At 61.7% G+C, this 57671-nt stretch carries 43 protein-coding genes and 1 other RNA gene (1 of these 44 running past the window's edge); 23 read left to right on the forward strand and 21 right to left on the reverse strand.

What is annotated here, in order from left to right:
* Both P9L99_21375 and P9L99_21380 read left to right on the forward strand, forming a co-directional pair.
* Positions 1 to 513: hypothetical protein (locus P9L99_21375; GenBank protein MDP8225927.1), on the forward strand; the 513-nt coding region annotated here is incomplete at its 5' end.
* Positions 506 to 925: a hypothetical protein gene (locus tag P9L99_21380; GenBank protein ID MDP8225928.1), complete on the forward strand. Its 420-nt coding sequence runs from the start codon at positions 506 to 508 to the stop codon at positions 923 to 925. The genes P9L99_21375 and P9L99_21380, both read left to right, overlap by 8 nt.
* A 416-nt stretch (positions 926 to 1341) precedes the next feature.
* On the opposite strand, the gene ssrA is transcribed toward P9L99_21380, so the two are convergent.
* Positions 1342 to 1696, reverse strand: a transfer-messenger RNA (tmRNA) gene (gene ssrA / locus P9L99_21385).
* Positions 1697 to 1823: 127 nt separating this feature from the next.
* Here ssrA and P9L99_21390 point away from each other — a divergent pair.
* Positions 1824 to 3785 (forward strand): hypothetical protein, encoded by a 1962-nt coding sequence (locus P9L99_21390; protein MDP8225929.1) that lies wholly within the window; start codon positions 1824 to 1826, stop codon positions 3783 to 3785.
* On the opposite strand, the gene P9L99_21395 is transcribed toward P9L99_21390, so the two are convergent.
* Positions 3775 to 3954 (reverse strand): hypothetical protein, encoded by a 180-nt coding sequence (locus P9L99_21395; GenBank protein MDP8225930.1) that lies wholly within the window; start codon positions 3952 to 3954, stop codon positions 3775 to 3777. The genes P9L99_21390 and P9L99_21395 overlap by 11 nt on opposite strands.
* Positions 3955 to 4202: 248 nt before the next feature.
* Here P9L99_21395 and P9L99_21400 point away from each other — a divergent pair, with 248 nt between their 5' ends.
* Positions 4203 to 5366, forward strand: coding sequence for a hypothetical protein (locus tag P9L99_21400; GenBank protein MDP8225931.1), 1164 nt, complete (start codon positions 4203 to 4205; stop codon positions 5364 to 5366).
* 53 nt (positions 5367 to 5419) lie between these two features.
* Here the strand turns inward: P9L99_21400 and P9L99_21405 are convergent, their stop codons facing one another.
* Positions 5420 to 6622: a hypothetical protein gene (locus tag P9L99_21405; protein ID MDP8225932.1), complete on the reverse strand. Its 1203-nt coding sequence runs from the start codon at positions 6620 to 6622 to the stop codon at positions 5420 to 5422.
* A 275-nt stretch (positions 6623 to 6897) separates the two neighbouring features.
* Between P9L99_21405 and P9L99_21410 the strand changes: the two genes are divergently transcribed.
* The 6 genes from P9L99_21410 to P9L99_21435 all read left to right on the forward strand — a co-directional run bounded on the left by P9L99_21410 (position 6898) and on the right by P9L99_21435 (position 13982).
* Entirely contained in the window at positions 6898 to 7899 is a 1002-nt protein-coding gene (locus tag P9L99_21410; protein ID MDP8225933.1) for a substrate-binding domain-containing protein, read from the forward strand.
* A gap of 15 nt (positions 7900 to 7914) precedes the next feature.
* Complete coding sequence (pstC, locus tag P9L99_21415; protein ID MDP8225934.1) at positions 7915 to 8799, forward strand: phosphate ABC transporter permease subunit PstC; 885 nt, start codon at positions 7915 to 7917, stop codon at positions 8797 to 8799.
* Position 8800: 1 nt separating this feature from the next.
* Complete coding sequence (pstA, locus tag P9L99_21420) at positions 8801 to 9655, forward strand: phosphate ABC transporter permease PstA (protein ID MDP8225935.1); 855 nt, start codon at positions 8801 to 8803, stop codon at positions 9653 to 9655.
* Between the two features lie 9 nt (positions 9656 to 9664).
* A complete protein-coding gene (locus P9L99_21425; GenBank protein ID MDP8225936.1) occupies positions 9665 to 10561 on the forward strand; it encodes a phosphate ABC transporter ATP-binding protein in 897 nt (298 codons plus the stop codon).
* 194 nt (positions 10562 to 10755) lie between these two features.
* Complete coding sequence (locus tag P9L99_21430; protein ID MDP8225937.1) at positions 10756 to 12750, forward strand: carboxypeptidase-like regulatory domain-containing protein; 1995 nt, start codon at positions 10756 to 10758, stop codon at positions 12748 to 12750.
* A gap of 35 nt (positions 12751 to 12785) precedes the next feature.
* The gene (locus P9L99_21435; GenBank protein ID MDP8225938.1) at positions 12786 to 13982 is read left to right on the forward strand and encodes a polysaccharide pyruvyl transferase family protein; all 1197 of its coding nucleotides are present in this window, start codon (positions 12786 to 12788) and stop codon (positions 13980 to 13982) included.
* Positions 13983 to 14003: 21 nt separating this feature from the next.
* On the opposite strand, the gene P9L99_21440 is transcribed toward P9L99_21435, so the two are convergent.
* A complete protein-coding gene (locus tag P9L99_21440; GenBank protein MDP8225939.1) occupies positions 14004 to 14765 on the reverse strand; it encodes a ParA family protein in 762 nt (253 codons plus the stop codon).
* 28 nt (positions 14766 to 14793) lie between these two features.
* Complete coding sequence (locus P9L99_21445; GenBank protein MDP8225940.1) at positions 14794 to 15126, reverse strand: hypothetical protein; 333 nt, start codon at positions 15124 to 15126, stop codon at positions 14794 to 14796.
* A gap of 52 nt (positions 15127 to 15178) precedes the next feature.
* Between P9L99_21445 and P9L99_21450 the strand changes: the two genes are divergently transcribed.
* A complete protein-coding gene (locus tag P9L99_21450; protein MDP8225941.1) occupies positions 15179 to 16198 on the forward strand; it encodes an SUMF1/EgtB/PvdO family nonheme iron enzyme in 1020 nt (339 codons plus the stop codon).
* Here P9L99_21450 and P9L99_21455 read toward each other — a convergent pair.
* Genes P9L99_21455 through P9L99_21475 form a run of 5 tightly spaced genes read right to left on the reverse strand, consistent with a single transcriptional unit; the run spans position 16185 to position 29981 of the window.
* Positions 16185 to 17012: a penicillin-binding transpeptidase domain-containing protein gene (locus tag P9L99_21455; GenBank protein MDP8225942.1), complete on the reverse strand. Its 828-nt coding sequence runs from the start codon at positions 17010 to 17012 to the stop codon at positions 16185 to 16187. The two genes, P9L99_21450 and P9L99_21455, sit on opposite strands and share 14 nt — an antisense overlap.
* Positions 17009 to 18484: a hypothetical protein gene (locus tag P9L99_21460; protein MDP8225943.1), complete on the reverse strand. Its 1476-nt coding sequence runs from the start codon at positions 18482 to 18484 to the stop codon at positions 17009 to 17011. The genes P9L99_21455 and P9L99_21460 overlap by 4 nt, the downstream gene beginning before the upstream one ends.
* An 11-nt stretch (positions 18485 to 18495) precedes the next feature.
* Entirely contained in the window at positions 18496 to 25743 is a 7248-nt protein-coding gene (locus P9L99_21465; GenBank protein ID MDP8225944.1) for a hypothetical protein, read from the reverse strand.
* The gene (locus tag P9L99_21470) at positions 25736 to 28081 is read right to left on the reverse strand and encodes a VIT domain-containing protein (protein ID MDP8225945.1); all 2346 of its coding nucleotides are present in this window, start codon (positions 28079 to 28081) and stop codon (positions 25736 to 25738) included. Before P9L99_21470 ends, P9L99_21465 begins: the two co-directional genes overlap by 8 nt.
* Before the next feature lie 13 nt (positions 28082 to 28094).
* Positions 28095 to 29981 (reverse strand): hypothetical protein, encoded by a 1887-nt coding sequence (locus P9L99_21475; GenBank protein MDP8225946.1) that lies wholly within the window; start codon positions 29979 to 29981, stop codon positions 28095 to 28097.
* 142 nt (positions 29982 to 30123) lie between these two features.
* On the opposite strand from P9L99_21475, the gene P9L99_21480 reads away from it, so the two are divergent.
* The 6 genes from P9L99_21480 to P9L99_21505 all read left to right on the forward strand — a co-directional run bounded on the left by P9L99_21480 (position 30124) and on the right by P9L99_21505 (position 35815).
* Positions 30124 to 30468 (forward strand): hypothetical protein, encoded by a 345-nt coding sequence (locus P9L99_21480; GenBank protein MDP8225947.1) that lies wholly within the window; start codon positions 30124 to 30126, stop codon positions 30466 to 30468.
* 115 nt (positions 30469 to 30583) lie between these two features.
* Entirely contained in the window at positions 30584 to 31819 is a 1236-nt protein-coding gene (locus P9L99_21485) for a hypothetical protein (GenBank protein ID MDP8225948.1), read from the forward strand.
* A 186-nt stretch (positions 31820 to 32005) separates the two neighbouring features.
* On the forward strand, positions 32006 to 33415 hold the full coding sequence (locus P9L99_21490; protein ID MDP8225949.1) for a hypothetical protein: 1410 nt from the start codon (positions 32006 to 32008) through the stop codon (positions 33413 to 33415).
* A gap of 11 nt (positions 33416 to 33426) precedes the next feature.
* Positions 33427 to 34272, forward strand: coding sequence for an ABC transporter ATP-binding protein (locus P9L99_21495; GenBank protein ID MDP8225950.1), 846 nt, complete (start codon positions 33427 to 33429; stop codon positions 34270 to 34272).
* Positions 34239 to 35033 carry an ABC transporter permease gene (locus tag P9L99_21500; protein ID MDP8225951.1) on the forward strand — a complete coding sequence of 265 codons (795 nt, stop codon included), beginning with the start codon at positions 34239 to 34241 and terminating at the stop codon, positions 35031 to 35033. The genes P9L99_21495 and P9L99_21500 overlap by 34 nt, the downstream gene beginning before the upstream one ends.
* A 26-nt stretch (positions 35034 to 35059) precedes the next feature.
* Positions 35060 to 35815, forward strand: coding sequence for a hypothetical protein (locus tag P9L99_21505; protein MDP8225952.1), 756 nt, complete (start codon positions 35060 to 35062; stop codon positions 35813 to 35815).
* Between the two features lie 23 nt (positions 35816 to 35838).
* Here P9L99_21505 and P9L99_21510 read toward each other — a convergent pair whose 3' ends face one another.
* The 7 genes from P9L99_21510 to P9L99_21540 all read right to left on the reverse strand — a co-directional run bounded on the left by P9L99_21510 (position 35839) and on the right by P9L99_21540 (position 43844).
* Entirely contained in the window at positions 35839 to 36375 is a 537-nt protein-coding gene (locus tag P9L99_21510) for a hypothetical protein (GenBank protein ID MDP8225953.1), read from the reverse strand.
* 74 nt (positions 36376 to 36449) lie between these two features.
* Positions 36450 to 37817 carry an FAD-binding protein gene (locus P9L99_21515; protein MDP8225954.1) on the reverse strand — a complete coding sequence of 456 codons (1368 nt, stop codon included), beginning with the start codon at positions 37815 to 37817 and terminating at the stop codon, positions 36450 to 36452.
* 84 nt (positions 37818 to 37901) lie between these two features.
* Positions 37902 to 39572, reverse strand: coding sequence for a methylmalonyl-CoA mutase family protein (locus P9L99_21520; GenBank protein ID MDP8225955.1), 1671 nt, complete (start codon positions 39570 to 39572; stop codon positions 37902 to 37904).
* 82 nt (positions 39573 to 39654) lie between these two features.
* The gene (locus tag P9L99_21525) at positions 39655 to 40584 is read right to left on the reverse strand and encodes an SGNH/GDSL hydrolase family protein (GenBank protein MDP8225956.1); all 930 of its coding nucleotides are present in this window, start codon (positions 40582 to 40584) and stop codon (positions 39655 to 39657) included.
* A gap of 93 nt (positions 40585 to 40677) precedes the next feature.
* Entirely contained in the window at positions 40678 to 41610 is a 933-nt protein-coding gene (locus P9L99_21530) for an SGNH/GDSL hydrolase family protein (protein MDP8225957.1), read from the reverse strand.
* 15 nt (positions 41611 to 41625) lie between these two features.
* Positions 41626 to 43326, reverse strand: a complete 1701-nt coding sequence (locus tag P9L99_21535) for a hypothetical protein (GenBank protein ID MDP8225958.1) — start codon at positions 43324 to 43326, stop codon at positions 41626 to 41628.
* Positions 43323 to 43844 carry a DciA family protein gene (locus P9L99_21540; GenBank protein MDP8225959.1) on the reverse strand — a complete coding sequence of 174 codons (522 nt, stop codon included), beginning with the start codon at positions 43842 to 43844 and terminating at the stop codon, positions 43323 to 43325. Before P9L99_21540 ends, P9L99_21535 begins: the two co-directional genes overlap by 4 nt.
* A 136-nt stretch (positions 43845 to 43980) precedes the next feature.
* On the opposite strand from P9L99_21540, the gene P9L99_21545 reads away from it, so the two are divergent.
* Together P9L99_21545 and P9L99_21550 are read left to right on the forward strand one after the other, a co-directional pair.
* Complete coding sequence (locus P9L99_21545; GenBank protein ID MDP8225960.1) at positions 43981 to 46095, forward strand: chloride channel protein; 2115 nt, start codon at positions 43981 to 43983, stop codon at positions 46093 to 46095.
* Positions 46096 to 46162: 67 nt separating this feature from the next.
* The gene (locus P9L99_21550; GenBank protein ID MDP8225961.1) at positions 46163 to 46924 is read left to right on the forward strand and encodes an isoprenylcysteine carboxylmethyltransferase family protein; all 762 of its coding nucleotides are present in this window, start codon (positions 46163 to 46165) and stop codon (positions 46922 to 46924) included.
* On the opposite strand, the gene P9L99_21555 is transcribed toward P9L99_21550, so the two are convergent.
* Entirely contained in the window at positions 46914 to 47678 is a 765-nt protein-coding gene (locus P9L99_21555; protein MDP8225962.1) for a methyltransferase domain-containing protein, read from the reverse strand. The two genes, P9L99_21550 and P9L99_21555, sit on opposite strands and share 11 nt — an antisense overlap.
* A 402-nt stretch (positions 47679 to 48080) precedes the next feature.
* Between P9L99_21555 and P9L99_21560 the strand changes: the two genes are divergently transcribed.
* From P9L99_21560 to P9L99_21575, 4 genes are all read left to right on the forward strand, one after another.
* Positions 48081 to 50249, forward strand: a complete 2169-nt coding sequence (locus tag P9L99_21560; GenBank protein MDP8225963.1) for an integrin alpha — start codon at positions 48081 to 48083, stop codon at positions 50247 to 50249.
* 90 nt (positions 50250 to 50339) lie between these two features.
* The gene (locus P9L99_21565) at positions 50340 to 51272 is read left to right on the forward strand and encodes a hypothetical protein (protein MDP8225964.1); all 933 of its coding nucleotides are present in this window, start codon (positions 50340 to 50342) and stop codon (positions 51270 to 51272) included.
* A 77-nt stretch (positions 51273 to 51349) separates the two neighbouring features.
* Complete coding sequence (locus tag P9L99_21570; GenBank protein MDP8225965.1) at positions 51350 to 53722, forward strand: hypothetical protein; 2373 nt, start codon at positions 51350 to 51352, stop codon at positions 53720 to 53722.
* A gap of 282 nt (positions 53723 to 54004) precedes the next feature.
* Positions 54005 to 55744: a class I adenylate-forming enzyme family protein gene (locus P9L99_21575; GenBank protein MDP8225966.1), complete on the forward strand. Its 1740-nt coding sequence runs from the start codon at positions 54005 to 54007 to the stop codon at positions 55742 to 55744.
* Positions 55745 to 55802: 58 nt separating this feature from the next.
* Here P9L99_21575 and P9L99_21580 read toward each other — a convergent pair whose 3' ends face one another.
* The 3 genes from P9L99_21580 to P9L99_21590 all read right to left on the reverse strand — a co-directional run.
* On the reverse strand, positions 55803 to 55928 hold the full coding sequence (locus P9L99_21580) for a hypothetical protein (GenBank protein MDP8225967.1): 126 nt from the start codon (positions 55926 to 55928) through the stop codon (positions 55803 to 55805).
* 49 nt (positions 55929 to 55977) lie between these two features.
* The gene (locus tag P9L99_21585; protein ID MDP8225968.1) at positions 55978 to 57075 is read right to left on the reverse strand and encodes a trypsin-like serine protease; all 1098 of its coding nucleotides are present in this window, start codon (positions 57073 to 57075) and stop codon (positions 55978 to 55980) included.
* Positions 57076 to 57396: 321 nt separating this feature from the next.
* Positions 57397 to 57671: the final stretch of a formylglycine-generating enzyme family protein gene (locus P9L99_21590; GenBank protein ID MDP8225969.1), read on the reverse strand. The gene runs 2332 nt beyond the window's last position; the window shows 275 of its 2607 coding nt (coding positions 2333–2607); its start codon lies beyond the right edge, outside the window; it ends in the stop codon at positions 57397 to 57399.

Genomic DNA, 57671 nt, shown 5'->3' on the forward strand with positions numbered 1-57671 from the left:
GCTTCGAAGAACGGGTACGACACCTGCCCGGTGAAAACCGTCGCGGCGGGCGAGATCGAGGGCGCGGTCATGGCGCAGCTGCGCGCGGTCTTCCGGTCGCCCGAACTGATCGCCGAGACCTTCCGCACCGCCCAGCAGAAGGAGGCCGATGAGATCGGCCGCCTGAAACAGGAACGGTTTGACCTGGCCGGAAGTTTGCCCTCCACCGACGATCCGTTGCGTCGCAGGGAGATCGAAAAACGGCTGCCGGAAATCGACGGCATGGTTGCAGCCCTGGAAGCGAACCCACTGACCGAACAGAACGTCGCCGATGCGCTGGGTAACATTGACACGGTGTGGGACGAACTCTTCCCAGCCGAGCAGGCGCGGATCGTCAGCCTGCTGATCGAGCGCGTGGTCGTGAACGAAAACGACATGGAAGTCATCATGCGCACCGACGGATTCCGGTCCCTGGTGAGCGAACTCGACGATGCCCCCGCGCCGAGCGAAGAAAGGAGCAGCGCGCATGGATGAGAAGATCACGGTTCAACGCGATGGAGACAACCTTCGCATCCGCATCCCCATGCAGTTCAAGAAACGCGGCGGGCGCAAGGAAATCATCATGCCCGAGGGCCTGCCTCAGCACATGCCGGATCGGACGGCGTACCAGAAACCGCTGGTCGCCGCCGTGGTCCGCGCTCACCAGTGGAAACGGATTCTCGACGAGGGGCGCATTCCGTCAATCACCGCGCTCGCCAAGCGGCTCAAGGTGGATCGCGCCTACGTGAGCCGCCAACTGCATCTGACGCTCCTCGCACCCGACATCATCGAAGCCATCCTTTACGGCCGCGAGCCGAGCGGCCTGTCGCTCGCCCGCCTGAACAAGGCGTTCCCCCTGGAATGGGAAGAGCAGCGCACGGCTCTGGGCTTCGAATCATCGCGCTAATCCACACGACAGTGTCATGGCCCCTTTCGCCATCCCGCTCGCCTGTCGCGTTTGTCGTGTTTATGTCCGGTTTAGATGGCGCTTTTTGGTTCTGCTTCGTGACGAGCGTTCGTTTTGCCACTCCGCGCGGGAGTCGAACCGCGCCTTTTCACCCCTCTCGTAAGTGCTTGAAAAATAAGCACTCCCATCTTGTTGACGAGTTGGTCGAAGTCACGAAGATTCAGAGAGGGAGAGAGAAAATGGGCCTTTTGGGGGGCAAATGTGGGGTTTTCGGGGGTCAACTCGTCACGATGATTTCTTCTTACCGTGGCATCCTACCAAGCCAAAAGGCTTGATAAACAAAAGGAAAAACGAAAAGCCGAGTCCAGCGGTGGAGTCGGCCTTTTTTGCTCAGAGAGCGGTTCAAAAAAAGGTATTGGTGGAGGCGGGGGGAGTCGAACCCCCGTCCGAAAGGCTTTGGATGTGCCGTCTACGTGCGTAGCCGATGATTTGTTTTTAGGTCGTTGGTCCCCCTACGGCCGGGTACCGGCAGACCGATCCCAATTTAATTTCGCTTGGCAGCGCCTGGGTAAGCTCCGCTTCGGCTAGTCGGCTAAGGTGACACTTCGACCCTGACCCACCAACAAGGTCAGGCGAAGCGGACCACGTACTCTACGCGGCCATGGCATAGTTGTCATTGGCAACTATAAAGGGTCCGGATTATTACGAGGTTCCGGGCCTCGGCACGCGGGTCACACCCGCAAGTCCCCCCGTCGAAACCGTATCGCCCCCAATGTCAAAGATCGCGTCAGCCATCGACAAGATAAGCATCGCGGGTACTTAGCGCAATCGGGCCGCGGCGTCAAACCCGGTCTCAAAGTGCGCCGGATTCACCCGCCGCGTTTCACGGCCCAGGAAGATGCGAACCTTCTCCACCAGTGTAGACCCTGGGCAGGCGGTCGTGGTTCCCGTCGAGTTGTCGGTGATCAACGCCGCATCCGCCGCTCGCGACGCGGGAAGAGCGGGCAAGGTTTTCTTGAGTTCCCTCGGGGCGTTTGCTAGCATGCCGTCGGACCACGACACCGAGGGGCGAAAAATTCCGTTAACCGATCCGACCAAAACGGCTGCCACACAACAAACCGGGGCATATAGCAAAAAATTGCCGCGTGTGCTGCTGGTCGTCTGGCTGGCGCTCTCGGTTCTGCTGGTTTTGCTCGATGCGCGCTCGGGACGGCCGATCAAGTACGAACGGTCGCTCGCCGATTACGCGCCGGTGTTCGTCGAGCCCGCGTTGGATTTCCCCGGGTATCCGTTGTTGCCGCTGGACGTGGTGCGCAACGGCCTGAGCGGTTTCATGCACTTCAGCAAGCGCAACTTCCTGGCCGCCGGCGCTTTTTACCTGATGTTGTTGGGAATCGCGTTGTACCTGGCGGGCGCTTTCGCGGGTGAGGAGATGTCCGGCCTTCTAGCGGCCTTATTCGTGGGGGCGACACCCTTTGTGCTGGCCGTCGCGCGGGTTTACGACGTGCACATCACGCGCCTGGCCGCCATTGCCTTGGTGTTCGCGGCGCTGGGGTACTTCGAGAAAAAGCGGGACGCCCCGGCGCTCGCGGTGCTGGTCGGCACGTGGGTGGTCGGCGTCTTCTTGTGCCCCGCCACTTCGGATTATCTGTTGTACAACGTGGCGATTGCCGGTCCGGCCGCCGTGTTGCTGGGGTGGGGCGCGATCCGTTCGCCGCAGCGCCGCCTGTATTGGCTGGCGATCGGCTGCTGGGCGGCGGCCGCGGTCATCGTCACGCCCGGCTTGTTGCACTACCAGGGCATTTTGAACCCGACGCCGACCGCCGCGCCCCAACTGGGAGTCTCCTTCTCGCCGGGGGCCGTTTGGTCGCAGCCGCGCATCGCCCTGGCCTATCCGCTGGCGTTTTTCCGGGCCGTCGTTTCCGTACCGCTCAATTGGGTTTTGGGCGTCGGTATTGTGTTGATGTTTTGGCGACGCGACCGGCAAAAGTGGATATGGGGCGCCGGATTGCTGTTGCCGCTGCTGGTCATGATTCTGCAACCGAAGCGAAACATGTACTACGTGGCGAACCTGTTGCCGGCGGCCTGCCTGGCCGCGGCGTTGGGCTGGCGAGGTATCGCGGCGCGGGCGCGTGGTGCGGGAGTGGTTGTGTTTTTCGTTGTGGCGGCGTTGCTGGCGACGGCTTTTTCCTTCGGTTGGCTGAAGCCGGGGCGCGTCGATGCGCCGTGGAGCGACGTTTTTGTACCGGGACGCCGGGACTACGCGATGCCCTACAACACGCTGTCTCTGGAGCCTTTCGGGTCGCCCGGCGGCCCCCAGGACCTGTTCGCCAAGCATCTGGACAGTGTACTGGACCAAGCGCCGCGACCGTTGGCGATCGGGTTCATCGGCAAGCCGTGCCTGCAAACGATCCTGACGCTGGAATTGCTCTACCGGGGCATCTACGCCCGTGACGTGATCTGCTCGCCGGCCCCCACCGAGGATGCCGCGGCTTACGACGCCGTGGTGCTGTTGCCAAACCTGATGACGATTCCGGACGTGGCGGGCGGCACCGATCTGGCCGAGATCCACCGGCGGCTAGTCTCCATGCTGGAGACCGACGCTCCGGAGGCCGCGCGGCTGGGCGCGGAAGTGCCGCTCTTGCGGGGAGAAACTCCGACGAAGGCGAATCAGGAGCTTGCCGAGCGGTTGCGGCGGGCGACGCCGGTCCTGCGGCAATTGGCCTCAACCTATAGTGAGGCGGTGCCGGTGGGCGATTTCCTGTTTTTCATCGCGCCCGAGAATGAGGAATTGAAAACGCTTCTGCAAAGCGTTGCCGCTCAACCGGCGCGCTCTGACCTGCCGCCCATCAACCCCTAACTTTAGCCGCCGCGAAAGTTCCGTACCTGAGCGTCAGCAAAACGGATTTCCAGCGCGACGGTCGCGGCCGCAAAAGTTCGATGACGCACGCGGGCAGGTTCACCCACATGAAGCTGCTGAAAAACAGGGAGACCAGCAGCCAGGCGGCAAATCCCCAGCGACGTGTCATGGTTTTCCTCGTCCGAGTCGAACGATTATCCAAAAAGCAGGGTCGTCAAGTCAAACAATCGTTGTCTCTTTGATTCACGCATGTGGTCTCAGAACATTCGCCTATTCGGCAACAAGCCGTCGACGCCCGCTCCGAAAACGCGATTGTTATCACATTGCACTTAGGTTATTATTGTGGCAGCAACATTGGTCCATTCATAATATTGTGTTTTACTTGGTTTTCAACCATTCCTATTATTCGGGGGCGATATGTTGCGGCTACACACTTGGATTGTTATCGGTTTCGGTTTGGTTGTCGGCGCTCTATTGACTATTCTTTCACAAACGGTTGGCACAGATACCGTTTTCCGCTTTGTTTTACTTAACCTCGGTTGTGCACTGGTCGCTACAGTATTCATCAGCATTCTGCTCGACCTTTTTTGGTCGAAGGAAAGGGCCGCCGTCGAAAAAAAGGAACTCGAGCCCCTTTTTAAGAAATTTCAGGATTTCACCGAAAAGTTGAACAAACTTGAAGGGCGACTTGAAGCGTTCAAGCAATTGGGCCTTGATTACTGCAACGCCACTCGGTACGACGCGTTGGAACGGTTCTTAAACATCGCAAAAGACGTAGTTGCCGTTTCCTCGAATGAACAACAAAAGCCGGCAATTACAATCGATATTGTGTCTAGTTCGGCTCGAGGTTTAGTGGGCTATTTAGACCGCGAGGCGCCATCGATTCAAATGGAGTGGCGGTCACTCATCACTGAGTATCCCCGGTACTTTCGAGTCTTGCTTACCCATCCGGCGTACGCTCATTTACGGCAGCCGGCAGAGGAACGTTCTTCCGGCGATATTGAGTTGGAAATTCTTAAGACCGCCATTTACCTCCATTGTGTGGCTGGGATCGACTCCAGAAACCTACGTTTCTATCGCGGAAGTCCGACGTTGTTTCTTATCAAAATCAATCGTCACGTGTTACTGAATCCTTATCCTTATGGAAAAATGGCGATGGATACTTTGTGTCTCGAATTCGAGAGCGACGATGAAGAAGGCTATGTCGCGAATTTTGCGAAAATGCATTTCGATCACACATGGGCGTTTCTTCACCAAGACAGCAAGCGCGTTGACGGCAACAAACTCGTCGAAGGCATAGACTCTATGGAGGACATTCTGCAATCGTTCAGCGAATGCTCGTTTTTGCACGAACCGCGGAAATTGCGCTTAACGACTCACCAAGTACTCGAACTCGATACCTTCGTAAATATTATTTTGAGGAAAGGCACCGTTCGATTAAGAAAAGAGATTCAAACCGAGCGACCTTTCAAAGAGTATCTAGAAGAGAAAAGACTATTCTGCGCCGATGAAATCGGCTTTGAACGCGAGCACTCCGAAGCACCCGAAACGCCGGATGGATCGCCGGGGTCGCAACTTTGATTTGAAGTTCGCCGCACGCGTGGCCATCAACCATCTACTATCATAGCCGCCGGTCAAAACAGCCAATCCGCGAGGCTCAGCGCGCCGCGCATGAGGATGGTCGAGGGCTCCCACGGCGGCGTCTGAGCCGGTGTAGTGAACGTCGCGTGCCAATCCTCCGGATTCGGGTGGGCCAACGTACAGTTGTAGGAATAAACCTGAATGCGTTCGACGCCCGCCGCTTTGGCCGCCGCGATTTCCTGCGCCAACTCCGCCGGTTCGAGCATTTGGTGGCTGAGACCCAGCGCGATCGACGCCGTGTTCGGGTAGTACTCCACCGTCGTTGCGGCGTAGTCGTAGACGATGTGCGCGCCGAAAGGCAGCCCCAAATATTCCTCGAACGTCGTGGTGTAGACCATCGTCGAAACTTCGTGCCACCTCACGGTCGAAACCGGAATGTTCATCGCATCCTGCAGGAAGGTGTCGCCATCGGGCACATCGTCCAGGAACATCGGCGCGGTCACGACCATCGAATAGAAGCCGAGGCCGTACAGATCGTCCACCATTTGCTGGTACACTTGCGACGCAAGGTCGAATTGCTCGGGCGAAACCTGGTCTAACAGCAACAACGCGACCTCGAAATATTTCCCCTCGTCGAGCAGGGCGTTGATTTGGCCCATCAGATTGACGTCGGTTTCCATGTCCACAACGATCCACTCGACGGCAACCTCTTCCTCGAGGAACCAAGCGGCGAAATCCAAGGCGGTGGCGGCGAACTCTTCCGCATTCAGCTCGCCGGGCCAGTAGCCGCTGCTGTAGGGAAGCAGCAACCAGGCGCGCACTTCCACGCCCTGCGCTTCGGCGGCGCGCAGCAGGTTCAGCAGCGTGGGATTGCCCAGGTCGACGCTGTCCATGCCCAGGAACAAGGCAAGGTTGTACTCGGCAAGGATGGGTAGCTGTTGCTCCAACCACGCCCAATTGCCCGGATAGCCTTCCTGATAGTAGCCGTACACCGGCGAGGGGGCGACGAAGGTGTCGTTGTCGTCATCATCGTCGTTGTCGTTGTCATCATCGTCATTATCGTCATCATCATCGTCGTCGCCGGCCGTGTCGTCGTCATTATCGTCGTTGTCGTCGTTGTTGTTGTCGTCGTTGTCGTCATCGTCGTCGACCGGCGTGGTGTCATCATCGCCGCCTTCGTCGTCATCTTTATCGGTGTCGCAGGAAACCGATACGACCATCAGTAGCGCGAGAATCAGCCATAACGCTTTTTTCATAAATCCACTCTTTCGGTGAAGTTGCCGATTTCCAGCCTGTTTTCTGGCTCCCCGTTTGTCAAGCGGCGTGTTAACCACTTGTTCTTCCGCCCTTTTTACCGGCACGCCGCCCGATTCGGCATCGCGAAAACCGCCCTTCATTTTTTTGTTGACGAACTCTGAAACCGGCGCTACACTCCAATTTGAGTGTTATAGGAGTGCGTTAAGAGTGTTAAGCTCGCATTGGAGCCTTGAACTTGGTTGGTTAGGCAGTTTTTGAATCATAAGGAGTTCCCATGTTGAGGCAAAGATTCGGTAAATCCATGTGGCCCACCATCCTACTCGCGACGTGTTGCTTGGCCCTTCTTTTCGCCTGCCAGCAGCAGGCACCCAACGCGCCTACCGGACCCGCGGCCGACAACGCGGAACCGCAGGGCACAATTCGCGTCTCCGGCGCCTGGGCCTTGTACCCGATGATGGTGCGCTGGGGCGAGGAATACTCCAAGTTGTACCCGAAAGTGCGGGTGGACATCTCGGCGGGCGGTGCCGGCAAAGGCGCGGCCGACGCCCTGGCCAAAATGGTGAACCTGGGCATGGTCTCGCGCACGATCAAACCGCAAGAAACGGCGCAGGGCGGCGTGTACGTCCCAGTGGCCAAAGACGCCGTGTTCCCGACGGTCAACTCGAACAATCCGGCCGTGGCCGCGGGCCTGCTCACGCGGGGCATACCGCGGAGCGTGTTTGTCGCCCTCTTTATTAATGGTGAAACCCGGACCTGGAACCAGATTCTCGGGACCGAAGGCGGCGAGCCGGTGCAGGTTTACTCGCGTTCTGATTCATGCGGCGCGGCGGAGACCTGGGCGACGTATTTGGGTGGCGAGGGTCAGGAAGCGCTCCAGGGCGTGTCCGTGTACGGTGATCCGGGCTTGGCCGAAGCGGTGCGCCGCGACATCCAAGGGCTCGGTTTCAACAACCTGAATTTCGCCTATGACACCAAGACGGGCTTGCCGATGCCCGGCATCGTGCCGGTGCCGATCGACATCAACGAAAACGGTACGGTGGATCCCGAGGAGAAACTGGGCACCAAAAAGATGGCCATCGCCGCGGTCGCGGCCGGTCATTATCCGTCCCCGCCGGCCCGCAACCTCAACTTGCTGACCAAAGAGAAATTCACCGGCGTGACGAAGCATTTCGTTCGGTGGATTCTTACCGACGGGCAGCAGTATCTGGCCGAGGTCGGCTACATCCCGGTGGCGCCGGACCAATTGAAGCAAGCCCTGCAAATGATCGAACAATAGATCGGGAGCCGCGCAGTGACTCGTCGAGGAGTTCGCGAATTTTTAGCCACAAAAACCATGCGAGTGGCGGTGTACTTCGTCAATTCGCTGGTCTTTTTGATGATCATCGGTCTGCTGCTGAAATCGCGCCCGATCCTCGAACAGCACACGCTGTGGGAGATGCTGTCCTCCGATACGTGGCGGCCGCTGCGCGGCCAGTTTGGTTTCTTCCCCTTCATTGTGGGCACGATCGAGATCACGTTGTTGTCCATGGCGCTGGCGGTGCCGCCGTGCCTGCTGGCCGCGATCTACCTCGCCGAGTTCGCACGCCCCCGTGTGCGCGACGCCTTGCGTGTCGTGATCGATTTGATGGCCGGCATTCCGTCGGTTGTCTATGGACTGTTCGGCGTGATTATCATTGTGCCCATGGTACGCGAATTCGGCCTGTTACTGGGTCGCCACACCACGGGTTACAGCCTGCTGGCCGGCGGTATCATTCTGGCCATCATGGTCGTGCCGATCATCACCTCGGTAACCACCGAAGTTTTACTCACCGTTCCCGTGGAAGCCCGCGAGTCCACAATGGCCTTGGGGGCGACGCGTTGGGAGACGGTTAAGCACGTGGTGCTCAAGCAAGGGCGACAAGGCGTTATATCGGCGATCGTTTTGGGTTTCGCGCGCGCTTTCGGCGAGACGATCGCGGTGATGATGGTGGTGGGCAACGTGGCGAAGTTGCCGCACTCGGTGTTCGATCCGGCCTATCCCTTGCCCGCGCTCATTGCCAACAACTATGGGGAAGTCATGTCGATTCCGCTTTATGATTCTGCGTTGCTGTTCGCGGCGTTGATTCTGCTCGTCGTCGTCGGCGGATTCCACTTGGCGGCGCATCTGACGCTGACGCGTCTGCGGCGGGGGGAATAAGTTGTACATACGTCGCCGTCGCCGCATCGAATTGCTCATGAAAGGGCTGATGATCACCTCGCTCACCGTGATCGTCGGGGTATTGGTCGCCATCATCGTGGTGATTCTCATCCGCGGCGGCCGCGCGCTGAGCCTCGAAATGATTTTTCAGACACCCAAGGGCGGGTACTATCTGGGCAAAGGCGGCGGGATCGCCAACGCCATCGTCGGCTCCCTGTGTCTGGGTTTTGGCGCAATGTTTGTGTCGCTGTTCATCTCCCTGCCGGTCGCTTTCGCCCTGCAACGCGAGTACACGAATCGCACCCTGGCCGCGGTCACCAAGCTGGCGCTCGATATCCTGTGGGGCACGCCCTCCATCGTATACGGCGCGTTTGGTTTCGTGATCATGGTGTTTTTCGGGCTGCACGTCTCGATGCTGGGCGGCATTATCGCCCTATCGTTTCTCATGCTGCCGATCATGACCCGCGCCATGGACGAAATCATTCGCATGGTGCCGGTCGAGCTGAAAGAAATTTCTTACTCATTGGGCGCCACGAAACTGGAAACTTCGGTAGGCGTCGTGTTTCGCCAAGCGCTGCCGGGAATCATCACCGGCATGATGCTGGCCTTCGGGCGGGGCATCGGCGACGCGGCGTCCATTTTGTTCACCGCGGGCTATACGGATTTCATGCCGCGCTCGATTTTTGACCCGGTGGCGTCGTTGCCCCTGGCCGTGTTTTTCCAGATCGGCACGCCGTTTCCGGAAGTACAGCAACGCGCCTACGCAGCGGCGTTGATTTTGTTGGTGATCGTGTTGGCGGTGAATTTGATCGCCCGGTTGCTCCATCACCGCTTGTCGAGAAACATCATACGGTAGGAAAGAGTTATGCCGCACATCAGCGTCCGCCATCTCAACGTCTTTTACGGCAATGAACATGCCCTCAAGGACGTGTCCGTCGATATCCCTGACGGCAATATTACCGCCATCATCGGGCCATCGGGATGCGGCAAAACAACCTTGCTGAAAAGCTTGAACCGCCTGATCGACCTCTACGACGGCACGCGCGCCGAGGGCCAGATACTCATCGACGGCCAAAACATCCTGGCGTCCGACGCCGACGTGTTGTCGCTGCGCAAGAAAATCGGCTACCTCGCCCAGCGCCCCTACCCCCTGCCCATGTCGATTACCGACAACATCACCTTCGGGCCGCGCATCCACGGCATGAAGGGCGACGACCTCCTCGCCCGACTCGCCCACCATATGCGGCGCCACGAACTACCCGATTTTGACCCCGACGCGGCCCTGAAGCAGGCGCAATCGGTCAAGCGCGGCGAATTGACCCTGCTGGTCGAATTCTATCTGCGCCTGGCCGGTTTGTGGGAGGAAGTCAAAGATCGCCTCACCTCGCCCGCCTCGCGCCTTTCCATCGGCCAACAACAGCGCCTGGCACTCGCCCGCACGCTGTCGGTCGAACCGGAAGTCATCCTCGCCGACGAGCCCACTTCCGCCCTCGACCCGATTTCCGCCAATGCCATTGAAAAACGTTTTCAACTGCTGAAGAGCGACTATTCGATCATCGTCGTCACTCATATCCTGCGCCAGGCCCGCCGCATCGCCGATCACGTTCTGTTCATGTATTTGGGCGAACTGATCGAACATGCCCCGGCCGAGCAATTCTTCACGGCGCCGCAGGATGTCCGCACGCAGCGCTATATCTCCGGCGAAGTTCTACTTACCGCCAACGGCACCCAAACGCCGGCGGCGGACGGTGACGCCGACTAATCAAGATTCAGTCAAATCTCGCGGTTTTTGCGCCAGACGTCTTGTGCCGCGCCGTCGGCCTCGGTAATCTTCTTAATTGAAAAGTGATGTTGTGTCGGTTGTTTTGATGGCACGCTTTCCATCCCGCCCACATGCTATTGGAAGTAATGCGCCGACACACGGGAAACATGGCTTCATTCTGGGGGATGCCCGCCATGAAATCTCTACACCAAAGGCGGTGGTGTCTGCTTCTGTGCCTTTGCGTCGTCGGCTTGGCACTGGCGGCCTGCAGCGGTGGGGGTGACGCGAATCACGACAACGGGCGATCCGAGAGCGATGATGACGACGACGATCATCCGCTCGACGGTGCGGTAATCGAGAGCATCGAGCCCGACGAGTTCGAGAACCTCCTTCCCACCATCGTCACGATCACCGCGAATAAGCTGCCGGAAACCGTGGACGAAATCCGTTTCGCCGACACGCTCCTGGAGAATTTCACGCGCCTCTCGGCTACCGTGGTGGTCGTCACCGTGCCGTCGGGTTTCATTCCCGACGTGTACGACGTTCAAGTCGAAGGCAACCAGGGAAGAGTCGTAGCGCTCGAAGGCGTAACGGTGCGCGACGCCCTGACGCCCTTTGCGTGGCTGACCGGCGTGGTGCGCGACCGCGACGGCGAACCGATCGAAGGCTTGGACGTGTTTTCCACCGCCGGATCAGATAGCAGCCGCACCGGTTCCAGCGGACTTTTTGACCTGTTGGTCCGCCAAGGGCCGGCCGAATTACACGCCCTCAATTCGGATTGGGACGGCGTACCGGGTATTCCGATCGGTGAAACCACGCTGTTGGCCGAAACCTATTTCACCGACGATGAGCAATTCGATTTCACGCTGCGCTACCACTACCTCAGCGGGCACATCGCCGGCGACGACGGCGACGATCTTGCCGCCGCGGGCGTACAAATCTTCCACGTTGCCGAATACGGCGTGGTCGGCGCCGCCACGACCGACTTCTCCGGCGAGTTCGACATTCCGCTGTATCCCGGCGATTACACCCTGCTGGCGCAGCCGCCGGAGGAAACGACGCTGGCTCCCTACTACCTGCCCCAGTTCAGGTTTGACGCCGACGACGTTTTCTCCGCCCACCTCGACGAAGGCCTGATGCTCTTCGGACAGATCACCGATCGCAACGGCGAGGGTTTGCACGAACTGGCCGTCACGCCGCATTTCGTGGCCGACAAGCATGTCGCCATGGGCAGCGTGTACACGGACATTGCGGGGGAATATACGACCTTCCTTTCGCCGGGCGAATACTTCGTCAATCTCAGCGATCCGTATCATGCGTGCCCCTGGTTGCCGGCGGTGCCCAACTTCTCTTTCGATCATCTCTACCTCAACGCCGACACCGAACGAAATTACGAATTCGACTACGTCGATATTGATATCGCGGTGCGCTTCGCCGGCGAGCGATTTACGAATAATGTCCGCATTCAATTGCGTAATCTCGAAGACGAGCGTTTCAGCGTTTCGCTTCAGTACCCGGGAGAATGCGACGCCCGCGTGATTGCCGGCAATTACGATGTCTTCCTTTCGCCCGACGCCGGGCTGGGCGCGTCCGCCACGCGACTCACCGGCGTGCGTATCGATGCCGAAAACACCTACACGTGGAGTCTGAGCCCCGGCGCTCGAGTCAGCGGCGTTCTGACCGATCAGGACGAGGAACCGCTGGCCGATTTCAACGTCTGCGCGTTCGATTTCGACGGTGACCCCTTCGCGCTGCCGATCAGCATGTGTTGGACGACGACCGAGGACGGCGGGTTTCTGCTCGATCTACATCCCGGCATCTACAACCTCAAAGTGAGTCGTGAGGACGGCCTCGAAGGCCCCGTCGTCGCCGGCGTGTACTACGAATTGATGGATTTCCCCGTCACCGGCGAGATGAACCTTCCGCTTTCCATCGAACTGCACACGCTGGCCGGACAAGTGCGCCTGGCCGGCGAGAAGGCGCCGCTTTGGCGGGTGGAAATGAATTCATCGAGCCGTTTCGCTTCGCTGATCACCGACACCAAGGGCCGTTTTGAGATCGTCACGCCGGCCGACATGTTCGAGTTCGTGTTTTTCCCTCCCGAACGCGATCTCGCCCGGCCTTATTACACCGGCCCGCAAACGATTGACGGCGATTACGATATTCACATCAATATTCCGCGGGATTGATCGCGGCCGCCGCGCGAATGTGGTAACGTCGCGCCATGGCGGAAACCACCCTCGGCTTGCTCGGATTGTACCGCTGCGGCAACCTCGGCGATGAAGCCATCTGGCGCGCCTTCGTCGATGGCATACGCGACGTTTCACCGACGCTTCACCTGCGAATGGTCACCTACGGCCCCGGCGGTTTCGACGCCGCCTGGATCCCCGACGACCCCGTGGCTGCCGACGGCGTCCTGCATCAACTCGCCCTCGACGCCCGGCACGCGCGGCGTTTCGATTGGATGTACTGGTTGCCCGTCGGCGTCGTGCGCTTCCTGCGCGAACTGGCCGGAACGCAGGCGCTCTGGTATGCCGGTGGGCATTGGATTCACGATCTTTCCCTGACCACGCTGGCCGGAATCCTCGCCCCCATCGTGTGGTCGCGATGGCGCGGGCGCAGCGCGGGTTTCGTCAACGTCGGCGTCGGCCCCTTGGCCACGGCCGCGGGTCGCCGACTGGCGCGGCACGGCCTGCACGGCGTCGAGCCGCTCGTCGTGCGTGACGAACACTCGGCGAAAGTGCTGCGCGGCGCGGGCGTGCGTCAATCGGCCTCAGTCGCCGCCGACACGGCCCACCTGCTCGACCCCGCTCCGCCGGAACTTATCGAGGAAGCCTGGACCCAACTGGTGGGTTCCGAACAACGGCCGGTCGTAGGCCTGGTGCCCTGCGCGTGGTTCAAGCTCGCCGATTTGTACCGGCCCGACACGCGCTTGGTGGACACGATGATCGCTTCGCTGGCCGATCTGGTCCGCCGTCTGGAGGCGGCTGGTCATGCGGTTGTGCTGCTGCCCACGATGCTGCCCGAGGACGAAATCGTCGCCCACCGCATCGCCTCCCGCGCCGATGACCTGCCGCGTGTCGCGCCGATTCGCGACTGGCCCGCACGCACTTTGCTTGGTGTGATCGGTCGCTTGCGCGCGCTGGTTTCGTTCCGCATGCACCCGGTGTTGTTCGCCAACCGCATGCGCACGCCCTTTGTCGCGCTCGATTACGCGCCGAAAGTGCGCAGCCTGGTGGCGGATCTCGGTCTATCGCGTTGGTTGGTTCCGCTGGATGACAACTGGCCGGCGGCAATGACGGAAAAAGTCGAACAATTGTTAGCCGACCCCGACCCCTTCGCCGGGGCTACGGACTTGGAAGCCCTGCGCGAGCGCGCCCGTGCCGGCATTATCGCGGCGTTGGCGACCCTTCCTGATTGATCTCATTGGAAAGGCGGGCGGTCAGTCGTCGACGGCGATAATTTCTTCGGCTAAGGCCGAGAGCATTTCGGCGCCGCGGCTGCGGGGCGCGTAATCCCAGATGGTCTGGCCCATGCTTTGCGCTTCGTCGATCGCCACGTTGTACCCGATGACCGACTTCGCCAGGCTTTCGCCGAAGAACTCCCGCAGCTTGCCCAAAATCGCGTCGGCGAGGCGGGTGCGGCGATACAAGGTCGGCACGACCATCGAGATTTTCAAATCGCGCTTCTTGTACGTTCGGCGAACGTTCTCGACGGTCTCCAGAATCTCGCTCGCGCCGTCCAGCGCCAGGTACGTAAGACTCACCGGAATGACGATTTCCTTAACCGCCATCATGATGTTGAGCGTCAGTAAACCCAACGACGGCGGGCTGTCGATGACGATCCAATCGTAACCCCGCAGGCGGTCGAGCTTGTTCTTCAACTTGAACACGCGGTCTTCGTCGTTCGCGGTCAGCACGGTGAAATCCACCAGCGACTTGTTGGCGACGATCACGTTCAGGTTTTCATCGGAGGTCGAAAATACGGCGTCGCGGGCCGCGACATCCGGATTGGTCAACACATCGAATATGCTCGGTTGAATCGCCACCACATCGAAGCCCAGGGACTTGCCCACTTGCCCCTGCGGGTCCATGTCGATCAAGCAGACCTTGTCGCCGCGCCGCGCCAGGTACGAGGAGATGTTCACGGCGAACGTCGTCTTGCAACTGCCGCCCTTTTCGTTGACGAAAGCGATTTTCCGCATCACGGTTTTTCTCCTCTCGGCGACCGCGCTAACGACCGTTCGCTTCTTCCCATCGGTCGGCCAATTTCTCCAACCGGGAGGCCATGGCGTCGAGCCGCGTTTCCATTTTGCTGATCGTGTCGCCCAACTTCACGACCTTGCGCACCAAGTCGTCGTAGTCGGCCTTCGTGGGCACGTTGACCATGTTGAGCACCAAGCGCAGATTGCGGTCGACGGCGCCTTTGGTTTCGTCGGCGCGTCGAATCGCCCGGCCCAGCGCTTCGGCGAAGCGGGGGTTGGACAAGAGTTCATCGGCGATGTCCTGCAACTTCTCTTCGCTTGCGTCGACCAGCCGGCCGACGAGGTTCTTCGACTCGCTCATTGTAGTTTCGATCCTTTTTATGGGGCGAAAAAAAACGGTACGGTGACGGCGAATGGATGTCAAGGTTGCGCCCGGCGCCCGATTGTTGACACCGGCGGTTAACGCTAAGTTGACGGCCATGATGAACCCTCCGCGTTACTGGTTGCGACTGGCGCTCGGCCTGCTTTGCCTGACCGGTCTGGTCGCGTGCGATAAGAATCCGACCGCGCCGCCGCCTGAGTCGACAACGTCGCCGCAATCCACACCGGCCGCCCCCAACGCGGGCGACCTGGACCCCGTGCGCTCCGTGTACGCCTACGGCTTCGATGAGGCGCCCGACGCGCGCTGGCAAAAAGAACTGGTCGACCACCTGCAAACCAACATCCGCTGGAACCTTTCGTCCCACCGCGCCGACTTGCGCGACATGGTCCGTTTGCCGAGCATCACGGTGCCTCTGGGCACCTCCGGGGTCGCGTTGCGTGACGACCAGCACCTGCCCGCCGGGACCCATCGCGTGCCCGCGTTCTATCTCGATCGCTACGAAACCAGCAACGCGCAATACAACGAATGCGTAGCCGCGAAGCAATGCCTCCCCATCGAAAAGATGCCCATCATCCGCGATCACTGGCTGCCCGATCACCCGGCGCTTCTTTCTTACAAGCAGGCCGAACGCTACTGCCTGTGGCGCGGCAAACGACTGCCCGGCGAGTTCGAATGGGAACGCGCCGCCCGCGGGGCACAAGGCGCAACCTACCCCTGGGGCGAAGAGCCGCCGACCGGGAAACGCGCCAACTTATGCGGCGCGCAGTGTGAGATGGATTGGGCCACCGCCGATTGGAATGACGGCTACCCCTATTCCGCGCCGGTCACCGCCCTCGCGGCGGGCGACACGGCCTCGGGTCTGCGTCACATGTGCGGAAACGTGAAGGAGTGGGTGACCACCGCGGAATCTTTACCCGCTCACCATTACGTGGCACGCGGCTCGTCGTGGTATTCGGGCCTCGCCGAAGCGCCGTCCTACTACCGGCAAATCTGGCACGCCGGCGTACGCCTGGACGACAAGGGCGTTCGCTGCGCCGTCACGGCGCGGTAAAACTCTGCTTCGCCAAAACGCGTCCGGCCAGTTCCGCCGCCGTGGCGCCGTCACCATCGAGCATCATCACCACGATGATCCGCCTCGGCTTCTCCACCGGCGTCAAACCGACAAAAACCCCGACCTGCCGACCGCTCGGCCCGGCGCTCGTGCCGGTCTTGCCCGCCACCGAAAGCAGCGCCCGGCCCCGGCGCACGCCCGCCGCGGTTCCGGTCAAGCACGCTTCGGTCAGTCCGGCCCGCAAAGCCGCCGGGCCCGCGCCTTTTCGGCCGCGCAATTCCTTCCACAGCCAACGGTACGCCTGCGCCAGTTCCGCCGCGGTCGCCGCGATGCCCGGCTGCGCGCCCATCCAACCCTCGCAACCCATCGCGCGAAAATTCGCCGCGTCCGGCAGGTCGTGAAATCCGGCCTCGCTAAGCAACCGGCGATAGCGGTCGGCGTCCACGTGCCGGCAAGCGTGCCGCGCATAGGTCGAGCAGGAGTGCGCCACCCCGCGCCGCAGGTCCGTCGCGCCATGCCCCGCCGCGAGCCAACACCGCGTTTCCGGCGGCGCAGCGATGGGTCGGGACGGGCAAAGGACGGTCTGCCGGGCGTTCAAACCGCCTTGCAGAGCCGCCAACAACAAGAAGGGTTTTAGTGTCGAGCCGGGGCCGACTCGCGCCAATGCGGCCTGATCCGCCGGGGAGCCCGCGTGCTCGGTTCGCAGCAGCAAGCCGCTTTCGGCGTCGAACAACCACACCGCCTGCGCCGGGCCTGCCGCCGCCGCCATACTCGGCAGCAGCCACAGGAGCAACACCGGGATCAATCGTCTCAACGCCAATGGGTCTCCTGCATCAAACCGCCCGCGAAGGGTGTGGTCTCGGTGGTGAACTCCGAGAATTCGGCCGCCGCGCGCAGTAGATCCGGCAGGATCTCCGTGAGAAACTCCGCGCCGTACACGACGCGCAGTTGATCGGCTTGGGTGAGAAACGTCACCAACTGCCGCGCCGCCGCCTTGTCGACGCGCGATACGCGAATGTGCCGGTTTTCTTTGGTCCTAAGTTTGCCGGTGACCTCCTCCAAGTACGCGGCGTCGTTGGCCAGAACCAAGTGCGGACCCAACCGCTGCGCCGCCAGGCCCGCCAGCCCGGGTACTACGTCGAGCACCGCACCGGTTGGCGTCTCCCGCACCTGCAGGCGAGCGACCAGCGCCGGATGCTCCTTGCGCACTTGCTCGGCCACGGCCGACAACGCCGCCGCGGGTGACACATCGCACTCCACGACCGCCGCCCGGTGCACGTCCGTCAGACCCGTATTCGGGTCGGCGTAGGGCTCAACGATCAGCAGCCGCGACCGCGTTTGTTGATCCCAATCCAGGTCGACTTCAGACCAGCCGAAATGCGCCGCGAGATCGACGCTCGTCCTCTCGCCGCCGGCCGCGTACTCCTGCATGCCCGCGCCCGTGTATCGGATTCGCGTCTTTGGGGCGTCCATCGTCGGGCCAAGCAGCACCCGGCGTTCGGTGACGGCATCGCTTTCGCACCAAAAGCCGGCGCCCGCCGCGCGCGTGCCCTCAAAGGCGCGCCAATTGCGCCACACCCAGTAGTTGCGGAAATAGCGGTCCTTCACCAAACGTTTCAAGTCGACGAACAGGCGGGCATCGGCCCCGCCGAACTCGTCTTGCTTCACAATCGCCCGCCAATCGGCCTCGTCCACCAAGCGCGGTTGCTTGGCGTCGGCGTCGCGCGCCAGCAGTGCGCCTTCGATCAATTCAGGCACCGAGGAGACAAGGAGCAAATCGCCTTCCTGATAAAAGACGAATGAGAAGCCCGCGTCGTAGTCGATTTTCGCGCGGTAGGTATGTCCCGCGTAGACGCGCTCGGTGAAATCGGCGCGCTTTTTAACGAACGACAACTCCGCCTGCGCGGCCGGGCTCATGCGGGCCAGAATCAAAAACTCGAGCTCGCCGATGTCGTACAGCGCCAGGACCGTTTCCGAACGGGCGTGTTTGACCAGCGTCTCGAAGGTCAAATCCATCCCGGCCAGCGTGCTGAGATTCTTGGCGCGGGCCGCGAGTTTCAGGGCCAGCTTCGAGTCGGCGTAGGCGTCGCGGGCCTTGCTTTTCAAGTAGGTTTGCGCCGCCGGCAATGTCTTCAATTTGTCGACCAAACGGCCCAGGTCTTTCGCATGCACCGCAATCAGAGGCCGGTCGGGCACCTGCGCCAGCAGCGATTCGGCCGCGGCGGCGCTCGCAACCCAGGCCCAAGCACCGACCATCACCATCACCAGCAACGTCGCTTTTCGCATCATCGGTCTCCTCACTGTGCCTTCTCCAGACTGGGGACGAACACCGTGGGCCGCGCCGCGAGTTGTTCGTTCCATTCGTCTCTCAATTTCTCGGCGCGCCGGCGCAGGCTTCGCGACGCTTTATCGCCGCGCAGGTCGCGGGCCGTTTCCGCCACGAGTGTCGCCACGCCCAACAAACCGATACGGCTCGCCGCTTCGGCAATGCTCAGCGCCAACGCTTCGCGCTCCTGTTCCGGCACCTTCTTGAGCCATTGGGTGAAGCGGCGGCTTTCGAAAGGATTGCCTGCCAGGCCGTCGGCATAACCCGCCGGGTTGATCGGCATGCCCTGACGATGCAGCCGCAGCAACCCGCCGAAAGGTTCGTCAGCCAATTGCAACCAGGCCAGCCGGCGCGCCGCGCGCGAGTCGTCCGGGTTCAAATGCAGGGTGCGGCCCCACGCGATTCGCTCGGCCTTGGTGTTCGCGGCCAACCGCTCCGCCGCCGCGCGTAACGACCACACGAGGCGCGGGTACCGGAGCGGGGGTCCCAGATTCGTCAACGCCGCGCGGGCCTCTTCGGCATTCTCCTCGTGCACGAACCAGTACGCCAGCGTGAGTTCCCGTAGCGGCGCGGGCAGCATTTCGGCCGCCGCCTGCCAATCGCCGCCGCGACCGCGGGGCACGGCCGCAACCATGTCGCTAAGTAGTTTGCCCAGCTCTTTTTGGCCGAATACGCGTTGCTGCCACGCATCGGAAAGCACCTGCGCCGCGCGCTTTTCCCGACCCAGTATCACAAATACGACGGCCACCTCGCGGTTGGTTTCGACGGAGCGTGGCGCGAGATCAACGGCCTTGTTCGCCAGCCGTTTCGCGGCGTCGGTCGCGGCGTTATCGGCCATGGCGCGGGCCAGGTAAGAAAGGAGAATCGCATCTTCCCCGGCATTGTTTTCCAGCGCCGTGGCCAGTTGCATGGCGTCGGCCTCGCGATCTTGGCGCAGCAGCGCTTCCATAATCAGCAAGGCCGTCATGTTTTCACGGCGGCGATCCTCCCGCGTCTGGATGTACCAGTCGATGTCGCGCCGCACGTCTTCGCTGTCGTGATCGTAGTAGGCGATCCACACCCGATCCGCCGTATCCCGCTGCCCGGCGTCGGCGAAGATCTTCGCCATGCGCCCGGCGAAACGATAGTCGCCGGTTTTGCCCGCCCAAGCCCTTGCGGTTTTCCCGGCCGCGTTCACGCCCTCGGCCAGCAGCAGGTAACGCAAGCGCTGCAAGCGAATCGATTGGTCTTCGTATTCCTCGGGCGCGATTTTTTTGAGCAGGGCGAGAGCCCCGGCGCACAGCGGCTCCTGTTCGGCACCCAGGCCGTGCACCAGCGCCGCGCGCGCCAGCGATGTTTTCGCGTAGGTGGTGGCACGCGGATCATCGGCGATCCGCTCCACCGACACCGCCCAGAGCCACAGCGTCAGGTTGTCCGGCAATTTCTTGCCTTCGGCCAGTGCGCGCAAATCCTGCGTGTCGAAATGGGGCGTCGCCAGCAGGCCGGTAACCTCGTCCGTCGCTCGCTTGGCGCCAAAATGCTCCGTCACGAAACGGGACAGCGCAATCACGGCCCCACGACGATCGTACGCGCCCAATCGCGGGAGGCGGTCGGCCAACTCGTCACTCCAACGCTTCATGCCCTCTTTGGCGTATCCGATTTCGGCCATCAGTTTCGCGTACTCGGTGACCCGATGAAGCGTGATCCGGCCCTCGAGGAGCTTGTCGTACTCCCGCGCCGCGTCGCGCTTTTTGCCTTGCGCCTTGAAGTGATCGGCGCGCGCCAATATCAGCGTTTCGGTGCGGCCGAACTGACCCGCCCGATCCAGGAACTCCGCCGCGTCCTTGTGTTGACCGGCTTCGTCCAGCGCCCGGACCACGTCCAAATACGCCTTCTGAGTGATCGGCCACCGCTCGGGTCGGGCGTAGAGCATATCGAGCGCTTGCTCGTCGTCCTGCAGCGCCAGCCAGGCGCCGTAGCGGTGCGCGTAATGAGTCCAGAGGCGACCGGCCCAGTGTTGACCTTCCTCTTCGTCGGCCCAACGCCCGATCGCCAAGGGCAGGCCGAGCATCTCTTGGTAACCCGCGCGAGTTTCGGCAACGAACTTCTCGTCGTGCTGGTACAGCAGCGTTTTGACCGCCAGTTTCCACAGCGAGTCGTTGTTTTTGTATCTCGCGTCGATGACCTGCACGGCGCGCGCGGTTTCGTGCTGCCTGGCCAACCAGGTCAACAACGGGCCGGAATGCTTATACGGCTTGGCGCAAAGCTCATCGAGTTCCGCCGGGGACAAAAGCGAAAAGTACCGCGCCTCGTATCCTTGCGGATTGCGCAGGCAATCGTTCTCGCGGTCAAAGGCCATCATTTGCCGCAACGCGGTCCGTTCGATTTCCCTAAATCCAAGCGCCCGCGCCATGTTCGCCTTGAGCTGCGCCACGTTCCGATGTCCGTACCGATTGAATTTGGGCAAACCGTCGATTTCGGCCAGCAGTTCATCAAAGGGCTCGGTAGCCATGCGCTTGGGCAGCAGAGCCATCACGCTGTTGCTTCGACTCGTGGCGCGTTCGTCCATTTCCGGCAGGCGTTCGCCGCGCAGGCGTGACGCCAAATCGGGCAGACCGGCCGTGGTGGCTGCTGTAATGGCCCGCCCGTAGGCTCGGTCGCGCCGTCTTTCGTTCGCATCTTCGATTTCCGCCCGAACCAACCGGTCGAAAGATGCGCCGGCTGCGTCGCGCTCGGCAGCCGTGGCGTACTCGCCCAGCCACGTGGCGAGGAAAGCCCGCGTCAAGCCGTGCAACTGGTTGAGCGTCTGCCGGATACGTTTGCGACCGATCGGATGAGCCACGGCCGACGCCGCCTCGAAGTGACCTCTGGTCTGCTCCAAGGCTTGCAACGCTCGTTGGACGCCGGTGGTCTGCATTTCGCTGCGCAGCCACAGTTCGTAGAAATCAGTGCCCGTCGACCGCTTTTCCGGCTGATCCAAAATCGCCGCCATGGCCTCGCCCGCGTAACGCCGCGCGGCCACGGCGCGCCCGAAACGGTCGGCCAAAAAGGCGGCTTTCACTTGCCGCATGTGGTCGATATCTTCGGCCCCGAGCACTTCGTCCAGCCACGCCTCGGCTTCCGCCGGCCGCTTGGCGACATACAGCACCTCGGCGATGCGCATTTGATAGTCGTCGCCGGTCAGGCGGCGGCCGTCGAGCGTTTTGTAGACCTCGACCGCGCCGTCGAAGTTGCCGGCCTTGATCAGCACGAGCGCGCGTCGTTCCAGCAGATCGATACGCTGCGGCTCGTTGATAACGGCCTTGCCCAGCAGCATGGCCGCGTCGGCGTACCGGCCTTCGGCCTCGTAAATTTGCGCGGTCACGTATTGCCAGCGGAAATCACGATGCGCGCGCTTGCTTTCCCGCTCGTAGTAGGCCAGCAGCGGGGCGACCTGATCGTAGCGCTGCGCGTAGGCGATGGCGCTTTCCACAACCTCGGTGTCCGGCGATTTCAGGTTGACGATCTTGATGTGATGCTCGATCGCCTCGCGCCGGCGACCCATCTCCGTGAGCGCCGCGATCAGTTGGGTGCGCATCGCGGTTTCCCGGTTCTGCCGGTTGCGGCGGCTCCAGTTCGAGCGCTGCAAGGTCTGCAGGATGTCCTCGTAGAACGCCACCAAGCCTTCCCGGTCTTGCCGAGCAGCGTAGGCGGCGGCGATCGCCTCGTTGATCGAATCGTCGAGGGGCTCTTTTTCGTGCAGCTTTAGCAGCGCCGCCAGCGCTCGATCGGCCTGGCCGTGTTCGCGGGCGCGGGCGGCATAGGTGATCCAGGCGGCGGTGTGCGAGCCGTCGTCGCGTTCGGCGATGCGGCGGTAGAATTCCAGGGCGCGGTCTTGCCGTTTGGTACGCCAGAAGTACTCCGCCGCGAAGCGCTGTTTACCGGTCTTCTCCGAAGGCGTTTCGGCCCGCGACAGCAGTTCATTGACGATCTTGTCCGCTTTCGCCAAGTGACCGCGACCCTCGTAGTAACCGGCCGCGCGACGCAGCATGCCGGGGTCTCGTTCGCTGATTTTCAGTAGGCGCCGCAGGCAGGTTTCGCCCCCCCGGTGATCGCCGTACTGGGCAAAAAATTTGTAAGCGCCCTCGGCAAAGACAGTTTTCTCATACAGCGGCAGCAGATTGTACGCCGCACGCTTCGCCTTGGCGATTTCCCCGCGGCGGCGCAGGTAGTTGACGTATTGCAGGCCTTCGCTGTCGCGTCGACCCTCGCGCCGCAGTCGCCGCCAGAAGGCCGCTTCGACCTTGGCCGCGGTGGTCTTCTTCTTGCGCACGACATAGTCCAGCCGGCGCTGCACTTCGGCGTACGCGGGCATCCAGCGGTCCACGCCCAACATCACTTTGACCAACTCCGCGACCGCGTCGTCGACCCGGCCCTCGTCTTCCAACAAGTAGGCCATTTCCTTGGCGTAGAGATCCGGCTCCGATAGCCGCGTGCGCGCGTTTTGCAGCGTGTGCTTGGCTTGCTCGGCCAGGTAGTAATCCCAGTACAGTGTCGCCACTTCCAGCCAGCGCGATTCCTCGCCGGGGGCCATGGCGATGATGCTCTCCCAAACCGTTGCCGCCTCCCGCGGCCGACCCGCTTCGACCCACGCCTCGCCCTGCAACGTCGGCAGTTCGGTGTTCAGCGGTCGCCGGGCGGCCAGGGCGCCGTAATGTTCCGCTGCGGCTTGATACAGTTGCGCGTCGCGCACGTAATAGCTGTTACCGAGGCTGCGCGAGACCGTGGCCAGCGCTTGCGTCACCGCCGGGTGGCGCGGCCAATGACGGGCCAGCATGTCATAGCCCTGCCGCGCCGCTTCCGGGCGGGCCAGGTGCTGCTGGGCGCGCGTCCATAGATACACTTCGACGGGCTGCAACTGGCTTTGCTGTTCCATTTTGGCGATGGCGCCGCGCAGCATGTCGTGTTGGCCGAGGCGGGCCAGCAACCGCGGCGGCACGGTGTCGTCGAGCGCCGCGATTCGCAGGGCCAGGTCGAGGAACTTGACTTGGAATTCCTGACGCGGGTTTCGGTGGCTCCAGCCTTTGTAGTCGTAGAAATCCAGCAGGCGCTTGTTGAGCGAAATATTGGCCGGGAAGCGCTCGACGGCAATCAGGTAGATCTTTTCGAAAAACCAGTCCTGCGCGTCGCGTTTGGAGCGGTACTGCACGTGGTCGTTCAGAAAACGGCCCAGGTCTCCTTCGCCCATGGCACGGGCCATCTCGTCCACCAAGGTTTCGAAATCGGCTTGCCGATGGCGGCGCAACAGCCACCGGGCGAACTTGTCCGACCAGGTGCGCTGGTCGAAACGCTTGATGCCCAGCCGGTAGGCGCGCTCGACATCCTCGAACATCTTGTAACGCTCGGCGAACGAAAGCAGGTCGCGCATCGCGTTTTCATCGTCCGGGAAACGCTCGACACGATCCCACTTGAGCGCTACGACAGCCGCATAACGCTTCTCGGCCACGAGACGGTTTTCCAGCCGTTCTTGGGCAGCGTCGGCCGCTTCGTGTTGTTCAAGTTTGCGCCCGTGCTCCACCGCCCTCTGCAGGGCCGCGATTTCCCCCTCGACATCCTTGCGCAGCCGCGCCGCGTCGGCATGCCAGACCAACACCTCGGTTGCGTCGAGTTGGTCGGGGCCGAACCGATCGAAGGTTTGCGCGGCCCATTGATCCATGCGGTCGGGTTGCTTGGTGCACGAGAGCATCGAGATGATAAAAGACGCCGCCGCGAAACCGGTTTGCGGATCTTGGGTCTTGAGCCATGCCCGCCGCGCCAGTTGCGTCGCGCGCGCACTCGCCACGAACCGAGCGCCCACCTTCGGCAGGTCGCGCATCCCTTCGGGCGCGTTCATCCGATTCGTGCCCAGCGACAGCAGGCCGCCGACCACGCCGGGGCCGGTATCGGTGTAATTCGGTCGAAGCGCCGTCGCCGGGGACGCCGCCAAGGGCCAGGCCACCGCGCCTTGGTCGTTGATCCATTGCGCCGCCTGCAGCCACAATTTCGGGTTCTCTTCACCGCCCAGCACGGCCGCGTCGAGATACAACCCCGCGCTCTCGACCGAACCGCCGACCCGCCCGGCCACCTTGGCCAGCGCCAGCAATTCCTCGACCTGCGCGCGCGCGGCAATCTGCGGCGCATAGCGGTCATACACCGCCTTGGCCTCTTTGTGCTCCACCAAGTTCACCAGCACATACAAATCGCTGACCGTGGGATTGTCGGCCAACGCGCCCCGCACCTGCTCCAACCGCGCATCGAGCCGTTTGGTTTTGCGCAATAGTTCGGCGTACAGCGAAAACCGCAGATCCTCCGCCGGGTCCAGATCCTGCTCCAACTTCGTGGTCACCTCGTCCAAGCGACCGCGATTTTCGTAACACCCGGCGATCATTTCCCATAGTCCGACACTCGGCCCGTAGCGGGCCAGCCGCGGCTCGACCAGCGCGACGACGTCGTCGCAGCGGCCGGCGTCCTTAAGTTCCCGCGACCAACTAAGAATCAACATCTCACTCTTGGGAAAGGCATCGATCAACTTGACGCGAAACGCCTCGTTGTCGGTCTCGGGCAACAACGCGCGACGCGTCATCGACCGCCGCTGCTCCAGCAAGCCCTCGGCCCGCTGAATCATTTTCACGCGTGCCTTTTTGTCGGTGAGGCTCGGCCCCTCCGCGAAAATCACGTCCATGTACTCGTCCAAAGCCGCCAGCCATTCGCCGACCAAGTTCTGTTCGCTCAGCAGATCCAGCAGAACACGCCGCGTCTCGTCATCGTCCGGCGCCGCGTCCACCATCGCGCGCCGCACGGCGACGGCCTGTTCGACGTTTCCCAAATCCAGGTACGCGCCCACGAGCGCGGCGGCTTCAACGGCCGTCCAGGCGTTGCGGCCCGATAGGTCGTTCACGATGCGTTGCGGCGGCCGCGGGGCCAGGGCGTCGGCCCCGAGCAGGCTCTGCTTCTCCACGGTCGGGGTGATGGCCGGGAAATCGCCGTCGGCCAACGTGAACGGCGGCGCGCCCAGGTCGCCGATGGGCCGCAACTGATTCTGCGACAACTTCACGATTTCCGGGAACGACGCGATGCGCTCCTGGCTGCCCGGCAATCCCGCCAGGGCCCAAGAGGCCGTGCGCCCGTCGCGGACCGACCACAACAACACGCCTAACATCGTCGCCAACACGACGGATGCCGCCACGATCCATCCACCGGTTCGGGTCCTGCGCTTATTCATGGATCACCTCCACATCGATCGCCGTTCGGCTGACGTTGTGGGCCGTATCCTCCGCGTAGATTTCCAGAACCGTCGGCCCCGGCGGAGCGCCCGCCGGTATGTCCAGATACCCCACATTCGCCTTGGCCTCACCGTCCCAACGCAGCGACGTCGCGGCCGAAAACGGCAACCGCGCCGCCAGCGTGCGCGTATCGGAGTCGGCATACACGGCGATGCGCGCGTTGCCGCCGGCCACCAGTCGCCACGAACCGGCCCGCTTCACGATCGGCGCTTTGCCGTCGAGCACAAAGCTTTTCGGCTCCACGAATTGCCGACCCTGGTAGTCGCTGAGCACCAGTTGGCAGTCGTAGGCCCCATCCGGGAAGCCCGCCGGGGCCAGGAAGCGAACCTGCCACACGTCCTCGTCGGGCAAATAGGTCAGCGGCGCGACCACGCCCCACGGGAACACGGCGGAGACCCCGGCCACGGGCTGGTCGGTCTGCACGCGCAGGATCGGGTCGCCGGGGCGAATCACGCGCGGCCGCAGCAAGGCGCGCGGCGCGGCGATAAAGCTCGTGTATGGCGTCACGAAGGTGAAGCGTTTGGACAGCGCGATAATTTCGTCCACCCATTCCCGCTTTTCCCCGTCGCGGCGGATCAGCCCGAGCAGGAAGTCGACACGCGCCTTGGCCCAGCGGCGTCGGATGCCGTCGTGGGCCGTGTCCTTTTCCGGCAACTCCACGACAAACGTGCGCGTCACCGGCGGGCCGTCTTCCGGCCGATACTGCAGCGTCACGGTGTCGCTCCCCGGCCGGCGATAACGCCCCACGATCGCGGTTTCACTGCCCGCGAAAGTTGCCGGCGGCCGCTCGGGGTAGGAGTCCAAGAGGTTATCCGCATCGCCGAAGCTCACCTGGATATCGCGCATCACCATCGCCGACATGCGACCGGCGACCGTCTCGGCCAACGCCTGCGCATCGGCCGTGTCGGCGCACCAGGTGTAGTGACCGTCAACCGCCGCCGCCAAGTCGGTCAGCAGCGTGCGATTGGCGTCGTTGCCCACACCCACGGCAAACAGCCGCGCTCCGCGTTCGGTTAGCGGCGAAGCTTTCACCGCCTGCACGATGTCGTGGTAGCGCAGAAGCCCGGCCGTCGGATGACCGTCGGAAAACAACACGACGATGTTTTCACCCTCAGCGGGCAGCAGTTCGCCCGCACGGGTCAGCGTCGCGCCCAGATCCAACCCACCGGCTAGGTTTTGGTTCCGCAAAAAGTCGTCCAGCTTCGCGCGCGTCGCAGCATCGGCGGCGGTCGGCGGTCCGCTGTCGCGCCGCGTTTCCGTGTTGGCATACAGCATGGCAATGCGGTCGCCCGGCGCCAGTTGCGCGGTAAGGGTTTGAATCATTTCGACCGTGCGCTGCAATTTATCGCCGAGCATGGACAGGCTGCCGTCGACCACGAACAGCACGTTGCGCCGCCCCACCGCTTTGGATTCGCGCGGGGCGAACAACACGCGCGCCAGGTAATACCCTTCGGCGTCGCGAAAATGCCCGCCGCTGCCGGGGTTGATGCTCCAATCCACGTGCTCGACATCGCGGTAGGCGATCACGTTAAGCGACGTGTCGGGCATCTTGAGCTCGACGGTGAAGGACAGGTCCTCGCTCAGCTCGACGTCCGTGCCTTCATAGTGCGCCGTGAACGAGTTTTCGCCCCGCTTGAAGATTTCCGGCCGCAGTTCGGCCCCGTGAAACGCCACACTCTCGATGGGCAGGTCGTCGAGCTCTTCGATTTCGATGTCGATGACCAAACGCCCCACCCGCTGGGCGCCGCCCGCGCCGGGGCGCAACGGGAGCACGATGTCCAACATGCCGCGCTCGATCGGCGTGGGCCAGCGGTAGCTCATTTCGAGGCGTTTGCCGCCGTAAGGCGCGATCGGCGCGACACGCGCGGTAAACTCGTTGACGACGGTGGGCTCGTCGCCGGTCTCCATGAGGCCGGGATCGATTTGCCGCCGCACGATTTCCTCGAACAGCCGCCGCGCCTCGGCCTTTTCCATGATCACGCCGGGAATGCGGGTCAGGTCGTCCCACACGGCGAAACCGTCGATGTCGGCCTGCTCGGGAATGACCATGCGAAAGCGGCCTTCCAACATCCGCGACGCATGGCTTTGGTAGACGTGCAGGATCTCCACGTGTGTCATGCCGTGGTCGACGCGCAGGTGAATCTCCATGTGGTCCAACGAAAGGCTGTCGGCCGGCTGCTCTTGCGAGCCGATGTACGGCGTGAGTACGCCGGTATCCGCGGCGGCGAATCCGCCCCAGGCCAACACTAAAACCAAAGCCCATGTCCACGCTCGCATCAACGCCTCCCTCTCATCGCACCGCTGCGGCGACCTGATTCCACGGCAAGCCCGCCAAACCGTGGTCGGTACCGACCCATAAGGTGTCCTCGACGACCGCCAAGGCCGTCACGTTCCGGGACGGCAGCCCCGTATCGAAACTCGTCCACCGGGAACCGCGGCCCACCAACAAACCGCGGGTTACCGTTCCGAAACATAACACGCCGTCGTGATGCACCGCTGCTTCCGGATTGATCGAAATTCCCGCCGTGTCCGTGATCACCCGCACTTTGCCGTCTTCTCCTACGACCGCCACACCACCACCATAGGTTCCCACAAAAATCTCTTTATCGACCGGCACCACGGCGTGCACCCAATTATGCGGCAATTCACCCGCCGACGCCGTCCAGCTTCGCCGGGCCTGCAAGCCGCGCCCGGTGTCTACCTGCGTGAGTCCCGACAAGCCGCCGGTCACCAGGCCGCGGCCGAACACCGCCAGGCAGTACAACGCGTTACCGGCCAGGCCGTGAAAGGCGTCGATGGCCCGCACGCCGCCGGTGCCGATCTCCGCCAAACCCCGGCTCGTGCTGACGTAGGTGCTCCCCTCGTGCCTCACGACCGATGAAACATAACGATGCGGCAAACCCGCTTCTTTGTTGTAAATCCGCTGCACACCCAACTTCGAATCCAAGACAAACAAGCCGTTGGTCGAGGCCACCCACACCTTCGCACCGTCGATCACCACGCGGTTGATGCCCAAGCGGCTCAGCGCCGTGGCGACGGTTTTGCCCGCCTTCGGATCGAATACCGCCAGGCCGCGGTTGAGCGTGCCCACCAACAGGCGTCCGCCGGTGAATGGCGCGATGGCCGACACGTAACCTTCCGGCAGGGGTCGCAGGGGCTCGCCGGGCAAGGCCGGTTCCGGGTCTCCGCCCGCGGCGCGCCGCCATACGCCGTTGTCGGCGGCGATCAGCAGAACGTCGCCCGCGCGGCGCAGGCCGTGAATGGACGCGCCCACGTCGTATTCCTTCTCGCCATCCAGATTCCACAGCCGACCGGTCGGGCCGCCCAGCCAGACCCCGTCGTCCGCTTCGACGATCGCCGTCACCGCCGCGCCGGTTTGCGCCGACTCCGCGCCGAACGACCCCACGCGCCACAGGTCGCCCGCCGTGCCGACCCACAGCGACTCCTCGCCGCCCTCCACCGCCAACACCGGTTGCGCCGCGACGTTCTTGGGCCACAGCGTGTCGCGCTGCGCCGTGTCGCCTGCGCCGGTGAGCATCCACAAATCACCCGCCGGGCCGCCGACCGCCGGTCGCCCCTGGTATAAGGTCATCTGCGCCCCCGCCGTCGCCTTCGCCGGGGCCAGCACGAAAAAGGCGTCGTTTTGAAACTGCAGCAAGCGACCTTTCTCGTCCAACACCACCAATTGCGTCGCGTCGGCCGCCATCGCCACCAGCCGAGTTCCGTCCCGCGGCGCATATCGCCGCATGATCAACGGATCGCCGTCCGGCCTGGCCGCCACCAGCAAGCCCTCCGGCGCCAGCACGTGCAATGCGCCCTCGAACACCGCCAGCGCCAGGATATCCGTCGCGGGCAATCCGCCGCCACGGTGAAAAACGTCCACGCTCGCCCCGTTACCGCGCACCAATGCGCTGCTCGCAGCGGCGAAAACGAAGGGACCGAATTCGATCGCGTCGTGGCAATCGGCGGCGTAGGGAAATACGCGCGCGCCGCCGCGGGCCGCGATATGGGCTTCATGGGTTTCGCGCGCTGTGGGCAGGGCGGAGAGTTGCCCGGATTTCAGTCTGTCGATTTCGCGATCGGTACGCGCCAGCGACCAAAGCACGAAGGCGATAACGATTCCTGACAACACGGAAAGCAATAGGATCACAAGCCCTTTAGATGAATGATGCTTCATTCGGTAACCCATAGCTAAAGTGTCTCAATAAAAGGAAAATCCCGGATAACGCATCGCGCAAAATATTGTTGAAAGTTTGTTCAAAATTTGGTATGTTCCCTTTCCCTGGGAGTGAATGTGGAGGGGGGAAAAGGAAATTAAAATGGCGAAACGCTTGAATGTCCAATCTGATGTCTTGGCCCTGGAGTTGAAAACTCTTCTCGAATTGGGTGCCACCGAACGCGTGAGCCGGAACCGTTGTTTCGACAAATTCTCCACGCCTTTCGGGCGGCGGCTGTTTGCGTACTACCGGACCTGTATGTCGTTGAAAAAAGAAATCGAAGATCCCAAGCGCAATCACCGTGTCCGCATTCAGAAAAACCGTAGCGGCACCAACTTCCTGTTGGAAATCATCAACGATCCGATTTCCTACCGACGGATCGCCACGCTGCCCATCGAAGTCCGCGACTTCTTTGAGAGCGTAGTACAAAACAACAAGACGGGTTGATCGCACGCCGTCAATTTGGCAACTTGCGAGGGTGCAAAAATCACGTAGTACCCTACGCTGGGTTGTAGTCCAGCTAGCTGTTATTCTTGTTCTGTTCATCGGGACTGAACTCGCCTTGCGTCTAGCCGGGGCTGGGGCGCCGCCGGAAATCTCCGTCACTCTTCTGAAGCAGACATCAACACTCGAAGAAACGTTCCTCGAGCCAAAATACGTTACGTTGGCCGATCCGTCCATCGGCGAAATCATTCCGATGGCCGATGGCACGCAATTCGTCCTCATCGAACCCATGCGGCCCTTTCGCGTGGCCGTGCCAAGGCCGCCCGACGTGTTGCGCGTCGCCGTGCTGGGCAGCAGCCCGCCCTACGGTTTGCGCGATTCGGTTCCCGCCTCGACCTATCTACGAGATAAACTCGCCGACCGCGTAAGGCCCCGTCGTGTGGAAATCGTCGATCTCACGAATCGCCGGATGAACTTGGAAATGATGCGCCTGCTGGTGCCCGACGTTCGCACGCTTCAACCCCAGGCGGCAATCGTCTATCTGTCCGGCGCGTGGCCCCAACTCGCCCCGCCGCCCGCGACCCCTGCCACACCGCCGACCGCCCTGCGCAAGCTGATGGAACGAAGCGTTTTGTTTCGCCTACTACGCGATTGGTTTTCACCGCGCCTCGCCCATGCCGCCAGGGACCGCGCGTATCTGCCCAAACCCCGGGAATTTCCGGGCGTCCGCGAGCAGCGCCGCGCAGATGTCGTCCGGCATGCCAATCGCGTGATGCGCCAAACGCGCGACGCGCAAATCATCGCCATTGCCACGGAGCTTCGCGCGGCCGGTGTAGAGGTGCTTTTCGTCGGGCCGCTGGTAAACGTAACGCGTTTCCGGCCCCTTCTTTCGATGCACAGCGACGACTTGTCGACCGATGAGCTCGCGGCCTTTCTTCAGCATTATTCGCGGGGTTGTACGATGGCCGACGGTGGAGACTGCACTGCGGCGCTGCCCTCGTTCGAGAACGCTGCCGTCCTGGATTCCGGATTCGCCAACCTTCATTTCCGCATGGCGTTGTGCTACCTGGATTTAGGCAATCAGGGCGCGGCCGAAAAGGCTTTTTTCGATGCCCAGCGATACGATCTGAGCCCCGAACGGGCCGCTCTCGCCCCCGGTCGCGAGCCGATCGACGCCGTCGAGACGCTCGGCGCCCACTACCTTGATCCCTATATGACCCGGCGCGCCGAAACGGTTTCGTCACTGCCGCCCCAGGAGTGGTTTGTCGATTTGATCCATCTTACCGATGAAGGGCAAAAGATTCTTTCTCAAGCCGTAACCGACAAGCTGGTAACCATTATCGGTAACAATTAGCTCGTTTTTGGAATAACGCAACCGGCGCAAAGATCCTTCAAAATAGATTATTTCTTTTATTAACGAGAAGATACGGAGATAACCCGTTTTTTTCCGATTTCACAAATGATATGCGAAGCGTCGAATTCGCTTTGACGCTCCTCGGGCTGCGTGGCACAATGCGGCTCCAAAAAGGTCGTGGATCATATGACGCGAAAGACTTCAAGATTCCGTTGGTGGCTTCTGCCCCTCCCCCTGATCGGTTTGCTCGTGCTGGCCGAAATCGTCTTGCGCCTGGCGTGGCAGCCGCCGCTTCTGTATGAGTCGAATTTCCTGCTGCGTCCCTTCTACATCGCGGAAACCCAAGACGAAACAAGCACAACCTACGTCACACATAGCGCCAAACCCGAAGAAATCTTCGGCCAATCGGGTGTTCCGCCCAAACCCATGGACCCGCGGCAAATCAGCCCGGCGCGGATTCGTGTGCCGAAAAAACCCGGCACCGTTCGCGTTTTCCTGGTCGGGTCCTCGCCGATCTATGGCGGCCCCGGGCTAACCCGGTTTAGTCTGTCGACCTACGTGGGCAAATACCTGGCGGTGGCTCGACCCGCCGTCGAATTCGAGATCATCGAAGCCGCCGCGCAGCAGATGTCGGCCGATACCCTCGGGGAAATCATTGAAGAATTGGCCGTTTTGCAGCCCGATTTCACCCTCGTCTATGTCGGCGGCGCCGTGCCGACCCTGGAAGCGCCGGGCAGCCACGAAACGGCGGACGCGGCACCCATTCTGTTCAAAGTGGCCAACGCTATCGGCAGGCTGTACCTCGTGCAGGTGTTAGGGCCCAGCGCCCAGCGCAGCCTGAAAGACGCGGTGTTGACCGTCGACAACTTCCTCTCCCCCGGCGACCGCCACGACAACGAAATCAACATGCAAAAGAACATGTTGGAAGAAGCCCGGCGGAAAATGGAAGATGTTTACCGCGAGATGGCCGTGGCGGCGAAACGGTTGCCGGGCCAAACGGCGTTCTACGAGGTCGTGACGGATTTAGCGGGCAGCCCGCCGATCTGGTCGCTGAGTTTCAAAAAGTTGGATCCCGAGCAATCGAAACGCTTCTTTTCCTCCCTGAAAGAAGCTAATGAGGCCCTCGCCAACGGCCAATCGACCCGAGCCGAGGCCGCCGCGCGTCAGGCGCTGGCCATCGACGACACCTACGCCGAAGCCCACTTCGTGCACGGTCGCGCCCTATTGGAACTCCGCCGAACCGAAGAATCCTACAACGCATACGATCGCGCCCGGGAGTCCGACGCCAGCCACGATCGGTTGTTCTCCGCGCCGCGTCGTCAGTTGGCGAAGGCTTTGAACGAAAACCATCTACCGCTGCTGCCCTCCGACGAGGCCTTCCGCCGCAACGCCGAGCAAGGCGTGCCGGGCCCGGATCTTTTCCGAGATATCACACACCCGACTCCGTTGGGTTTGGCCGTGCTGGGCCACCTGGGCGCCGCGTGGATTTTGGAGCACCTGCCCGCGCCCGCCGGTCAAACGACACCCGTGTTGCCGAGCCCCCACGACCTGCTCGTAGCGCTTCCGCCGCCACCCCCGACGGAGCTTATGCCGTAAAAGGAGAAGCTGTGACCATACCGATACCCAGGGACAACAACACCATCATCCAAACGTATAATCTGACCAAGGTTTTTGGGGAAGGTGACAGCCGGGTCGTCGCGTACGAAGACATTAACATCGAGATCAAACGCGGGGAATTCGTCTGCCTTCTCGGACCTTCCGGCTGCGGCAAGACAACGCTGTTGCGCGGCATCGTCGGCACCGAACCGGCCACCAGCGGCAAACTCGACATTCACTATCGTCGCGACAGTGAGGGGGCCGACGTGGCGATGGTGTTTCAGCAACACGGCTTATTTCCGTGGATGACGCTGGAAAAGAACCTGCGCTTTGTGCTGCGTTCCAGCCCGATCGCCCGCGACCTGGAGGAAACAATCGTCGACCGCTTCGTGGAAAAAGTCGGCCTGAGCCGCTTTCGCAAATTCTATCCGTACCAGATGTCCGGCGGCATGTGCCAGCGGGTCAACCTGATCCGCGCCTTCGCCATCTATCCGCAGGTTTTGCTGATGGACGAGCCCTTCGTATTCCTCGATTACCAAAACCGTTACCTGCTCATGGATTTGCTGCTCGACCTATGGGCCGAACAACAACAGACGATTCTTTTCGTCACGCATAACATCAACGAAGCGGTCATTCTCGGCGACCGCGTGCTGGTGATGACCAGTTCGCCGGGGCGGATAAAAGCCTCGTTCGACATACCCTTTGAAAGACCGCGTAACGTATTTAACGTACGCAAAGATCCGGTGTTTGGAAAATTATCAAGCGATATCAGCGATGTGGTGCGCGACGAAGTCGAGCGCGCCTCGCGGCTGGAGGAGGAAGAGTGCCTGCTGGGCAACGTGAAAAAGGTGCGCTGATTCGGCGACTGCTATACGTGGTGAGTCCGCTGGCTGCGGCGAGTCTGTGGGAATTCGTGGCCCAGATGGGGTGGATCGACGTGCGCTTTTTTCCCGCGCCTTCAAAGATCGTCGCCACCGCGGTGGAGATGATGTACTCGACCAATGCGCTCACCGGTGAGAACGCTTACTTCGCGCACCTGACGGCCAGCATGAGCCGGGTGTTTTGGGGCACGATCTGCGGCTTTTTCCCGGGCCTTTTCATTGGCTTAACCATGGGCCTGTTCCCGAACTTCCGCTCGGTGGTCAGCCCCTTGGTGGCGATCACGTATCCGATTCCGAAAATCGCCATCCTGCCTCTCCTGCTCATGATCTTCGGCCTGAGCGAAGCAACCAAAATCATCGTCATTGCCATCGGCGTGTTTTTCCTGGTGTTGATCAACACCCTCAACGGCGTGTTGCAGATCCCGCAGATCTACTTCGAAGTCTCCGAAGTATTCAAAATCGGCGTCGTACGGCGCTTTTTCCGCATCGTCCTGCCGGGCGCTTTTCCCTTCGTTTTCACGGGCCTGCGCCTCGGTGTCGGCTACGGCCTCGTACTGATCGTCGCGGCGGAGTTCGTGAGCAAAAGCGGCCTGGGCTACCTGATTTGGGAAAGCTGGGAACTCTTCCTGGTCGAGCGTATGTACGTCGGGCTGGTGTCGATCAGCCTGCTGGGCTATGTTTTGAACCTGGTCCTGGAACGGTTGGAAGCCCGTCTCGTTCCCTGGGCCGGACACTAACTTCTCGAATCGCGCAGGAGACCGGCATGCGACACGTTGCACTCGCCCTGCTTGTGTTTTGCCTTTGGCTGACGCCCGCTTTCGCCGCCGACCAAAACGACGAACCCGATCCCGACACCGGACCCAGAGATCAAGCGGATGGAGGCGATTTCGACACGGCGTACTATCTGACCGTCGGACGCGCCGTCCGTTTGTACGACCTCACGCGGCTCAACCACAACCTGGATCGCGGCGGCGTCGACCCCTTTACCGGAGTGATCGACGACTGGAATTTCGAACTCGCGTTCATCATACCGCGCACCGCCCATTTCGCCCTAGTGGGCGGTTTTTGGGACCAAAAAACCGGCGGCCGCCCGGTCCACGCAGAATTGCGCGGCTTCGAAATATACGGTCGTTGGGGGATGCCCCTATTCCGTAAGGACATGTTTTTTCTCTATCCGACCTTCGGCATCGGCTACGCCCAACGGGTCCTGGAGCTCGACGGCCGGCTTGCCGCGCTGGGCAGCCACGACCTGCCGAGCCGCGGTTCGGTGGATATCAAACAACGCGGCATGCTATTCGAGGTGGGCTTTCGTTTCGACTTGATCGATGGGTCGCCGGATGAATCCCGGGCGGCCTTTTTGTTCGCCGAATCCTTCATGATTGGTTGGATGGGCGTGCCGGTGGCCTCGGATTGGCAGCAGGGCGACCGCAAGGTCAGCGGCATCCCGGACGACATGATCCATACACTTTTCGCCAAAGTGAATATCGGGTTCGGCGTTGCCACACGCAAAGCCCACTAGCCCGCGGCGCACCGTTTACTGATTCAATTCCCGCACCCCGAATCGTTGTCGTCATCATCGTTATCGTCGCCAACGGCGGCCGTTGTGTCATCGTCATCGGTGTCATCGCGGGTGTCATCGTCATCAACTCTGTCTTGATCGTCATTGTTGTCGTCATCGATCGGCGAGGTGTCGTCGTCAATCGGTGTCGTGTCGTCATCAAGCGGGGGCGGATCTGACGCGAGTTGATCGAGAAATATGTGCGCTGCGCCGCGGACCAAACCGCCCTCGCCCGGCAGCATCAGGAAGTTGGCGCTGACGGCCAGGTCGCGGCGGTCGTTGCCGTTCAGGTGGCTCACCAGAACGCCCGAGCCGAACCAGGTATCGGGAATGCCGTAGTACAATCCCGCCGGCATCTCCTCCGCCAACGACAGCACCGCGCCGGCGGCGGCCAGGGGGCCGAGGTAATCCTCGGTCATGCCCAGGATGGTCAAATCCGCTTGCTCGGCGCCGATGTCCGCAGCCGTGGCCAGTGCAAAAGTCGCCGAAAGCACGAACACCACCAGGTTTCGCCAGCGCATGGTGTGCCTCCTTATACAAAAAGGTCGCACAGGAGGGACGATACCACCCGTGGTGCGCGATTCGCAAATAAAGGTCAGGGCAGAAGTTGGTTGGCGCGGCGCTTCCAGCGGTAAAACGATTCGTAATCCCAGCGCTCGGGGAAACGCCGCCAGTGTGCCTCGCAAGCGAACGACCGCCACGTCTTACTCAGAAACCCGATCGCCGTGCGCGGCGCTTGCGTGATGCCGAACAGACGCCCCGGCACGGACTCGGCGCTGATGCGCAGGGGCTTCGCGGTAAGCGTTTTCTCCATATCTTCGGTTTGCATGACCCCGTGGCGCATCAGGGGTTCGCTTTGCTCCATGGGATCGAGCTTCTCGAGAATGCGCCGATTGGCGTCGTAGCTGGCCAACACCGCGCCGCGACCGCGCTGATAGGCTGCCAACCAGGGCCACAGCGCTTCCGTCGTCGCCGGACGGCCGCTACGCAATATGCGCGATAATTGCAGCGCGAGGCCGTGCCCGGCCAGCATCCCGGACGTCACTCCGCTGGCGTGAAGCGGCACGACCATGCGGCCGGCGTCGCCGATGGTGGCAAAACCGTCGGCCACCAGGCGCGCCCCGGCCCGTCGTATGGGAATCGTATTCGACCCGCGGGTGATTTCCTTCGTGAGGAAATCGCAACGCACGGCGAGGTTGTCGATCATCATCGCGGCCGTCGGCGGCGCGTTTTCCTCTTTGACTCCCACCAAAAGAAAGGCGTGCCGATTTTTCAGTGATACGAATACCGAGTGGGTGCTGTACGAACCGTTTTGCCCGACCTGGTGCATCGTGATGTCGTCGAGAACCAATCCGGCGTCCACCGCCGCGCGCGCTTTGTCCACGTCGATCTTGTACATGCGCGACTCGGCCAGCACGTGATCGGTGGGCCGGTCGACAAAATCCATGCCCCAATGGGCCGGAAGCTGCCGCGTGAGCACGGCGTCAATGCCGGTGGCGTCGATTACCATCTGGGCCTGAAGTTTGCTTCGCCTACCCTTCGGACTACGCACCACGACGCCGGTCACGCGCTCGCCTTCGATGATCGGCTCCTCGACCCGCCAACCGAACTTCACTTGCGCGCCGGCATCGCGCGCGTAACCGGCTAGCCTGCGCACCATGGGCTGCAAATACACCGCGTACATGGCGTGGCCGTTGAACCGCATAACTTCTACGCCGCCGGGCGAAAATATCCGCGCGCCCTTTTGCACGAAGGCAATTTCATCGGGCGGCGGCTCGGGCACGGCGCAGGCGGCGAAGGTCGCTTTGTCCAGCTCGATCACGCAGGGGTTGCCGAATTCCTTTTCGGGTGCGGCCTCCAGCAGCAGCACCGACAGGCCGACGCGGGCGCACGAGAATGCCGCGATGGCTCCGGCCGGGCCGGCGCCGACGATGATGACCTGCGGGTCGGGTTTCTTGGGCATGGCGTTCCTCCGCTTGGCGAGGCTGTTCGATTCGCCGCATCCGATTCGACAAAATGGTGTATCAGGTTCCGCTGTGGGGCGCAATTACACGACGATCACTTCCTGGTAGCGGCCCCAGAGGACGACCAACGTGTTGACGATTTCACCGAGAGAGGCGTAGGCCTCGACGGCTTCCAGGATCGGCGGCATGAGATTCTCGCCGCTCTTGGCGGCGGCGTCGATTTTGGCCAGGGCAACATCGACGGCGGCCTGGTCGCGCTTGGCTTTCACCTTTTCCAGGTGCGCAACCTGCTCCGGTTCCACCGCCGGATCGACACGCAGCAGGTCCTCAAGCGGCTTCTCTTCCTGCTTGTATTTGTTGAGGCCGACGATGATGCGCTCGTCCCGATTGACTTCCTTTTCCCACTCGTACGCCTTGTCCTGGATCTCGCGCTGCGGGTACCCCTTCATGATCGCCCGGACCATGCCGCCCAGCCCGTCGATCGTCTCGATGTACGCCGCAGCCCCGCTCTCGATCTGCTCCGTCATCGCCTCGATGGCATACGCGCCGCCGAGCGGGTCGATAATATCCGCCGCGCCCGATTCCTCGGCGATGATCTGCTGCGTGCGCAACGCGATGGTCACCGCCTGCTCGCTGGGCAGCGCCAGCGCCTCGTCGAAGCTGTTGGTGTGCAGGCTTTGCGTGCCGCCGAGCACCGAGGCCAACGCCTGCAGCGTGACGCGCACGACGTTGTTGAGCGGCTGCTGGGCGGTGAGCATCGACCCGGCGGTCTGGGTGTGGAAGCGCACCATCATGCTCTTGGGATTTTTCGCGCCGAAGCGCTCTTTCATGATCCGCGCCCACAAGCGGCGGGCCGCGCGGAACTTGGCCACCTCTTCCAGGAAGTTGTTGTGCACGTTGAAAAAGAAGCTGAGCCGCCCGGCGAAAGCGTCCACGTCGAGCCCCGTCTTGATGGCGGCGTCCACGTAGGCGATGCCGTCGGCCAAGGTGAAGGCGACTTCCTGCACGGCGCTGCTGCCCGCTTCGCGGATGTGATATCCGCTGATGCTGATCGTGTTCCACTTCGGCACATGCTGCGAGCAATATTCGAAGATGTCGGCAACGATGCGCATCGAGGGTTCGGGCGGGAAGATATACGTGCCGCGCGCCATGTATTCCTTGAGCACGTCGTTTTGGATGGTGCCGCGCAGGTTCTCGACCGGCACGCCCTGCTTTTTGCCCACGGCGATGTACATGGCCAGCAGCACCGCGGCGGGCGCGTTGATCGTCATCGACGTGCTGACCTTCGCCAGCGGAATGCCGTCGAGCAATTGCTCCAGGTCGGCCAAAGTGTCGATGGCCACGCCGGTTTTACCGACCTCGCCGCGCGCCATGGGATCGTCGGAGTCGTAGCCCATTTGCGTGGGCAGATCGAAGGCGGTGGACAGGCCGGTTTGTCCCTGCTGGAGCAAAAACTTGAAGCGTTCGTTGGTCAGCTTGGCCGAACCGAAACCGGAGTACTGGCGCATCGTCCAGAAACGCCCGCGGTACATCGTGGGTTGAACCCCGCGCGTGAAGGGATACACGCCGGGATAACCGCTGTCGCGCAGGTAATCCTGCCCGGCGGTGTCGTCCGGTGTGAACATCCGTTTCATCTCGATTTCGCTGGTCGTCGCGAAGTGTTCGCGTCGTTCGGGAAAGCGTTCAAGGGTTTTGGCAACGGTCGTTTCCTGCCACCGTTTCTTCGCTTCGCGGATTTTGTCGAGATCGGACATGGCGGGCCCCTTTTTGCCTGACGGAAGTGAAGTACCCGACAAATCTAGCCTTGCCCGAAAGCCGGTGCAAGGTGATCGGGACCTACTCGATCCATCCCTCGCGCGTGATGCGCTCGGAGAGGCGCACGGCGATCAGCGAGTGGCCCAGGGGCGTGGGGTGTTCGTGGTCGAAGATCAACTCACGCGGCGGGCGACTCTGCTCCCGGAAGGCGTCCAGCGTGCGAACGACCGGCGCCGTAAAGCGGTAGCCGACGCCGTCTAAGTCGGAAGTGATCCCGGCCCGCTCGGCCATCAGGTACTCGACCAGCAGCAACCGCGCGCCCAGCGCTTCGCACGCCGCCTGCAGCGCGGTGATGTCGTCGTTTTGCTCCAAATACGTTGCCGGGGGCGAGGGACGATGCATCGCGCGCACCGCATGGTTCAACACCAAAAACGCCTTGCTGCGAAACAGGTACGGATGCAGGCGTTCCAGCGAGGGGGCGACCGACTGCCCGGAACCCCGCATCCACAAGGCCGCCTCCTGCCCGGTGCCGTAGTAGAGAACCAAATCCGGCTCGTAGGCCGCCAGGTTCTCGGTCAGATGCGCGGTCGCCTGCCGCGTGCCGTAACCGACGACGCCCGCGTTGAGCACCTCGACCCGGTCGGCGCCGTAGCGCTCCTTGAGCAAGGCATCAAGCTTGGCGCTGAACGTCGATTCGGGCCGAACCAGCGCGCCCCACACGCACGAGTCGCCGATCGCGACGACACGAAACAGCCCCGGCGGTTTGCCCGGCGCCACGTCGCTGCGGCCGCGGAACAGTTGCTGCTCGTCCCACGCCCACCCGATTTTCCGGTCGGCGACCAAATCCTGTTCGCGGAATTCCCGAAGTTGGGGGCCATCAGCCCGGCTAACCACAACATGCAGGCCCACGCGCGCCGCAATCTCCAGCAAGGCGAAAAAGGCGCAGACGGCGATCGCCGCGAAGAGCAGCTTTTTCGGCAGGTTTCGACGTAGGCGCAACAAACTTCGCACAAGATTCTCCGCCAACCCGGCGGTGGCCGGGGAAGGTTCCAGGGTTGGGGGAAAGACTAAACCGCGCCGCCGCGCCGCGCAAACCGCCGGGGCTCAGCGGACCAAGTCACGCCTGGTGATTTCGGTGAAAAGGCGCGAGGCGATCAGCGTGTGCCCGGCGGGCGTGGGATGCACGTGGTCGTACATCAGCTCGTCGAGCGGGCGCCCTTGCTCGCGAAAGGCGTCCAAGGTCCGCACGACCGGCACATTGAATTGCAGGCCGGCGCCCGCGATGTCCGAAGTCAGCCCGCCGCGCTCCACCAGCAGATACTCCACGAGTACTAAGTCCGCGCCGAGCGTGCGACACAGAGATTCCAACTCCGCGAGGTCGTCATTCTGCGGCAGCCAGGTATCGGGCTTGCGCCGTGCGGTCAAACGGCGGACGGCATGGGCCGTCACCAAAAACAGCTTGCTGCGCAGCAGGTAGGGAGACAGCGGTTCGAGCCCCGGCAGTCGTGAATGCCGCGCGCCCTGCAGGCGCGCTTCGGCGTTGGAACCGGTGCCGTAATAGATCACCAGATCCGGCCGGTACGGCGCGAGTGTTTCCCGCAAATGCGTGATGACCTGCCGCGTCCCGTACCCGACGACGCCCGCGTTGAGCACCTCGACCCGCCCCCGGCCGAAGCGATCGCGCAGCAGCCGGCCCAGCTTGGCCGAAAACGTCGCCGGCGGCGGTACCATCGCGCCCCACACGCACGAATCGCCGACGGTGATGATACGAAACAGGCCGGGGTGCGGCCCCTCTTCGACGTTCACGCCGCCGCGAAACAACATCGGCTCGTTCCACGCCCACCCCGTGTCTTGCGTCGGCACGAGGTCCGCCTCCCGAAACTCCCACAACCGCGATCCGTAGGTGTGATGCAGGTAGAGATGGAGGCCCAGCCGCGCCGCGCCCTCGGCCAGCACGAAAAAGATCACGACCGCGGCCAACACGAACCACGGACGGCGATGCAGCGAACGGCGCAATAGTGGTATGCGGGGCGTCAACAGAATGCTCCCGGTTTACATCGGCATGCGCCCCGTATGCGGGTGCATACGCAGCATGATCCCTTCGACGAACCACCCGGCCGTGGCCGGTTCGGCCGGACGCCATTTCGCGCGATCGTCGAGCCAAGTGCGGATCGTCGCCTCGTCGGCCAATGCCAGCGGCGGCGGTCCCCTGCGATCCTGGTTCAGAATGTCCTGCGCGATTTCCGCCTGCGCGATCACCAGACTCGTCAGGTCCACAAAGTGCTCGTGCGCAGCGTCCAGGCCGATGATCTGCCGCCGATCGTACAGCGGGAGGCGGGCGAACTTCCCGACGGCCTGCCCGCTGGGTGCGACGCTTTCGCGCAGCGCCAGCCAACCGTCCACCAGCATGCGAAAACGCACCTGGCGCGTCTCGACACCGTGATAGTAAGCCGACAAAAACGCCGCCTCGACCAGGTCGGTCGTGTTCGCCTGCGCGAGCACAACAATGTCGGTTCCGTCGGCAACCGCGGCGATCAGGCCCGATAGATCCTGGCCCATGCGCTGGATATTTCGCGCCCGCTCGGCGCGTTGCTGCACGATCCACGCGGTCTGCGGTATCAACACGACGGCCACGAGTATCGCCAGTACGATACGTGTCCGCCGCAGTTCGGGACGCGGCCAAAGGTCGGCGATCCAGAGCGCAAAAAAAGCGAGCGCCGGGTAGAACGCCGCCCAAGCCGTCGCGGGGGCATCGTGCCGCAGGGGCTGCAACGTCAACAGCGCGGGCAGCAGCGAGGCCAATATGATCGCCGGCCATACGAGAACCGAGGGGCGACGGCGCGCGCGAATAACGGTAATCGTGGCCACGGCCGCCAAGGGAATCGCCACCAACAGCGGCGTCAGCCAGCGCGAGCCGAGGGAAAGGTCGCCGAGCGCGGGCCACGCCAGGGCGCGCAACAACCAACCGGTCGCTTCGGCCAGTTGCCGCGGTTGCCACGCCAGTAAAAGCTGCCAGGAAAGGAACATATCCGGCACGGCGCGCGCGACGATGTAGGTTGCTCCGACGCCGATGCCGACGGCCACCGGCGGCTCCAGCCGCCTCAGCCATCCCACCTTTTCCAAATTGCGCGGCGCCAGGAACGAGACCAACAAAACGGCCGGCACCACGAGCAAGCCCGACGCGTCGAAGATCGAGGCCAGCACCGCGAACAACGTCACAGCCACCACCGGCATGAAGCGTCCTTCGCGGAGCACAACCATCGTGTACGCGACCGCGCTCAGCACGCAGAACATCGCCAGCATGCCGCCAAAAGGCGTGATTCCAGAAACGGTTCCCGCCGCCAGCGGGTGCAGGCCCACGAGCAACGCGGCCACCGCGGCCGTGCGGCGGTTGGGTCGCCATTGGTAGGCCACCAACGCCGTTAGCCCCATGATAAACAGATGCAGTAGCAGCGCCGCCAAGAGTTGCGGAGCCGGAGAGTCTCCCAATACGGCAAACAAGATCGCGTGCACCAACAACGTCACCGGGGAAGCCAGACCGATTGCTCGCTGCAGTTCCGGACCGCCGAGGGCGGGCGCGATGCCCAGCCGGGCAAATCCCAAGTCGCCCAACAGACGCGCACTGCCGGCAATCACGTAATCGGCGGCATCACGAAAACCGAACGCAGCCAGCGGCGAGAGCAGCAGCAGAGGGACGATGATCAAAAACAGCGCCGTCGCCAGCTTGCGGCGGGAGATGCCGGGCGGGCTCACTCTTCGTTCTCCTCACGCCGTTTTTGCAGGCGGCGGCCATTGGCCCACACCCGGGCCATTAATTGGCGCAATTCGGGTTGGCCCGCGAGTTTCGTGCGTCCCAGGGCGTCGTCGATATCGGCCGTTTCCACCTCCACGTCGCTTAAGGGCGGCTTGCTCGGACGCGGGCGCAGGGGCGCATCGATGGGACCGATGACAAAATGCAGCTTGTGAATGCCGCAGTGGCCGGCAACCTGCTCGATTTTTTCCAGAATCATGTCGTAGTGCTGCCGCAGGTCGCCCGCCCACATGGCGTCGACGACGCGGACAAAGAGCTTGCTGCCGGCAATGCGCTGCGGTTGGCTGACCTCCGCGTACCGCCGCCCGACAATGTCGATCCACCGCGAGAAGACGAGCGAGCGATCCAGGTCCGGCAGGCGTAGCTCGCCCGACAACCGTTGCAGCAGCCCGAGGCTGTCGATCGTCTTGCCGACCCGGCGCTTTCGCTTCGCTTTGTTTCGTTTGTTTGCGGCGGCCATCCCTTCTCCTCGCCCCTATCATGCGTTGCCCCGCACGCCGGGTAAAGGCCGCGCCCCCCCTGCCCCCTTGCGGCTGCGGCGTCGGAGGAGTAACTTTTGCGCCCGTTGAACCAGAACCGTCTTTAGGACAGGTGGCATGTCGAATTTCTGGTCCTCCATACGAGAGCACGCCCAGCGCATCCTCGAGCGCGGTCGCGGCAATGAGGACAGCTATCTGCTCGTCGTGGCGACGCTTATCGGCGTGGGCGGCGGCCTGGGCGCAATCGGCTTCCGCAACCTGATCTACTACTTCCAAAAAGGCTTTTTACTCTACGCCTCGGCGCTTCACTGGCTCGTCGCGCGCGAATGGGTGACCTACGTTACGCTGTGGGACATCCCCTTCTGGACCAAGTTTCTCATCCCGGCCACCGGCGGTTTGATCGTCGGGCCGCTGATCTACTTCTTCGCCCGCGAAGCCAAAGGACACGGCGTGCCCGAGGTGATGGCCGCCGTCGCACTACAACGCGGTCATATCCGCAAGCGGCTGGTGATTTTCAAGGCCCTCGCGTCCGCCCTGACCATTGCCAGCGGCGGCTCGGCGGGGCGTGAAGGCCCGATCGTCCACATCGGCAGCGCCTGGGGCAGCACCATCGGCCAATTGTTCCGAGTAAGCCCCCAGCGGATGAAGATCTTCGTCGGGTGCGGCGCCGCGGCCGGCATCGCGGCCACGTTCAACGCGCCGATAGCCGGTATGTTCTTTTCCTTGGAAATCATTTTGGGCGACTTCGCCGTGGGCACCTTGTCGGCGGTGGCCATCAGCTCGGTCATCGCCACGGTGGTGGCGCGCGCCTTCGAGGGCGACAACCTGGCACTCGTGCTGCCGCGCGTATTTTCGCTGTCGAGCCCGTGGGAGATATTCACCTACCTGGGCCTCGGCGTCGCGGCGGGCATCACGGCGGTAGCGTTCACCGCGACGCTGTCCAAGGCCGAAGACATTTTCGACAAAGTGAAACTGCCCCCGTGGTTCAAGCCGGTGGTCGGCGGCATGCTCGTGGGACTGATCGGCGTGTGGTTCCCGCAAGTGTTCGGTGTGGGCTACGACTCCATCGACGCCGTGTTCGCCGGCGAACTGGCGCTGGGCTTCATGGCGCTTCTTGTGCTGGCGAAAATCCTGGCCACGAGTCTGACGCTCGGCGGCGGCATGAGCGGCGGAATCTTCGCGCCGTCACTACTGATCGGCTGCCTGCTGGGCGCGTCGTACGGCGGCGTGGTGCACAGCTTGCTGCCGGGAGTAACCGCGCCGGCAGGGGCGTATGCGTTGGTGGGCATGGCGGGCGTGGTGGCCGCGGCAACCAACGCACCGATCACGGCGATGCTGATCCTCTTTGAGATGACCGGCAATTACCAGATTATCCTCGCGCTGATTCTCACCTGCGCCGTGTCGAACATCATCGCCCGTGCGCTGATGCGTGACTCCATTTACACCATCCGCCACACGAAAAACGGCATCAACATTCACGGCGGCCGCGAGCAATCCATCCTGCAAGGCCTGCAGGTGCGCGACATCATGAAGACCGACCACGAGCCGATTCCTCGCTGGCTGCCCTTTGACGCCGTGGTCAAGGTGGTGCTCAGCCGCGACGAAACCGACTTCTTCGTCACCGACGAGGAAGGGCGCCTCGTGGGCGACATCAACCTGCACATCATCAAAGACGTCCTCACCGATCAGGGCCTGAGCTCGCTGGTGCTGGCCGACGATTTGATGCTCTCCAACGTCGTCTCGATCACGCCGAATACGAACCTGGCCGACGCCATGAAACTGATGAGCCACCGCCATGTCGATGTGATTCCCGTCGTGCAGAGCGCCTCGGACCAAACCTTCCTCGGCGTGCTCTACCGCTCGGACCTCATCGACGCCTACAACCGCGAGATCCTGCGCCAAAGCGCCCTGGGCGTGCGTTACATGCGCAGCGACCAACAAGCCACACGTGAACAGCAACTGGCCATGTCCGACGTAGTGGAGGTCGAGCGCGGTCAGATCACGCAGGAAATCACGGTGAGCAGGTCGCTGGCCGGACGCTCACTCGCCGACCTGAACATTCGCACGCGTTTCCGCGTCAATGTCGTGGCCATGCGCGACGCCGACGACCCCGGCGGAATGCACCCCCACGTTCCCGACCCCACCATCCGCCTGTACCCGGGACAGGTCCTGGTGTGCGTCGGCACGCCCGAAAATCTGGCCGCCTTCCAGCACGTCGTCGAAAAAGAATAGCCCGCCGCAGAATTGACATCGCCCGCCGGGCCACCATGTTTTGGCAACGGCCTGCGGGGGAACGTTGATGACCGAAACACACCACGAACAAGGCAGCGTGTTGAGCACGGCGTACGCCTACGCCGGGGCGTTGTTGTTTGCGGCAGTCGTTGTTTGGGCGGCGTTATTCATCAGCGACCGCTGGTTGCCGGTCACGCTTAATCGCGGTCCGGAACGGCCGGGGTGGTTGGCGATGCTGATCAACCTGGGCTTGCTGGCACTTTTCGTAGTGCAACACACGGTGATGGCCCGTTCGTCCTACAAGCGTTGGACGCGGCGTTTTCTGCCCAGGCCTTATGTGCGCAGTACGTTTGTGATGGTCTCGGTGCTCGTTTTGGCGGCGCTGTTCCTTTTCTGGTCGCCGCTGCCGGCGACAATCTGGAAACTCGAGCATCCGGCCGCCCGGGGCGTCATGCACGCACTTTCGGCGCTCAGTGGTCTGCTCGTACTGCTGTCGATTCGCACCGTCGACGCCGGGCACTTGATCGGCCTGCCGCAATCGCGCGGCAAGCGCCTGGGCGACCACACGCCGGAACTGGTCGTGAAAGGCGTCTACAAGGTTCTTCGCCACCCGATGATGGCCGGGCTGATCGTCGCGCTTTGGGCGACGCCGCACCTGACGGCGGGCCGGGCGCTGCTGGCCGCGGGCTTCACGGCGTACATCTTCCTGGGCATCCACTTCGAGGAACGTGACCTGGTCCAAGCATTCGGCGACGACTACCGCCGCTACCGCTCCCGCGTCGGCGCGTTGCTGCCGCGCCGCCGGCCGGCGCGTGATACTACTGCTTGACCATCACCACGTGGATGTTCGGATCCGACAGTTGAATGACGGTTTGCTTCTCGATTTTTAGGCCGTTTTCCAGAAAATTCGCCGACCGCTCGGGTGCCACGGTTTCGGGATCGCCCGGCATGAGGTTAACGAAGCCGTGCAGCTTGCCGCCCGGCCGCAGCGCGCGGCAAAGCGTGCGGATACAATCCTTCGTGTCGGAGTTTTGCCCGGTGCTGCCGGATTGTGTCGCGGAAAACATAGTGGGGATCGACAGCAAAATCGCCACGTCAATCGATTCAGAGTCGAGTTTCACGTCGGCGGATTCCGACCGCAACGCTTTCACCTTGTCGGCGTCCGGGTACTTCATTGCCGCCAGTGTGTATTCCATTAAATCGAGCCCCGGCCCGTTGACGTCGACGGCGTAGAGCTTGCCGAACGGCCGCTTGCTTTCCAGCAGCAGGAACTCGAGCACGCCGGTTCCCGCGCCGATATCGGCCACGACCGCATCCGGCGGCAGGTCGATCGCCTTTAGAACCGCAACCATGTGGGGATAGTACCCGGTGAAACCAACGCCCGCCGCGGCCATGCCGTCCACTTGTGCTTTGGCTGCCGCAATCGCCGCCGGTTGCTGCGACTCGGCGGTTGCCAACGATCGTGGGAACACAAACCCGGGGGGCGCTTGGCTCGCAGGCTGCTCTGCCGCTGTGCAGGCCGACATGCCGCCAAGCGCGAGGATCATGATGAGAATTAACAAACCGTATTTCGCACGTTTCACGTGGGGCTCCAACTTGAATCGGATGACGATCATACAAGATTTTTCGAATTTCCATAGTCAGCAGGCCCCCCTTCCTGAAGGCGTCAGCGCGAAGGTTTATTCTTGGAGCGATTTGGTGTTGGCCTCGAGAAACTTCGCCGCGGACCGGTCCCGAAGGGGGCGGGCGCTGTGCCTCATCGAGATGGAAGGTCTGCGCAACAAGATCTCTCACTACCACGGCGTGAAGCTCTTCGAAGAGCCGAGAATATCGCCGCGGAAACCGGATGTGTCACAATTTCTCAAACGGTGTATGATTAGAAACAACTACTTCTTTGATTTTAGTGCCGGGAAGACGCCCACTAAATCATCAGTCTGGAATGTTTCGAGCAACATCGCGTTCGATTGATTTTTTGGAGGAGAGAAATGCAAGCACGCCGACTTTTCAAGCAACCTTTCCATGTTATGTTAATTGTCCTGACCGCTGCGATCCCATTTTTTCTTTCCTATGATGTCGGGTTCGCGGCCCAGGGCCAAGACGCACTCCACTCCACCGTCGACTACCCACCGGGTGCCGACCCGAGTCTTCCTTCCGTTCCCAACTGGATTGCCGAATCCGGCCTTGAAATGGCTGCTTTTGGGTATAGCGTCTCGTCCGCCGGCGACGTGAACAACGACGGATTCGACGACGTCATTATAGGGGCGGCGATGTATTCGAACGGCCAAGCTAGCGAAGGCGCCGCATACGTTTTTCATGGGTCCGCGTCGGGGTTGTCGGTGGCGGCTAACTGGATGTTCGAGTCCGACGTGGAATCCGCGATGTTGGGCATCAGCGTCTCGTCCGCCGGCGACGTGAACGGCGACGGCTACGACGACGTCATTGTGGGAGCCGAACGCTACACGAACGGGCAAACCGATGAAGGTGCGGCATACGTTTTTCACGGTTCGGCCTCCGGGCTGTCGGCGACCCCCTCCTGGTTCGTTGAATCCGACACCGAGGCTTCCCATTACGGCGCCAGCGTCTCGGCCGCCGGCGATGTCAACGGCGACGGTTACGATGACGTCATCGTCGGTGCCTATGAGTACGATGACACCGAGGTCAATGAGGGCGCCGCTTACGTCTATTTCGGCTCGGCCGCGGGGCTCTCAGCCACGGCGGATTGGATGGCGCAATCGGGTGTCTGTGGCTGCTATTTCGGCTCCAGTGTTGCTGGAGCCGGCGACATAAACACCGACGGCTACGACGACGTATTCGTCGGTGCGCCCTATTACGGAACGAACGACACGGGCGCGGTCTACGGGTTCTACGGTTCGGCGGCGGGTCCGTCCGCGGTCCCTGACTGGTTCCAGGAATCCGGCGACGACTCGGCACATTTCGGCAATTGCGTGTCCGGGGCGGGAGACGTCAACAATGACGGTTACCAAGACGTCATCATCGGGGCGGAGGGTTTCACCAACGGCCAAGACGAAGAGGGCTGCGTCTACGTGTACCATGGCTCATCCTCCGGCCTTTCAACGACCGTGGCCTGGGTCACTGAATCGGACTTCCGAGACGAGCATTACGGCATAAGCGTGTCCACTGCCGGAGATGTAGACGGGGACGGGTATGACGACGTCGTGGTGGGAACCGGTCCCTTCCCTTCGTCGATCAGTTTTGCCTACCTTTTCCAAGGTTCGCCGGTCGGTCTGGCTGAGACGCCATCATGGATGGAGCGCTCGGTTCGTTCAACCGACCTGTTCGGAGTGTCCGTCGCAACTGCCGGCGACGTCAACGGCGACAACAAGAGTGACATCATCGTGGGCTCACCGTTTTACACACTCGATCTGACATTCGAGGGGCGCGCGTACGCGTTTTACGGCCAGTGTCCGCAATGCTCCGCAAGCGAAGATTGTTACGTCACCGGCGAACCGCACCCCGATACGCCTTGCCTGATTTGCGGCGGCCAAGACTGGGAATACAACAACGGCGAATCCTGTGACGACGGCGTCGCCTGCACCGACGGCGACACCTGCACCGACGGCGCCTGCGCCGGAACCCCCGACGACGCCAACTGCGACGACAGCGTTGCCTGCACCGATGACACCTGCGACGCCCAGACCGATTGCCGCAACGTTCCTAACGACGCCAACTGCGACGACGGCGTCGGCTGCACCGACGATTTCTGCCACCTGACTCGCGATTGCATTATCGTGCCCGACGACACGGTTTGCGACAACGGCGACTTCTGCGATGGCGCGGAATTCTGCGACACGACCAATGACTGCCAAGGCGGGACCGCCCCTTGCCCCGACGACGGCGCTTTTTGTACCGGCGTCGAGTCATGCAACGAAAATGACGACCAGTGCTTGCAGTCAGGCAACCCGTGCGGGGAGGACGAAATCTGCAACGAGGACACCGACACCTGCGACCCGCAGGGTACCGATGATGACGACGACGACACCACACCCATCGACGATGATGACGACGACGATGATGACAACGATGACGATGATGACGACGACGATGATGATGATGACAACGATGATGATGACAACGATGATGATGATGATGACGATGATGACGATGACAACAGCGATGGTAGCTGCTGCGGTTGATCTATAGGAGCTTTCACGATTTCGCAAAAGGTGTACTCTAGGCGAAATTATAAGGCATTACGGTGCTGATTTAACCAAAGGAGCATAAAGATGGTTCGCAAGTATGGATTTATCGCGATGTTGGCGATACTGGTTTTGGCGACCGGCCTTTTGATGGCCAATTGTAGTAGCGGCGACGATGACGACGACAATGACGCCTCCGATGATGACGCTACCGACGACGATGCCACCGACGACGACGCCACCGACGATGACACCGGCGACGACGATACCGGCGCCGATGACGACACCGGCGGCGATGACGATGACGACGATGATGATGATGACGACGACGACAACGACGATGATAACGACGACGAAACTCCGCCGACGGATGAAATTTCGGTCATGATTTATGATTTCACGACTTTTGCCGCTTTGGAAGACGTCACGTGTGAATTGGTGAAAAGCGCCACCGGCGAGTCCTTCGACCCGGCCATCACCACCACGTCGGACGCTACCGGAAATTGCGCGTTCAACACGAGCCGCGAAAAAGGCATCTTCGCCATCAAATTCACCCTGGCCAACTACGTTGAAACCTACGCATTCAACAACGAAACCGCCATCGAATTGTTCTTCCCGCTGGTGAGCCTGACGGACCGTAACGGTATCGCCGCGCTGCTGAGCCTGACCCTCGACAGCAGCAAATGCATCGTGGCTGGTGTGGTGCAATGGCTTGCCGGCGTCACCTTGGAAGATGTCGGTTGCGCCGAAGTGACCAACGACGCCGGTGCCGACCTGTATTATGTCGACGCCTTGGGCATTCCCACCGGCGCTCGGACCAGCACGCACCCCGACAACGGGTACTACATGACCTTCAACGTCTCGACCCCGGGACCCTATCAATACACGGCGACGACCGACAGCCAGGTGCAGGATGTGACGGTTCCCCGCACTTTCGCCGACGCAATCGTGTACACAAACATCATCTATCACGCGCCCGGTACGCCATCGAATCCGACGCCGGGGGGATGCACGAAATAGTCCGCGAAAAAATGTTGCGACTTCTCAGAACATGATTTCTGAGTGACATTCGTTAATAAAACGGAGAGGAGAGGACTATGCGAGCAACCTTGTTGCGTCCTTGGGTATTGTTACTTCTTTGCTTTCTACTCTTGAGCATGACAGCCGCGTGTTCCTGCGGCGACGACGACGATGATGACAATAATGACGCCACCGACGATGACAGCGGTGACGACGATGACGACGACGATGACGATGATGACGACGACGATGATGACGATGACGATGACGATGATGACGACGACGACGACGATGATGACGACGACGACGACGATGATGACGACGATGATGATGACGACGATGATGATGACGACGATGATGATGACGATGATGATGACGATGACGACGATGATGACGATGACGACGATGATGATAACGACGACGATGATAACGACGACGATGATAACGACGACGATGATGACGATGACAACGATGACGACACTTCCGGCGAACCGCTCGAACGCTGGGTCGCCGGCGGAATTCCGGGCCACAGTGGAACGAGCACGCTGTTCTACGACGGCACGCTCTACAGCGCGTTGTGTGTCGGCCGCGAGCTCTATGTTCTGGAGTGGACGCCGGCCAAGGGCTCTGTGTTCGATTGGGTCGCGAGCGACGCGGGCGAACCGGCGCTGGCGATCGATTCCAGCGGCTACTTGCACATCTCCTACAAGCAGATGGAAGGCGAAGACCTAGGCTACGCGACCGACAAGACCGGGTCGTGGGTCGTGGAGACCGTCGATTCGGTTACCCGCGTCAGCTACGACAACGATATCGCGGTCGACGGCGACGGCTTCGTGCACATCAGCTACTACCAGCTAAGCGGGTCGGATCTGATGTACGCGACGAACGAAACCGGCACGTGGCTGAGCGAAACTGCCGTCTCTACCGACAGCGTGGGACGCTACAACGCCATCGCGGTCGACGGCGACGGGTACGCGTACATTAGTTATGCCAAAACGACCGACGACTCGCTCCAATTGGCGACCAATGCCTCGGGGAGCTGGTTGAGTTCGACGATCGCGGCCGCGCCGAACCATGCGAACCGGCACGATATGATCATCGACAGCAGCGGTAACTTGCACGTCGCCCTGCTAAACGACAGTGACAACTCGCTCGATTACGCTGAAAACAGCGGCGGGGCCTTCGCCGTAACGACGATGGATGATTCCCAAAGCTATAGCGAATACGTGACCATTGCGCTTGATAGCAACGAGAAGTTACACGTGAGCTGCGTGGGCAGCAGCACGTTGGCGTATCTGCACAATTTGTCGGGCAGTTGGCTGCTCGAGACTGTGGACAACGCGTTCGCGGCCGGGAAATACAGTTCCGTGGCCTTGAATGCGACCGATGTGCCGCATTTCGTCTACAGCCGCGCTAATTACCTGAAACTGGCCCTCCCCGACGCGGACGTAACAACCTGGACCATCGAGGATATCTTGGACGAGGGCGACGCGGGCTACGAGCTTCATCTGAAACTCGACTCGCTCGGTCAGCCGCACATGGCGTTTCGCGAGTATCGGGGTGGATATTTGCATTACGCCAGTCCGGTTCTCGGAGGTTTCGACGTTGAAGATCTGGACGTCCCAGGGTTCGACGGCGACTTTCTACTCGATGGAAGCGATGCGGCTCACATCGTGGGTATTTCTTCGTCCGTGCACCGCCTAGCCTACGTGACCAACGAATCCGGCGCTTGGCTGGATGAGGCCGTCGTGGACGGCACGGTGTCTGCCATTCAGGTAGCGATCGTGCAGGATTCGCTCGACGACCTTCATATCGCGTTTGTCGGCGACGACGGCCTTGGCGACGATAAATTGCACTTGGCCTCGGGTGGTTACGGTTCGTGGACCGTGATCGAAGTGCCCGTATCGGTCGACGCGCCGCAATACACGAGCATGGCCGTTGACGACAACGACAAGCTGCACTTGGCCGTAGTCGACGAGACCGACCAGTTGGTATATGTGACCAACGCAAGCGGTAGTTGGACCTCGGAAGTAATCGATGCGACCGGCAGGTGCGATACCCCGGCCATCGTGACCGATGCGGCCAACAAGGTACACATCTCCTATTATGAAAATAATGACGACGATTTGCAGTACATCACCAACGCAAGCGGCAGTTGGGTGATTTTGGACATCCACGCGCCCGGCTTCGCGGGTAACTACTCCGACATCACCATCGACGGCGGTGGTAACCTGCACATCGCGTACTTCTACAATTCAACCTACGACCTCTACTACGCCGATGACGTGGGCGGCAGTTGGGGCGCGGCGCCGATCACTAAAGGCGGGCAGGCAGGGTATTACCCCGCCATCGCCATAGACGCCGCGGGCCGCGCACATGTCGGGCACCGCACAGAGAAAGCCGTGTACTACAACCGTTTCCAGACCGATTACATCGGTCCGATATTCTAAGCTGAATCCAAATAAGGGGCGGTCGCTCGACCGTCCCTTTTTTCTACCTTTTCCGATTCCCTACCGAGGCGACCACGCTGGTGAAAAGCTTCTCCGGTTTGGCTAAGCCCTCGCAACTGGACGCATTCCCCAAAAGACGCAGATCGTTTACCGGCAGGCAATCTTCGCCGCGGCCTGCAATCCCCCTTGCCGCGAAACGACGTGTTTCGTTATAGTTAGGGTTCTAAAATCGCGGGGATCATCCAAAGCAATACGGGTTCGCAATACGGGAGGAATGACGTCATGACCGAACTGACACATCGCAAAGGCGTACCGCAATACACGCTGGCTCATTACGAGGAAGATTACGCCGACCGGCACCTGCTGCACGGCTGCGTCGCGAAGTGGGCCAAGGAAATACCCAACAAGGTGGCGATCATCGATGCGGAAAAAGACATCGAATACACCTACCAGCAGTTCGACCAGATCAGCACCGCGCTGGCTTTCAAGTTGCTCAAGCTCGGTTTCCGCAAGGGCGACTTCCTGGCCACCTCGCTACCCTTCTTAACCGAGCACGTGTTTCTCGAATACGCCTGCTTCAAAATCGGCGTCATCCACGCCCCGCTCGACCTGCGTCTGAAAGCGCCGGAAGTCATCCGCTCGCTCGGCCTGATTCAGGCCAAGGGCTTCGCCTTCCTGGGCAAGACAGCGTTTGCCGACTTCACGCCGCTGGGTCAAGCCATCAAGGACAACTGCGACTTCGTCGAGATTTTCATCCAATTCACGCCGCCGGACGAAACCGTCGACTACGCCTACTCCGCCGTGACAATGGCCGAAGAAGCCCGGCAGGAAGCGACCGCCATCATGGCCGATCCCGGCGCGTCGGAGATCTTCCAGCTTTACCGCGAAGCCGCCGCCTCCATTAAAGAAACCGACGGCTGCCAGGTCATTTACACCACCGGCTCGACGGGCTTCCCGAAACCGGCGCTGCTGTCGCACCGCAACATCACGAGCCAGAACATGGGGCTCGGCGGCGCGTTCGGCATTCTCGACAACTCGAAAATGTTGGTGAACCTGCCCCCGTCGCACGTGGGCGGACAGGCCGAACAGCTCATGACGCCCTTCTTCTGGGGCGGCACGGCGGTGCTGCTTTACATCTTCGACCCGGCCAAAACGCTTACCGCCATTCAGACTTACAACATCGATTCCTTCGGCCAGATTCCGGCCCTGTTCGCCATGGAGTGGAAGCTGCCGAACTACAAGGATTTCGATCTCTCTTCGCTGCGCTTCGCCCTCTACGGCGGCCAGCAGGTCACGCGGCAGTTCCTGGAACAGCTTTCGGCGATGGCGCCCAAATTCGGCACCGGCCTGGGCCTGACGGAAATGGGTGGCTTCGTCACGTACTCGCCGCTGGACGGCACGGTTGACGATATCCTGGCCAGCGTCGGGTTCGATATGCCCGTCACGCCGCTAACGATCCGCGAACCGATCAAGGAAGACGGCACCGCCGGCGACGAGCTGCCCGACGGCGAAGCGGGCGAAATCTGCTTCTCCGGCCCGCAGGTCTTTATCGCTTACGTCAACAACGAAGAGGCGTATCGCGCCACGGTCTCCACCGAGGGCGTCTGCTACACCGGTGACCTGGGGTTCAAAGACGAGACGGGCCTGCATTTCTCGGGTCGCGCCAAGTTGGTCATCAAGCCCAAGGGTTACCAGGTGCACCCGGCGCAAATCGAAGAACACTTCGCCGCACTGGAAGAGAAAGTGGCTTCGACCGCCGCCGTGGGCGCGCAGCACGACTTGTTTACCGAGGGCGTAGTGCTGTTCGTCGAGAAAAAACCCGGCGTCGAATTGACCGTCGAGGAATTGGTGGCGCACGCGAAGGAAGTCGCCGGTTACATGCGGCCGTCGCTGTACCTGATCCTCGAACCCGGCCAGATGCCGCTTAACCGTGTCGCCAAAACCGACTACGTCGAACTCAAAAGCCAAGCGAACACGGCGGTCGAACAAGCCCGCGCGGCGGGCGGCTGGGACCGCGGCTGATTCCACGAAACCGATCGACACCGGCAGGGGTTCGCCCCTGCCTTTTTCTTTTCACCGCTTAGCGCGGCGTCCCCCATTGGCTCGGATCGAGGATGATGTCGCAATCCACCGGGTCGATCGTTTCGGGGTTACGGAAGGGCGCCTGACAGTACTCGATGAAGTACGCCATTTCCGTGTCGCGCACTACGGATTTCTCCTCCGTCATCGTCCTCGGCTACCGCGGCAGTCGACTATCAGGGACAGCCGCGACCTTCGCAGGTGTCGCCCACATAGCAATAGCGACCCTTAGGTTTGCCCGTGGACAATCCGGGGCAGTCGGCCGGGCATGACAACGTATCGTACCGCCCGTCGCAGCTTTCGCCCTCGTCGCACACGCCGTTGCCGCAATCGCCGGGCGGGGGCGTGACGCAGTCGGGATCGGCGCCCGTCTCGCACTCGGGATTACACCAATCGTCGGCAGAGCAATCGGGCGGCGTCGGGCCGGAGACGAATGGGTCGATCCAGCCTTGGAACGCGTCTACGCGCGTACTCACGCCGTAATAGGTGCAGTAAGAATCACCGTAGGAAGTGATGCCGCCAACGTAAGGCTCACCGGCGCGATAGGCGAACGCCGGTCCGCCGCTGTCGCCGAAGCACGGGCCGCCGATGATCTGCTGATAGGCGATCTGGGTCGCTGCGTCGCCGGCGTCGGGGCAACCGGTCACGTTGCATCCCAGGCTGGCCAGGGGCACATCGATCTGCATTTTCACGCCACTGGAGCCGGTTTCGGTCTCGCCGAAGCCGGCAATGTTGATCAACGCGCCGATGTCGGCCGGGGTGAATTCGAGCGCCGCGGGCAAATGCGGGACCGGTGCGACCGGTTCGCTGATCGCCGTCGCCAGTTTGATCAGGGCCAGATCGTTACGCAACGCCACGCGATCGTAGCCCGGGTAGATCACCGTTTCGGTGACGACATACAAGTGATCCAGAATGTCGACCGCCGGCTCATCGCCGACGTAGATCAGCAGATTTTTCGCCGCCATCGTTTTGAACTTCGATTTGGGACCCGTCGCGATGTCCAGGCAGTGCGCCGCCGTCAGAACCACATCCGACGCAATCAACGTGCCCGAGCAGAAGGGGCCCACGTAGACCACTGATTTTTTGGGGTCGAACTTGTGTAAGCTGACAACCGCATCGTGTTCCGGAGCGTCGGGCGGAAACCCGTTGTATATAGGGTTGACGCTCTGGTTCAGCCCGTCCGCATCGTCGGTTGCCCTCGGTTCCGTGGAATCGCATGCCGTCAGCGCGAACGCGAATACCAAGACGACCAAAAATAAGATTCTCGTTTTCATGACTTTGTACTCCTCAATATTCCCATTATTTGAGCATAATCTATTGGCGCTGACCGTGAAACACAATCGCCAAGTTCAGATTTAACTCAAGAAAACGTCCGTATCGCCTTCATAGGGCCAAAACGACGCCGAAAACGTAAATTCTCGTCAATTCGGGTATGGAAATTAACCGAATGGCCAAAACCGATCACGTGGCGCTCAAAAACCAGGCGAACATGGCGGTCGAACAAGCCCGCGCGGCCGGCGGTTGGGACCGCGGCTGATTCCACGAAACCGATCGACACCGGCAGGGGTTCGCCCCTGCCTTTTTCTTTTCACCGCCTAGCGCGACGTCCCCCATTGGCTCGGGTCGAGGATGATGTCGCAATCCACCGGATCGATCGTCTCGGGGTTACGGAAGGGCGCCTGACAGTACTCGATGAAGTACGCCATTTCCGTGTCGCGCACCACGGATTTCTCCTCCGTCATGTTGCTGGGCGGACGAATCTGCACATCGCCGTCGGGTACCGAGTCGTCCCACGGGTCCCAATTCGGCCATGCCAGATACCACTCCATGGCCAACTCGTATTCCTGGTGAATGTGCCGCACTTCCCGGT

The sequence above is a fragment of the Candidatus Lernaella stagnicola genome (genome assembly GCA_030765525.1).
In the GTDB taxonomy this organism is placed as follows: Bacteria; Lernaellota; Lernaellaia; order Lernaellales; family Lernaellaceae; genus Lernaella; species Lernaella stagnicola.

Bases quoted from the DNA above. Each gene is read 5' to 3' on its own strand.
- P9L99_21470 (MDP8225945.1), bottom strand. From the start codon at position 28,081: ATGCGAGCGTGGACATGGGCTTTGGTTTTAGTGTTGGCCTGGGGCGGA.
- P9L99_21560 (MDP8225963.1), top strand. From the start codon at position 48,081: ATGCAAGCACGCCGACTTTTCAAGCAACCTTTCCATGTTATGTTAATT.
- P9L99_21440 (MDP8225939.1), bottom strand. From the start codon at position 14,765: ATGCGGAAAATCGCTTTCGTCAACGAAAAGGGCGGCAGTTGCAAGACG.
- P9L99_21435 (MDP8225938.1), top strand. From the start codon at position 12,786: ATGGCGGAAACCACCCTCGGCTTGCTCGGATTGTACCGCTGCGGCAAC.
- P9L99_21585 (MDP8225968.1), bottom strand. From the start codon at position 57,075: ATGAAAACGAGAATCTTATTTTTGGTCGTCTTGGTATTCGCGTTCGCG.
- P9L99_21545 (MDP8225960.1), top strand. From the start codon at position 43,981: ATGTCGAATTTCTGGTCCTCCATACGAGAGCACGCCCAGCGCATCCTC.
- P9L99_21465 (MDP8225944.1), bottom strand. From the start codon at position 25,743: ATGAATAAGCGCAGGACCCGAACCGGTGGATGGATCGTGGCGGCATCC.
- P9L99_21380 (MDP8225928.1), top strand. From the start codon at position 506: ATGGATGAGAAGATCACGGTTCAACGCGATGGAGACAACCTTCGCATC.
- P9L99_21570 (MDP8225965.1), top strand. From the start codon at position 51,350: ATGCGAGCAACCTTGTTGCGTCCTTGGGTATTGTTACTTCTTTGCTTT.
- P9L99_21430 (MDP8225937.1), top strand. From the start codon at position 10,756: ATGAAATCTCTACACCAAAGGCGGTGGTGTCTGCTTCTGTGCCTTTGC.
- P9L99_21460 (MDP8225943.1), bottom strand. From the start codon at position 18,484: ATGCGAAAAGCGACGTTGCTGGTGATGGTGATGGTCGGTGCTTGGGCC.
- P9L99_21405 (MDP8225932.1), bottom strand. From the start codon at position 6,622: ATGAAAAAAGCGTTATGGCTGATTCTCGCGCTACTGATGGTCGTATCG.
- P9L99_21450 (MDP8225941.1), top strand. From the start codon at position 15,179: ATGGATGTCAAGGTTGCGCCCGGCGCCCGATTGTTGACACCGGCGGTT.
- P9L99_21410 (MDP8225933.1), top strand. From the start codon at position 6,898: ATGTTGAGGCAAAGATTCGGTAAATCCATGTGGCCCACCATCCTACTC.
- P9L99_21520 (MDP8225955.1), bottom strand. From the start codon at position 39,572: ATGTCCGATCTCGACAAAATCCGCGAAGCGAAGAAACGGTGGCAGGAA.
- P9L99_21510 (MDP8225953.1), bottom strand. From the start codon at position 36,375: ATGCGCTGGCGAAACCTGGTGGTGTTCGTGCTTTCGGCGACTTTTGCA.
- P9L99_21565 (MDP8225964.1), top strand. From the start codon at position 50,340: ATGGTTCGCAAGTATGGATTTATCGCGATGTTGGCGATACTGGTTTTG.
- P9L99_21505 (MDP8225952.1), top strand. From the start codon at position 35,060: ATGCGACACGTTGCACTCGCCCTGCTTGTGTTTTGCCTTTGGCTGACG.
- P9L99_21550 (MDP8225961.1), top strand. From the start codon at position 46,163: ATGACCGAAACACACCACGAACAAGGCAGCGTGTTGAGCACGGCGTAC.
- P9L99_21480 (MDP8225947.1), top strand. From the start codon at position 30,124: ATGGCGAAACGCTTGAATGTCCAATCTGATGTCTTGGCCCTGGAGTTG.
- P9L99_21515 (MDP8225954.1), bottom strand. From the start codon at position 37,817: ATGCCCAAGAAACCCGACCCGCAGGTCATCATCGTCGGCGCCGGCCCG.
- P9L99_21490 (MDP8225949.1), top strand. From the start codon at position 32,006: ATGACGCGAAAGACTTCAAGATTCCGTTGGTGGCTTCTGCCCCTCCCC.
- P9L99_21575 (MDP8225966.1), top strand. From the start codon at position 54,005: ATGACCGAACTGACACATCGCAAAGGCGTACCGCAATACACGCTGGCT.
- P9L99_21395 (MDP8225930.1), bottom strand. From the start codon at position 3,954: ATGACACGTCGCTGGGGATTTGCCGCCTGGCTGCTGGTCTCCCTGTTT.
- P9L99_21390 (MDP8225929.1), top strand. From the start codon at position 1,824: ATGCGAACCTTCTCCACCAGTGTAGACCCTGGGCAGGCGGTCGTGGTT.
- P9L99_21445 (MDP8225940.1), bottom strand. From the start codon at position 15,126: ATGAGCGAGTCGAAGAACCTCGTCGGCCGGCTGGTCGACGCAAGCGAA.
- P9L99_21540 (MDP8225959.1), bottom strand. From the start codon at position 43,844: ATGGCCGCCGCAAACAAACGAAACAAAGCGAAGCGAAAGCGCCGGGTC.
- P9L99_21400 (MDP8225931.1), top strand. From the start codon at position 4,203: ATGTTGCGGCTACACACTTGGATTGTTATCGGTTTCGGTTTGGTTGTC.
- P9L99_21475 (MDP8225946.1), bottom strand. From the start codon at position 29,981: ATGAAGCATCATTCATCTAAAGGGCTTGTGATCCTATTGCTTTCCGTG.
- P9L99_21425 (MDP8225936.1), top strand. From the start codon at position 9,665: ATGCCGCACATCAGCGTCCGCCATCTCAACGTCTTTTACGGCAATGAA.